The sequence below is a fragment of the Roseomonas haemaphysalidis genome, assembly GCF_017355405.1.
Classification (GTDB): Bacteria; Pseudomonadota; Alphaproteobacteria; order Acetobacterales; family Acetobacteraceae; genus Pseudoroseomonas; species Pseudoroseomonas haemaphysalidis.
The window spans coordinates 1,563,968-1,619,382 of sequence record NZ_CP061177.1; the positions used below are offsets into that span (position 1 = coordinate 1,563,968).

Genomic DNA, 55,415 nt, shown 5'->3' on the forward strand with positions numbered 1-55,415 from the left:
AGCCAGCATCCAGCCACGGCAGGCCGGCCACGCCGGGGCGGGCGCGCAGGGCATGCGCCACCCGCGCATGGGCGGCGCGAAACCACCACATGCGGTCCTCGGCCGCGTCCATCAGGTCGTATTCGGCGGTTTCCACGGCGACGCTTGTGGCAGCGCCTGAACTCCGCCGCAATGCCGGAGCACAGGAGCAACTGACCCGCGGCGCCTGGACGCCCGCCGCCGCCGGCGCCAGGATGAACCGTTCGCATGACCCATTCACCCGTATCCGCCCGGACCGTCCGGCACGCCACACGCCGCGCGCCGCGCTGGTTCGGCATGATCCCCGCCCTGCTGCCGGCACTGCTGTTCCTGGCGCTGGTGGTGTCGCCGCCGTTGAACCAGGACGTCGCGGCGGTTTTGAGCTTCGCTGAGCGGATGGTGGGGGGCGAGCAGCTCTACACCGACCTGATCGACGTCAACCCGCCGCTGGTGTTCCTGTTGAACCTGCCGCCCGCCTGGCTCGCGTCCGTGACGCCGCTGGACGGCGTGCAGGCGCTGCTGCTGTGCCTCCTGGCCTTCAGCGGGCTGTCGGGGTGGATGTGCTGGCGCCTGGCACCGCCGCGCGGCGTGGCCGAGGCGGCGATGATGCTAGCGTTGTTGCCGCTGGTGCTGCTGGTGGCGGGCTACGACTTCGGCCAGCGCGAGCAGATCATGGCCGCCGCCGCGCTGCCCTATCTGTTTCTCGCCGAACGACGGGTTGAAGGGCCCGGCCCCGGCGTGGCGGGGGTCGGGCTGGTGCTGGCCATGCCCGGCCACTGGCGCGGCGCGTTTGGCGGGTCAGGCCGCCTGCTGGTGGCCGGCACGGTGCTGATGGCCGCCATCGGCTTCGCGCTGAAGCCGCATTTCCTGGCGGTGCCGGCGCTGGTGGAAGGGGTGGTGCTGCTGGCCTCGGCCCGCCGCCACGGCTGGCGGGCGGCGCTGCGCGACCCGGTGCCGTGGTCGCTGGCGGCGCTGTGGCTGCTCTACGTGGCCATCGTCGCCATCGGCTTTCCCGCGTATTTCGGCGAGGTTCTGCCGCTGGTGTGGGACTACTACATCGGCCTCGGCGGCGCCCCCTGGTGGCAGGTGCTGCTGACGGAGCAGCTGTTCACCGCGGCGGTGATGACGGTGGCGCTCGCCGGCTTCACCTTCGCCATCGGCACCCGCACGCTGGGCTGGCTGCCGCGCCTGCTGGCGGTTGCCGCGCTGGGCGCGCTGGCCGCCGCCCTGGTGCAGCACAAGGGCTGGAGCTACCACGTGGTGCCGGTCTGGATGTGGGGCGGGCTGGTCGGCGGCATCGCCATGGCGCGCGCCGCCGACGCGCTGCTGCCCGCGCCGCTGGCCGGGCGGCTGGCGCCGCTGATGGCCGCCGCCGCGACCATCGGCCTGACCCTGCTGGTGATCCGCGGCGGCGAGGCGCCGTGGCGGGAGTTCAACTACGACCAGGGCCCCGCCGGGCGCATCGCCGCCTGGCTGGAGAAGCGCGTGCCGGATGGCCGGCTGCTGGTGCTGTCGCCCGACATCTACCCGGCTTATCCGGCGCTGAACTACGCCGAGAACCGGCCGGTGCTGCGTTTCATGAGCACCTGGCTGCTGCAGGCGGTCTACCGCAGCTGCCCGGCGGACGGCGCCCGCTTCCGCGCCCCCGCCCAGATGGGCCCGGCGGAACGCTACCTGTTCGAAGGCGTGGCGCAGGACTTCACGGAGCATCCGCCGGCCGCCGTGCTGGTGGCGCGCGACGCCGGCATTTCCTGGTGCGCCAACCAGCCCTTCGACATGGTCGCCTACTTCACCCGCCAGCCGCGCTTCGCGGCCATGTGGCGGCAATACCGCCAGACCGGCGAGATCGAGGGCTACATGCTGTTCGAGCGCATCCAGTGAGCATTGCCGCCGTCCTGCCCGCGCGGCGGGACGACGCGGTGCGCGGCATCCTGCTGGTCGCGGGCGGCTACGTCATCATCGCCTGCTCGGACGCCGCGGTGAAATGGGCGCTGCCGCAGGTGGGCATCGCGGCCGCCATGCTGTGGCGCGGGGTGTTCGGCGCCATCGCGGTGGCGGTGCTGGCGCGCGGCGCGGTGCTGCGGCCGGTCAACCGCCGGCTGATCGCGACGCGCAGCCTGCTGCATTGCGTGGTGTCCTGCGCCTTCTACGCCGCGTGGTTTCTCGGCATGCCGCTGGCGGACAGCTACGCGGTGGCAGCGGCCAGCCCGCTGATCATGACGCTTCTGGCCATTCCGCTGCTGGGCGAGCAGGTGGGGTGGCGGCGCTGGAGCAGCACGCTGCTGGGCTTTTCCGGCGTGCTGGTGATGCTGCAGCCCGGCGGCAGCCTGTGGCGGTGGGAGGTGTCGATCCTGCTGGCGGCCATGGGGCTGATGGCGCTGACCCGGCTCTGGACCCGCGTGCTGGGGCGCACGGACACGCCCGCCACCATCACCTTCTGGCTGATGGTGGCGCACATCCCCTTCGGGCTGGTGCTCCTGCCGGCGCTGCCGCCGCCGGGCTGGGCGGCGGGCGGCCTCTGGCTGCCGGGCTGGGGCACCATGCTGGTGCTGGCGGCGCTGGGGGCGGGCAACGCCACGGCGCACCTGCTGTTCGCCCGCGCCTTCGCCATCGCGCCCGTGTCCGTGCTGGCGCCGCTGGAATACAGCCCGCTGGTGTGGGGCGTGCCGCTGGGGCTGGTGATCTGGGGTGATTTTCCGGCACCCGCCACCTTTGCCGGCGCCGCCATCGTCATCGCCGCCGGGCTGTACAACCTGTACCGGGAGCGGTTGCGCGCCCGGCAGGCCCGCGGACTGGCATGACCGCCGCCGCTCCCGTCCGCCATGACATCCGCCGCGGCGCTATCCTGATCCTCTGCTCCACCTTCATGTTCTCCATCATGGCGGCGATCGTGAAGGGGCTGGGCAGCGACATCCCTTTCATGGAGATGGTGTTCTTCCGGTCCTTCGTGGCGCTGCCGCTGGTCGCCGCCATGGCGCTGCGCCGCCGCGCCACGCTGCGCACCCGGCGCTTTCCGGGCCACCTGGCGCGTGCCGGCACGGGGCTCGCGGCCACTGCCTGCATGATCTTCTCGGCCACCGTGCTGCCGCTGGGCGAGCAGCAGGCGCTGACCTACGGCACGCCCATCTTCGTGACGCTGCTGGCCTACCCTTTCCTGGGCGAGCGGCCGGGGCCGCACCGCTGGGCGGCGGTGGGCATCGGGTTTCTGGGCATCCTGGTGATCGCGCTCGGCCCGTCCGTGCTGGGGCAGCCGCGCCCGGCGCCGCCGGGCATCGCCGAATGGGTGCTGGTCGTGGGCTATGCCGCCGCCGCCTGCCATGGGCTTTTCGCGGCTTCCACCACCCTGCTGGTGCGGCAGCTCTCGGCCACGGAAGCCAGCACCACCATCGTGCTGTGGCAATCCATCCTGATGAGCGCGCTGAGCGCCCTGGCGCTGCCGTTCGTGTGGGTCACGCCGGGCTGGGCGGAATTCGGCCTGCTGGTCGGCATCGGGCTGGTCGGCGGCATCGGCCAGCTTTGCTCTACCGAGGCCTTCGCCAGCGCGCAGGTCTCCTCGCTCGGGCCCTATACCTACACGGCGCTGCTGTGGGCAGCGCTGTTCGGCTGGGTGTTCTGGGGCGACGTGCCGGGGCCGACCATGGCGCTGGGCGCCGGGCTGATCGTCTTCGCGGGGCTCTACATCCTGCACCGCGAAATGCGGCGCCGGGCCCGCGCATAGCAAAAGGGCCGGGGAACACTGTTCCCCGGCCCCGCCCGCCCTCGATCTCAACAAAAGGCCGCCGTACCCCCCGGTCCGCGGCCCCGCCGGTCAGAACCCGGCGGTTAGCCCGATGCGGAAGCCGTTGAAGCCACGCTCGCCGTTCAGGTAGCTCGCACTGGCGCGGAAGCTGCCGCCGAGCGAGGCGAACACGCCGTATTCCTGCCAGTTGCCCACTGCCAGGTCGTCGCCCGTCATGCGGGTGTCCACGAAGGACAGGCCGGCATCCACCGCGCGGCCGGCGACCTCGCCCACCGGCAGCGACAGCGACACGCCGTTGCGGTAGGCCCAGTTGTTGAGGCGGTAGTCCACCTCGTAGCGCCCGACCTTCAGCGGCTCGGTGCGGTAGCGGCTGATGCCGTTGCTGATGCCCAGCGTGAAGGCGCCGACCGCCACCCGCAGGTCGCTGGTCATGGCGCCGCCATAGACCTGGCCCACCGCGCCCACATCCTCGGACCCCGCGGCACCCCAGCGCAGCAGCGGCGTCAGCCCCCAGCGCAGGTCCGGCTGCGTCACCAGCGGGATGCGCACGCCGATCGCGCCCGAGCCCATGTAGGAGGTGCCGCCGCTGGTGTCGCTCAGCGTCAGCGGTGCCTGCACGAAGGCTTCCAGCCCGTCCTGGCCGAAGGTGTAGGACACCGCCAGCGGCAGGCTGTAGACATTGACGGTGTAGTCGCCGCCCGATTGCCGCTGCAGGCTGGCGCCAATGGAGGCGTGCCAGCCGGCGGCGCGCGAGCCCAGGCGGCCGTCGTCGCCGGGCAGCAGCGTGCCGGCCGCGTAGTCCGCGATCACCGACTGGCCGAGCAGCGAGGACGGGTTGCCCGCCACCGGGTCCACCGTGCTGGTGGCGACCACGGCGCGCACCAGTTTGCGCAGGCCCTCGCGGTCCTCGTCGCCGCGCAGAAACGAATTCAGCTGCGCCCGCGTGGCATCCACCGTGCCGGCATCGAAGGTGCGGTTGAAGTCGGCGTCGGGCGAGGACAGGGTGATGGCGCTGCTGTTGGCCGGCACCGAGGCGTTGACCACCAAGCCGCGGATGTTGATGTCCGCCGACACCGTGGAACTGCGCGTGTAGTTGGGCAGGACCGATCGGATGTTTTCCGTGCGCAGCGCGCGCAGGGCCTCGCTGGTGTCGTTGAAGCTGCGTGTGACGGTTTGTCCGTCCACGGTTATGGTTGCGGTCACCGGATCGCGGGCCCAGGCGGACTGGGACACGGCCAGCAAGGCGAACAGGCTGGCCGTGAGCGCACGGCCGGGAGCGGGGATCTGCATAAGCGTGATGTCGCTGAACCTTCGCACCGCGTCATCACGCAAACTTGTGTCCGAGTAAATTTTGCATGAGGTGTGATTTGTTTACAACTCAACCGCACGGTCCTGCATCCCGGGCTAGGACGGCGTGACCACGCCACTGCCCCTGTTGCGGGCCGACCCGCTGCCGCCCGGCGTGGTGCAAGAGGTCGGCCTGCCCGGCGGCCCGCGGATTCGCCGCCTGCGCTGCGGCAATGCGGGCGCCTTCACCTTTCTTGGCACCAACAGCTACCTGCTGGGGCAGGGCGAGGTGGCGCTGGTGGACCCGGGCCCGGACGATGCCGCGCATCTGGCGGCGCTGCAGGCCGCCACGGCGGGCGAGCGCATCACCCGCATCCTGGTCACCCACACCCACCGCGACCACACCGGCGGCGTCCCTGCCGCGGTGGCGGCCACCGGCGCGGAGAGCTGGGGCTTCGGCCCGCACCTGACGCCGCCGGCCGAGGGTGGCGAGGGCGCGGACCATGCCTTTTGCCCGGACCATCGCCTGGCGGACGGCGAGGCGCTGCAGGGCGAGGGGTGGCAGCTGCGCGCGCTGCACACCCCCGGGCACTGCGCCAACCACCTGTGCTTCGCGCTGGAGGAAGCGGGCATCCTGCTGTCCGGCGACCATGCGATGAGCTGCTCCACCAGCGTGGTGATGCCGCCCGATGGCGACATGGCGGCCTACATGGCGGCGCTGGCCCGCGTCGCGGCCCGGCCCTGGCACCTGCTGCTGCCCGGCCATGGCGCGCCGCTGCCGGACCCGGGCGCCTTGCTGCGGGGCCTGTTGGCGCATCGCCACGAGCGCGAGGCGTTGGTGCTGAGGGCGCTGCGCGCGCATGGCCCGGCCACCGCCGAGGCGCTGGTGCCGGCGGTCTACGGCACGCTGGACCCGAAGCTGCGCCGCGCCGCCGGGCAAAGCCTGCTGGCCCACCTCCTGAAGCTGGCCGCCGAAGGGCATGCCATGCCGGCGGCGGCCGGCGGCTGGCAGGCCGCCGGCTGAGCCCGCAGCCCTCTCATGCCGCGGCGGGGCTGGATCGGCGGCCCGGCCGCGTCTATCGGTGCACCCCCGCCGCGGCCCCCGCGCGGGCCGGAGGAGGCGCCCGACCATGACCGAACCGCCGCTGTTCACCGCCGTCACCCGGGGCGTGCGCGTTTCGGTGCGGGCCTTTTTCCTGGAAGACCAGTCGAAGCCCGGGGAAGGGCATTTCGTCTGGGCTTACCGCGTCACCATCGCCAACGAGGGCGGCGCCACGGTGCAGCTGCTGAAGCGCACCTGGCAGATCACCGACGGCCTGGGCCGCAGCCAGCAGGTGCACGGGCCGGGCGTGGTGGGCGAGCAGCCGGTGCTGGAGCCGGGCGAAAGCTTCGAATACACCTCCGGCACGCCGCTCTCGACCCCGTCGGGCTTCATGCGCGGCGCCTACCACATGGTGGAAACCGGCAGCGGCGAGCCGTTCGACGTGGCGATCCCCGCCTTCAGCCTGGACAGCCCGCACCAGGGCGGCGCTGTGCACTGACCGCTTGCTTCGGTGCCCCGATCGCCCATCTGCCATGCTCGCTCTGAAAGACCGGCCGTGAACATCCTGACCCCGCCCCCCGCCGCCACGGACGACCGCCCCGCCCGCCCCACGCGTGAGGAGGCCGAGGCCGCGGTCCGCACCCTGCTGCGCTGGGCCGGCGACGACCCGGCCCGCGAAGGGCTGGTCGACACCCCCGCCCGCGTGGTCCGTTCCTACGACGAGTTCTTCGCGGGCTATGCCGAGGACCCGGTGGAGATGCTCGCCCGCTCCTTCGAGGAAACCGACGGCTACGACGAGATGGTGGTGCTGCGCGACATCCGCCTGGAAAGCCATTGCGAACACCACATGGTGCCCATCATCGGCCGCGCGCACATCGCCTACCTGCCGGAAGGCCGGGTGGTCGGCATCTCCAAGCTGGCGCGGGTGCTGGAGATCTACAGCAAGCGCCTGCAGATCCAGGAGAAGCTGACCGCGCAGGTGGCCAACACCATCCAGGACGTCCTGAAGCCCAAGGGCGTGGCGGTGATGATCGAGGCCTCGCACCAATGCATGACCACGCGCGGCGTGCACAAGGCGGGGGTGGCCATGGTGACCAGCCGGATGCTGGGGGCCTTCCGCGACAACCCGTCCACGCGGCGGGAATTCCTGGCCATCGTCGGGGCACCGCGGGCAGGCGGCCTGGAAGGCTAGGACCGCCCGGCGGCGGTCAGTCCACCGCCTCGGCCTCCACCTCCACCAGAAAGCGCGCATCGGCCAGCCCCGCGACCACCATCAGCGTGCTGGTCGGCGCGTGGTCGCCGAAGAAGTCGTTGCGCGCGGCGCGCCAGTCGGCCAGCAGGGCGCGGTCGGTCAACAGCACCAGCACGCGCACCACCTGGCCCGGTGCCATGCCATGCGCGGCCAGCACCTGGCCAAGATTGGCCAGGGCCTGGCGGATCTGCGCCGGCCCCCCCTCGGCCACGCCGCCATCCGCCGCCACGCCGATCTGGCCCGACACCAGCAGCCGCCGCCCGGCGCCCTCCACCAGGGCCGCCTGCGAATAAAAGCCGGCGGGCGCCGGCACCCCGGCCGGGTTGGAAAAGCGCACCCGGCTCACGGCTGCGGCGGCAGACCGGGCGTCAGGGAGGGGGCGTAGCGGACGGGCGGTGCCAGCCCGGGCGTGCCGCCGGCCGGGGCCACGGTCGTGGCCGGCGGCACGACCGGCGCGGTGCCGCCGAGGCTTTCCTGCTGGATCGGCGCGGCGCTCGGCACCACGCCGGGGTCGCCGGTCATCAGCCAGTCGCGCAGGCTGCGGCGGATCTGGAACTCGAACTCGACGTTCAGGTCCTCCATTGCCTGGCGGACGATCTGGTCGGCGTTGCGGGCCTGGCTCGCCGGGCCCTCGACCACCATGGTGGCGCTGCGGCGCACCTCAGCCTCGGTGAAGCCGACGCGGCGGCCGTCCGGGCCCAGGATCTCCACCCGCACATGGATCACCACGTTGAGCTGTTCGCTGGCCTGGGTGAACAGCCCGCCGCCGCTGGCGCCCCCGCGGATCAGCGTGGCCGTGTCGACGATGAAGCGCGCCCGGCCGGCGGTGCCGACCGGCACCAGCCGCTCCCGCCCCATCTGCTCGGCCAGCGCCAGCGGCGACAGCGGCGCCGGCGGGTCGATGCGATAGGCGGGGCCTTGAATGGAGGGCACGACCTCGATGTCCAGCACGTTGAGCCGCAGCGGCGTCAGAAAGCCGTAGGACGGCGGCGTGGTGTTCATCCGGGGCGGCGCGTCGCCGCTGGCGCAGGCGGCCGCCAGCAGCGGCAAAGCCAGTGCCACCCGCCGGCGCGTGATCGTCGGCATCATTCGTGCTCTCCCCCAAATCATTTATGCGCTTGGCGCGCCGCGCACCTCGTCCCGCGCGAAGCGGAAGGTGGTGTTGCAGAACTCGCAGGTCATGGAGATTTCGCCCGATTGCGTCATCTCGTCCAGATCCGCGTCGCCGAAGCCCTGCAACACGCCGGACAGCTTGGCGCGCGAGCAGCGGCAGCCATAGGCCAGCGGCCGCGGCGGGTCGACCACCAGCCCTTCGGCATGGAACAGCCGGTGCAGCAGCTGCGGCGCGCTCAGCGCGTCGTCCAGCATCTCGCTGTCCTTGACCGTGGCGGCGAGCGCCAGGGCGGTGTCCCAGGCATCGTCGTGCTCGGCGCTGCTGGTCACGGCGTCGATGCCGCCCTCGGCCGCGACCCGCTCCAGGATCAGCGCGGTGGCGCGCCAGCCCTGCGGCGTTTGCCCGGCGGCCAGCCACACGCGGCTCGCCAGCTGCTCGGAGGTGGCGAAGTAGTGCTGCGTCATGTCCGCCAGCGTTTCGCCCTCGATCGAGACGATGCCCTGGTAGCGCTCCATGTCCGGCCCCTGGTCCACCGTGAAGGCCAGGTAGCCGCTGCCCAGCAGCGCGCCGGCCTCGGCGTCCGCGCCGTTCAACAGCGCCAACCGGTCCGGCTCGGCCCGCGCATAGCCGCGCAGCGTGCCGGCGTCGGTGCAATCGGCCAGCAGCATGGGCACGGCGCCGTCGCCCTTGGCCTGCAGGCTGAAGGACCCCTGGAACTTCAATGCCGTCGCGAGGCCCGCGGTCAATGCCAGCGCCTGGCCGGTCAGCTTGCGCACCACGTCCGGGTTGTCGTGGCGCGACAGCAGCGCCTCCGCCAGCGGGCCGAGCTTCACCAGCCGCCCGCGCACCGGCTTGTCGCGCAGGTGAAAGGGCTGGATGCCGTCGGCCACGGCCAAGCTGGGCACCGGCGGGCGGTCGTCGTCATGGGGGGCGTAGGGCAGGGTCGGATCGGTCACGCGGCAAGCCTTGCACGAAATGCCCTGCGCGGAAACGCGTGGCGCCGCCGGGGAAGGCGGCTGCGAGGCGCGACAGGGGGTGGGGAAGCGCGGGATGGCCGCGCGGGTCGAAGCCCTAGATAGGGCGGGGATGGCCCAGTTGCGAGGCGGGGAAGCGGCAGGTCGGGGGGAAAGAGGCCGCGATCCGCACAGCAAGCGAAGTGGCCGAACGGCAGGATCGAAAACAAGTCATAAAAAAGAAGGCGTTCCGGGAATGCCTCCCCTGAGCTTGCTCACCGCCCCGGCTGCTCCATCAGATGCGACACGATCGCCCCGCGCACCGGCTTCAGCCGGTTGCCCAGGCGCAGCGCCACGTCGCGCAGCAGCCGTGCCGCCGGGCGGTCGCTGGAATACAGCGCGGCGGTGGCGTTGGTGGCCAGGTACAGGGCGCGGGTGTTGGTGCGGTGCTCGGCCTCATAGCCGCGCAGCACGGGACCGGACGCGAAGTCGCGCCCCTGCGCCACGGCGGCGCGGATGCGGCCGGCCAGGATGTCCTGGCCATGCAGCCCGAAGTTGAAGCCATGCGCGGTGACGGGGTGCATGCCCACAGCGGCATCGCCCAGCAACGCCAGCCGCTGGCCGGCGAAGCGCTTGGCGTAGGTGGCGACCAGCGGATAGGTGTGGCGCCCGCCGGCGAGCTGCATGGGGCCGAGGCGGGACTGGTAGCGGCGCGTCACCTCGGCACCGAACTCGCGCCCGTCCATCGCCTTCATGCGCGCGATCTCGGCGGGCGGCAGGGAGATCACCACGGAAGACATCTCGCCATTCAGCGGCAGCATGGCGATGGTCTGGCCGTAGTCGAACCATTCCGTGGCCACGTGGCGGTGCGGGCGGGTGTGCTGCATGCGCGCCACCAGCATGTGCTTGCCGAAGTCGACGCGCTCGGCCTCGATGCCCGCCAAGCCGCGGAAGGTGGAATAGCGGCTGTCCACCCCGACCGCGAGGCCGGCCCGCAGCACGGTGCCGTCGTCCAGCACCAGCTCGGTGCCCTCGGCATCGCACCGCAACGCGGTGACGCGGCGGCCGGTGAGCAGGGTGGTGCCTTCCGGCAGGGACTGGAACAGGGCACGGCGGATCACATGGTTGGGCACCAGCTTGCCCAGTTCCTCCGCATCGCGGCCGCTGGTGTCGAAGCGCAGCGCGTAGGGGGAGCCGCCGTTCAGCACTTCCGCCTGCCGCAGGGGGGAGGGGATGCCCTCGGGAATGCGGTCCCAGGCGCCCAGGCGGCGCAGGATCTCCTGCGAACGGTGGGTGAGGGCGATCTCGCGCCCGTCCACCGCCGGCTCGGCCAGCGCGGCTTCCGGCTGCGGCTCGACGATCGCGACGGACAGGCCGGTGCCGCGCAGCCCGCAGGCGAAGGCGAGCCCCACCGGGCCACCGCCCACCACCACCATATCGAACTGCATGCACCGCGTCCTTATCCGCCGGACTGGCAGATAAGGTCGGTGCGGCACTCTGTCACCACCCCGTCAATTGGCGCCGAGCGCCCAGAGCAGCACGCCCTTCTGCGCGTGCAGGCGGTTCTCGGCCTCGTCGAAGACCACCGACTGCGGGCCGTCGATCACCTCGGCGGTGATCTCCTCGCCGCGATGCGCCGGCAGGCAGTGCATCACCACCGCGTCGGCCGCCGCGTGCTGCATCAGCGCGGCATTGACCTGATAGGGGGCCAGCATGTTGTGGCGGGCGCTGGGGCCGCCGTCCTTTTCGTCCGACATGCTGACCCAGGTGTCGGTCACCACGCAGCGGGCGCCGCGCACGGCGGCCACCGGGTCGGTGGTCAGCTCGATGGTCGCGCCCTCGCGCCGCGCCCAGTCCACCAGCTGCGCCGGCGGCGCCAGCTCGGGTGGGGTGGCGAGGCGCAGGGTGAATCCGAAGCGCGCGGCGGCCTGGATGAAGGAGCGCGCGACGTTGTTGCCGTCGCCCAGCCAGGCCACCGTCTGGCCGGCAATGGGACCGCGATGCTCCTCGAAGGTGAGGATGTCGGCCATCAACTGGCAGGGGTGGGACACGTCGGTCAGGCCGTTGATTACCGGCACGGTGGCGTGCTCGGCGAGTTCCCGCAGCTTGGCCACGCTGTCGGTGCGCAGCATGATGGCGTCCACGTAGCGGGACAGCACCTTGGCGGTGTCGGCCGCGCTTTCGCCGCGCCCGAGCTGCATGTCCTTGGACGACAGCACCACCGCGTGCCCGCCGAGCTGGCGGATGCCGACCTCAAAGGACACGCGGGTGCGGGTGGAAGGCTTCTCGAAGATCAGCGCCACGGTCTTGCCGGCCAGCGGCTGGGCGGTGACGCCGCCGCGCTTGGCCTCGGCCGCGAGGTCGAGCATGCGGCGCAGCTCGGGGCCCGCGAAATCGGACAGCTCCAGGAAGTGGCGGGGGGCTTTCGCCCCCCCGCCCTGCATCTTCAGCACGGCGCTCACTTGGCCGGTGCCGCCGCGCGCAGCCGCTCCGCCGCCTTGGTGAAGGTGCGGTCCAGCATCTCCACCGCCGCATCGACCTCGGCGCGGCCGATGATCAGCGAGGGCGCCAGGCGCAGCACGTTCTGCCCGGCGGCGACGGTCAGCAGCCCTTCCGCCACGGCGGCGGCCTGCATCTCGCCGTTCACCACCTCCGGCGTGCATTGCAGGCCGAGCAGCAAGCCCGCCCCGCGCACGCCACTGACCACGGTGGGGTGGCGCGCCACCAGCTGGCGCAGGCCGTCCCACAGGTAGCGCGCGGTGGCATCCACCTGGTCCAGGAAGCCATCGGCCAGGATGACGTCCAGCACCGCGTTGCCGGCGGAGCAGGCCAGCGGGTTGCCGCCATAGGTGGTGCCGTGGGTGCCGGCTTTCAGGTGCTTCGCCACATGCTCCTTGGCCAGCACGGCGCCGAGCGGAAAGCCGCCGCCGATGCCCTTGGCCGCCGACATCACGTCCGGCTCGATGCCCGCCCACTGGTGCGCCCAGAGCTTGCCGGAGCGCCCCATGCCGGTCTGCACCTCGTCCAGCGCCAGCAGCAGGCCGAACTCGTCGCAGGCGGCGCGCAGCGCGCGCAGGAAGTCGAGATCCGCCGGTCGCACGCCGCCCTCGCCCTGGATGGGCTCGATCATGATGGCGGCGGTCTGCGGCCCGATGGCGTCGCGCACCGCGTTCATGTTGCCGAAGGGCACGTGCTCGAAGCCCTGCACCGGCGGGCCGAAGCCGGCGAGGTACTTCTCGTTGCCGGTGGCCGACAGGGTGGCGAGCGTCCGGCCGTGGAAGGCGCCCTCGAAGCAGATGGCGTGGAACTTCTCCGGGTGGCCGTTCTCGGCGTGGTACTTGCGCACCGCCTTGATCATGCCCTCGTTCGCCTCGGCGCCCGAGTTGCAGAAGAACACGCTGTCCGCGAAGGAGCTGTCCACCAGCCGCTGCGCCAGGCGCTCGGCCTGCGGCACGCGGTACAGGTTGGACACGTGCATCACCTTGGCCGCCTGTTCGGCGACGGTGCGGACCAGGTGGGGATGCGCGTGGCCGATGGAGGTGGTGGCGATGCCCGACCCGAAATCCAGCATTCGTCGGCCGTCCGTCGTCCACAGCCAGGCGCCCTCGCCCCGCTCAAAGGCGAGGTCGGCACGGTTGTAGGTCGGCATCAGGGCGGGGATCACGGTGGTGTCTCAGGCTCCGCAGTCCCGGAAAGGGCGCGGCGGGGATCGCCGGCGCAACGCTCCGCGGGATTGGCCATGCTGCCGGAAAAGCCGTGCCGCGGCAATGGCGCGCGCGGTGCGCCGGCAACCGCCACGCGGCGAGCCGCGTTGCCTTGGCACAGTCGCGGCAAGCGGCCGGCCAACCAAACGAGGACCAGCATGCGCACTTCCATGATCGCCCTGGCGACCACGGCCCTGATCGGGCTGGGTGGCATCGCCCAGGCCCAGAACGCCAGCGGCACCAGCAATACCATGCCGGACACCACCGGCAGCACCAACGTGCCGTCCAACCCCAGCCCGTCCAGCCCCGCCCCGAGCAACACGCCGTCGTCCTCGTCGTCGAGCACCACGCCGGGCAGCACCGACAGCAGCAACCCGCCGGGCACCGCCGCCACCCGCGCCATTGACCGCACGCTGGGCACCAACATCTCCGGCGCCTATCCGCAGAACGCGGACGGCACCGCCAACAACCCGCCTGGCACCGCCGCCGGCCGCGCTGCGGACCGCGCGACGCCCAACAGCCCCGACGGCACCGGCAACAACCCGCCCGGCACCGCCGCCACCCGTGCGCTGGACCGCGCCGCGGGCACCAACGCCTCGGGCGCCTATCCGCAGAACTCGGACGGCACCGCCAACAACCCGGCGGGCACGGCGGCCGGCCGCGCGGCGGACCGTGCCACCAGCGACGCGCCGGGCGGCAACACCCGCGCGCCGGACATGGCACCCTCGGCGCCCACCGGCTCGGCCATGGGCCGCGCGGCGGAAGGCCAGACCGGCACCACGACCGGCACGACCACGGGCACCACCACGCCGCGTTGAACGAGCCACGGCGGAATGCCGGGCCCGGGGGCAGCATGCCCCCGGGCCTTTTTGCTGGCGGCCGGAACGGGCGGGACGGGTCCTTTCGGGCGGGCCCCGGGCTACGGCGCCGTGTCCGCCCCGCACCGACGCGCCAGGGCCGCGCGGCCGATGACGCCGAGCGCGAGGTCGTCCTGCGGCGGCTGGAACAGCCCGGCGCGGGCATCGCGGAAGTGACGCTCCAGCGGCAGCGCGGCGGTCAGGCTGAAGCCACCGGCAACGCGCAGCCCGTGTTCCGTGGCGGTGCAGGCGGCATTGGTGCAAAGGTATTTGGCGGCGGCGATGCGGGCCGGCAGCTCGGCGCGCAGGTCCGGCCGCTCGGTCCACAGGCGCGCCGTCTCGTGCAGCGTGGCGCGCGCGGCCAGCAGCACCGCCTGCATCTCGCCGATGCGCTGCTGGATATGAAGTTGCCCGGCGATGGGCTGGCCCAGCGCCGTGGGCACACGGGTGTTGGCATAGTCGCAGGCCGCTTCCAGCGCTGCCTGGCCGATGCCCAGATACACCGCAGAGATGGCCAGCGACCATGGCCCAAGCCCGGGCGCGGAGGCCTTGCCCCCGGCCGAGCCCTGCCGCTGCCCGATCGGCACGCGCTCCACCATCAGCCGGTCCGGCACGAAGACCTTGTCGTAGAAGACATCGGAATTGCCCGAGCCGCGCAGGCTCATGGCGCCGTCCCAGCTGTCCACGATGCGCAGCCCCGGCGAGCCGGCGGCGACAATGGCGGTGGCCAGCTCGCCATCCGGTGCCGCGCCGCTTGGCGGCAGCACCACGGCGGTGAGGAACCAGCGCAGCGCCGGCGCGCCGGTGACAAAGATCTTGTGGCCTTCCACCAGCCAGCCGCCATCCACCGGCGTGGCGCGGGAGCGCGGGATGCCGCCGCGCGAGATGCTGCCGAGCTCCGGCTCGGTGACGCAGTTGTTGATGGCGCCGCCGTCGCGCAGCATGCCCCCGCACACCTCGGCGAAGACCTCCGCCGGCCAGGGGCGGTCCTCGCGCAGCTTGCCCATCACCACCAGGGCCATGGACACCACCAGGGCGGTTGCGGCATCCCCCTGTGCCAGGCGTTCCTGGGCCCGCACCATGGGCAGCAGGCCGCCTTCCGTGCCGCCCTGGTCGCGCGGCAGCAACAGGCGCAGGTAGCCGCTGGCGTGCAGTTCGCGATGGTTCTCGGCGGGAAAGCCCTGCTGCGCGGCGGCGCGTGCCGCGAAGCCGCGGGCCAGCCCGTCGGCCAGGGCCACGGGGTCGATGGCCGTGGCGGCGCTGTCATGGGCCAGCATGGGCGGGAGCCTCCTCATGGTGCGGCGCAATGATGGACGAGAGGCGGGAAACGCGCCACCATTCCCGGGGGCCGGCCGAGCGAAATCACGCTGCCGACCGGGCATTGACATAATCTCACTTTCGCTCTTTGTGCATTGCAACCGCGAAGGAACACCCGGTCCATGTTCATGACCCGCCGCCAGGCCCTGTTGTCTTCCGCCGGAGTGATGCTGGCCGGCCTCCTGCCGGCACTGCCCGCTGCCGCCCAGGCCCCGGCCGCCACGCCCCGCAAGGGCGGCGTGCTGACCATCCACCTGGGTTCCGAGCAGCGCATCCTGAATCCCGCGCTGCGGGCTTCCACCGGCGTCTACGTGATCACCAGCAAGATCATCGAGGGGCTGGTGGACCTTGGCACCAGCGGCCGGCCGGAGCCGGTGCTGGCGACATCGTGGGAAGCCAGTGAGGACGGCAAGACCGTCACCTTCAAGCTGCGCGACGGCGTGAAGTGGCATGACGGCAAGCCCTTCACCTCCGCCGACGTGCAGTATTCGGCGATGGAGCAGTGGAAGGTGCACCTGAACTACGGCACCACGCTGCAGCTCTACCTGGAAGCGGTGGACACGCCGGACCCGCTGACGGCGGTGTTCCGCTATTCCCGCCCCATGCCGCTGAACCTCCTGCTGCGCGCGTTGTGCGACCTGGGCTACATCGTGCCCAAGCATGTCTTCGCCGGCAGCAACGTGCTGGAAAACCCGGCCAACACGGCGCCGATCGGCACCGGGCCGTTCAAGTTCGTGGAATACCAGCGCGGGCAATACGTGATCGCCGAACGCAACCCGGACTACTGGCGCGAGGGCTTTCCCTACCTGGACCGCATCGTGTGGCGCTTCATCACCGACCGCGCGGCGGCGACGGCGGCGCTTGAAACGGGGGCGGTGCAGATCTCGGCCTATAACGGCCTGCCGCTGGCCGACCTCGACCGGCTGCGCACCGACCCGCGCTTCGAGGTCTCGACCCGCGGCGTGGAAGCCAACGTGTTCAACAACACGCTGGAATTCAACACGCGGCGCAAGGAGCTGGCGGATGTGCGCGTGCGCCGCGCCATCGTGCACGCCATCGACGTGCCGTTCTTCCTGGAGAACTTCCTGTACGGGCTGGGCAAGCCCGCCACGGGCCCGATCCCCTCGCTGTCGCCCGAGTTCTTCCCGAACAACCCCGTGCCCTACCCCTTCGACAAGGCCAAGGCCGAGGCGCTGCTGGACGAGGCCGGCTTCCGGCGCGGCGCCGGCGGCGTGCGCTTCACGCTGCGCATGGTGCCCATCCAGAACGGCGAGGACGTGCCGCTGCTGGCCACCTTCGTGCAGCAGTCGCTGCAGCAGGTGGGCATCCGGGTCGAGATCGTGCAGCTCGACATCGCGGGCGCGCTGACGGCGGTGTACCGCGACTGGAACTTCGACCTCGCCACCGGCTGGCACCAGTACCGCGGCGACCCGGCGGTCTCGACCACCGTGTGGTACCGCTCCGGCAGTCCCAAGGGCGCGCCCTGGACCAACCAGTACGGCTGGCAGTCCGACACCGTGGACCAGTTGATCGACCGCGCGGCGACGGAGCTGGACCCGGCCCGCCGCAAGGCGCTCTACGCCGAGTTCGTCAAGGCGGTGAACGAGGAGATCCCGGTGGCCATGCTGACCGAGCGGCCCTTCTACACCGCCACCAGCAACAAGGTGCAGAACCACCACACCACGCCGCGCTGGGATTCCGGCGACTGCCACGACACCTGGCTGGCCCCCTGAATGCGCATCCTGTCGCTGGCGCTGCGCCGGCTGGCCGCCAGCCTGCCGACGCTGCTGCTGATCCTGGTCGGGCTGTTCCTGCTGCTGCAGCTCGCGCCGGGGGACACGGTGGACGCGCTGATGGCCCAGATGGGCGGCGGCGACCCGGCGCAGATGGAGCAGCTCCGCTCCTTCTACGGGCTGGACGCGCCGGTGCTGGTGCAGCTCGCGCGCTATCTGTGGCGGCTGGTGCGGCTCGACCTCGGCTTCTCGGCCATCTACGGCAAGCCCGTGTCGTCGGTGATCCTGGAGCGGCTGCCGGTGACGCTGCTGCTGATGGGCATCTCGCTGTGCTTCGCCTTTGCGGCGGGCATGGCGCTGGGCGTGCTGGCGGCGCGGCGGGCCAACAAGTGGCCGGACGCGCTGATCTCCACCCTGGGGCTGATCTTCTACGCCACGCCGTCCTTCTGGTTCGGCATGATGGGCATCGTGGTCTTCGCCATCAAGCTGTCCTGGCTGCCCGCCGGCGGGTTCGAGGAGATTGGCACCGGCGCCACCGGGCTGGCGCGGGTGGCGGGCATCGCCTGGCACCTGGTGCTGCCGGTGAGCACGCTGGCGCTGATCTTCCTGGCGACCTACCTGCGCATCATGCGCGCCTCCATGCTGGAGGTCTTGAGCCTCGACTTCGTGCGCACGGCGCGCGCCAAGGGGCTGAGCCAGACCGGCGTGCTGCTGCGCCATGTGCTGCGCAACGCGCTGCTGCCAGGGCTGACGCTGATCGGCCTGCAGGCCGGCACCATGCTGGGCGGCTCCGTGGTGGTGGAAAGCGTGTTCAACCTGCCTGGCCTGGGGCGGCTCGCCTATGAATCCGTGGTGCAACGGGACCTCAACACGCTGCTCGGCATCGTCTTCGTGTCCGCGCTGCTGGTGATCTCCGTGAACTTCGTGGTCGACCTGCTCTACGCCAAGCTCGACCCGCGCATCGTGGCGGACCGCTGATGAGCCTGCTTCGCCGCTACCTGCGCAGCCCCGCCGCCGTGGGCGGGCTGGTGCTGCTGCTGCTGGTCGTCGGGATGGCGTTCAGCGCCGGCTGGGTGTTCCCGCGCGACCCGCTGTCGCTGGCCGGGCGGCCGCTGCAATGGCCCGGCGCCAGCCCGCGCTTCTGGCTGGGCACGGACAACACGGGGCGCGACATCGCGGCGCAGGTCTTCCACGGCGCGCGCGTGTCGCTGCTGATCGGTATCGTGGCCACCGCCATCTCCATCGGCATCGGCATCGTGGTGGGTGCGCTGGCGGGCTTCTATGGCGGCTGGGTGGACACGGTGTTGATGCGGGTGGCGGAGGCCTTCCAGACGCTGCCCAACTTCATCCTGCTGCTGGTGCTGGTGGCGGTGTTCGGCTCCGACATCCAGACCGTGACGGTGGCCATCGGCATCGTGTCCTGGCCGCCCTCGGCGCGGCTGACGCGGGCGGAGTTCCTGTCGCTGCGCTCGCGCGAGTTCGTGCAGGCCTGCCGCGTGCTGGGCATGCGGGACGCGCGCATCATCTTCCGCGAGATCCTGCCCAACGCCCTGCCGCCGGTCATCGTCTATGCCAGCGTCATCATGGCCACCGCCATCCTGCTGGAAAGCGCGCTGGCCTTTCTCAACCTGTCCGACCCCAACGTCGCGAGCTGGGGCAATCTGATCGGCGCCGGCAAGAACGTCCTGCGCGTGCAGTGGTACGTGTCCGCCATTCCCGGGGTCGCCATCCTGCTCACGGTGCTGGCGGTGTCGCTGGTCGGGCAGGGGCTGAACGACGCCCTGAACCCGAGGCTGAGGTCCCGATGAGCCTGCTGTCGATCGAGGGTCTGACGGTCGCGCTGCCCAAGGGCGGCGACCGCCCCGACGCGCTGCGCGACGTGACGCTGGAGCTCGGCCCCAACGAGATCCTCTGCGTGGTTGGCGAAAGCGGCTCCGGCAAGTCCATGACGGCGGGCGCCGTGATGGGCCTGCTGCCGGAAGGCGTGCGCGCCACCGCCGGGCGCGTGATGTTCGAGGGGCGCGACCTCCTGGCGCTGTCCGAGCCGGAGCTGCGCCGCCTGCGCGGCCGGCGCATCGGCATGGTGTTCCAGGAGCCGATGACGGCGCTCAACCCGCTGCGTTCCATCGGCAGCCAGATCGGCGAGATGTTCCGCGTCCATACCAGGCTTTCCGCCGCCGAGCGCGATGCCCGCGTGCTGGCGCTGCTGGACCAGGTGCGCATCCCCGACCCCGCCGCCGCGGCGCGCGCCTTTCCGCACGAGCTGTCCGGCGGCCAGCGGCAGCGGGCGATGATCGCCATGGCGCTGGCGCTGGACCCCGTGCTGCTGATCTGCGACGAGCCGACCACGGCGCTGGACGTCACCACCCAGGCGCAGATCCTGCAGCTGATCCGAGACTTGCAGCGCCGCACCGGCACCGCCGTGCTGTTCATCACCCACGATTTCGGCGTGGTGGCCGACATCGCCGACCGCGTGGCGGTGATGCGCCAGGGCGAGGTGGTGGAGCAGGGGCCGGCGGCGCAGGTGCTCAACCGCCCGGCGCATCCCTATACCCGCGCGCTGGTCGCCGCCGTGCCGCCGCTGGCGCCGCCGGCGACGCGGCCGCTGTCTGCCGAAGCGGTGTTGCGTGTGGAGAACCTGTCCAAGACCTATCGCAAAGCCGGGTTCCTGGGCCGCAATGCGCGGGTAACGCATGCGGTGCGCGATGTCTCGCTCAACCTGCCGCGCGGCGGCACGCTGGGCATCGTGGGCGAAAGCGGTTCCGGCAAGTCCACGCTCGCCCGCTGCCTGGTGCGGCTGCTGGATCCCGATGCGGGGCGCGTGTCCATTGACGGGCAGGACCGGCTGGCCCTGTCGAAACCCGATCTGCGGCGCGACGCGCGGCGCATCCAGATGGTGTTCCAGGACCCCTATGCCAGTCTCAACCCCCGCCGCCGCGTGGGCGAGCTGGTGGCGCAGGGGCCGATGGTCCATGGCACCCCGCGTGCCGAGGCCATGGCTCAGGCGCGCGAGTTGTTCGGGCTGGTGGGGCTGGACGCGGCCTCGCTGGACCGCTTTCCGCATGAATTCTCCGGCGGCCAGCGGCAACGCATCGGCCTGGCGCGCGCCCTGGCCATGAAGCCAGAGGTGCTGGTGGCGGACGAGCCCGTCTCGGCCCTCGACGTGTCGGTGCAGGCGCAGGTGCTGCGGCTGCTGGCGGAACTGCGGGAGCGGCTCGGGCTGTCCATGGTGTTCATCACCCATGACCTGCGCGTGGCGGCGCAGCTTTGCGACCGCATCGCCGTGATGCGCAACGGCTCGGTGGTCGAGGAGGGGGCGGCGGCCGAGATCTTCGCCAACCCCCGCCACGACTACACCCGCGCGCTGTTCGCCGCCGTGCCGGGGCGGGGGTGGGTTCCGCCGGTGGCCTACGGCACCGAAACGGCCTAGCGGGCGCCGGCGGCGCGGGGCCGGGTGGGGCGCGCCCTTTCCGGCCCCGCGGTCAGCGGAACAGGTTCGCCTTGGCCAGCTGCAGCACCTCGTCGCCACGCCCGCTCATCACGGCGCGGGCGGCATACAGGCTGAAGCCTTTCACCTGTTCCATCTTCAGCTTGGGCGGCACCACCAGCTCCGTGGTTTCGGTGACCACGTCCACCAGCGCCGGGCCGTCATGCGCGAAGGCCTGCGCCACCGCGTCCCGCAACGCGTCCGACCGCGTGACGCGGATGCCGAGAAAGCCCATCTCGCGCGCGATGGCGGCGAAGTCCGGGTTCTTCAGCGACACGTTGGTGTCCAGGTAGCCGGCCGCCTTCTGCTCCAGCTGCACGAAGCCCAGCGTGCCGTTGTTGAAGACGATCAGCTTGACCGGCAGCCCCATCTGCGGCGCTGTCAGCAGGTCGCCCATCAGCATCGTCAGCCCGCCGTCGCCGGACAGGGACACCACCTGGCGGCCGGGAAAGGCGGCCTGCGCCCCCAGGGCCTGCGGCAGGGCGTTGGCCATGGAGCCGTGGTTGAAGGAGCCGATCAACCGCCGCCGCCCGTTCATGGTCAGGTAGCGCGCCGCCCACACCGCGGGCGTGCCGACATCGGCGGTGAAGATCGTGTCGGCGTTTGCCAGCTCGTCGACGACGCGGGTGACGTATTGCGGGTGCAGCGGCTTTTCGCCGTCCCGCGGCGCCGCCAGCTCATCCAGGCCGTCGCGCGCCTTGGCATAGTGCTGGCGTGCCTTGTCCAGAAAGCGGCGGTCGCGGTCGGGCTTGATCAGCGCCCGCAGCGGTCCCGCCACCTCCTTGACGTCCGCATGGATGCCGAGGCGGATGGGCGTGCGCCGGCCCAGCGCGCCGGGGTCGCGGTCCACCTGCACGATGGTCGCCTTGTCGGGCAGGAAGTTGCGGTACGGAAAGTCCGTGCCCAGCATCAGCAGCGTGTCGCATTCCATCATGGCGTGGTAGCCGGAGGAAAAGCCGATCAGCCCGGTCATGCCCACGTCGAAGGGGTTGTCCCATTCGATGAACTCCTTGCCGCGATAGGCGTGCACGATGGGCGCGGCCAGAGCGTCGGCCAGCGCCACCACCTCGGCATGCGCACCGTCCACGCCGGCGCCGCACAGCAGCGTCACGGCCTTGGCGTCATTCAGGATTTCCGCCAGCTGCTCCACCTGTCCGGCCGCCGGCAGCAGGCGCGGCCGCGCCAGCGGCGGGAAGGAGGCGTCAGCGCCGTCCGGCGCATCCTGCAACGCAACGTCGCCGGGAATAACGATCACCGCCACGCCCTGCCGCCCGATGGCGGTGCGCATGGCCCGGTGCAGCAGCTCCGGCATCTGTGCCGGCGTTTGCAGCATCTCGCAGAAATGGCTGCATTCGCGGAACAACTCGGTCGGGTGGGTTTCCTGGAAGTAGTTCAGCCCGATCTCGGCGGACGGGATATGCGCCGCGATGGCCAGCACCGGCACATGGTTGCGCTGGCAGTCGAACAGTCCGTTGATCAGGTGCAGGTTGCCCGGGCCGCAGCTGCCGGCGCAAACCGCGAGCTGCCCGGTCGCCGCCGCCTCGGCCCCCGCCGCGAAGGCGGCGACCTCCTCGTGCCGCACATGCATCCAGCCCACTTCGGGAAAACGCAGCAGGCTGTCGTTCATGGCGTTCAGGCTGTCGCCGGTGACGCCCCAGATGCGGCGCACGCCGGCCTGGGACAGGGTGGCGACGATCAGGTCCGCGACGGATTGCGCCATGGGGGGAGGTCCTTTCGAACAAGGCACGACGGCCGGGCATCGCGCCGCGCCGCCGTCCTGGGGTCTGCGGGAGCAAACGGGCGGGGCGCGGCAAATTTCCAGCCGGGGCCGGATATTTTTGGCGCGGAGGGCAGGCGCGGCTCGCCGACGCGGCTTCAGCCCGGCCAAGCTCCCCCCTTGCAATGTTATGTTATATCATTCACTACGCTTCGCCATGACCTCCACCTTGCTGCACCGACGCACGCTGGCCCTGGCCACCCTGAGCCTGCCCTGGCTGGCCCGCCCCGCCGCCGCCCAACCCGCCGCCGATACCTTTCGCGTGGTCACCTCGCAGGAGATCAACGGACTGGACCCTGCCCGGTCCGGCTATGTCTTCGCCCGCATGCAGGTGGCCGAAACGCTGTGCGGCGCCGATGACGGCGGGCTGCCCGTGCCGCAGCTCGCCCGCTCCTGGAGCCTGTCCGGCGACCGGCTGACCTGGCGCTTCCGGCTGCGCGAAGGGGCCCGCTTCCACGACGGCACGCCCGTGACGGCCAAGGCGGTGCTCTTTTGCCTCGACCGCGCGCGCCGGCAGGCGGGGGTGCTGGGCAATGCCCCGATCCGGCAGCTCGCCGCCGAACACGGCGAGGTGGTGATCCGGATGGAGCGGCCTTTCATGCCGCTGACCGCGTTTCTGGCGCACTACAGCACCGTGGTCCTGGCCCCTGCCTCCTTTGACGGCGAGGCGGTGCGTGCCGTGATCGGCAGCGGGCCCTTCAAGGTGGCGAAGCTGCTGGCGCCGCAGCGGCTGGAAACCGAACGTTCGGAATTCTGGGACGGCGCGGCGCCCGCCTTCGGCCGCGCCAGCTACCTGGCGGCCGGGCGGGGCGAAACCCGGGCCGCCATGGCGGAAGGCGGGCAGGCCGAGATGGTGGCGCAGCTGGCGCCGGAAACGGTGCAACGGCTGCGCCGCGACCCGCACCTCGATATCCGCGTGCAGCCCATCCCGCGCACGCGGCTGATCAAGCTGAACTGTGCCTCGCCGCTGTTCAACGACGTGCGGGCGCGGCGCGCCATCAGCCTGGCGCTGGACCGCGCGGGCATGGCGGCGGCGTTGCTGCGCTCGCCCGGCTCGGCCGCCACGCAGATGTTTCCGCCAAGCATGGCGGAATGGCATGTGCCCGGGCTGCCGCCGCTGCGGCGCGACGTGGCGGAAGCCCGCCGCCTGCTGGGGGCGCTCGGCTGGCAATCCGGGGATGACGGCATGCTGGCGCGGAACGGCCGGCCGTTCCGCTTCACGCTGCGCACCTTTTCCGACCGGCCGGAGCTGCCGGGGCTGGCCACCGCCATGCAGGCGCAGCTGCGCGACGCTGGCATCGACATGCAGGTGGCCGTGGTCAACAGCGGCGAGATCCCGGCCGGCCACCGCGACGGCACGCTGGACGCCGCGCTGATGGCCCGCAACTTCTCGCTGGTGCCGGACCCCTTGGGCACCATGCTGCAGGACTTCGGCCCGCAGGGCGGCGACTGGGGGGCGATGAACTGGTCCAGCCCGCCGCTGGTTTCAGCGCTGCAGGCCCTGGGCGGCACCGCCGACCCGGCGGAGCGCGCGGCCTTGCGCGGCCGGGCCTCCGCTATCCTGCAGGAGGAGGTGCCGGTGATCCCGGTGGCGTGGTTCGATCTGGCCACCGCCGTTTCCCGGCGCGTGGCGGGGCTCACCGTCGATCCGCTGGAGATTTCCTTTCGCGTCGCGGGTGCCCGATGGGCAGTCTGATCCGCGTGCTGGGCGGCCGCGTAGCCCAGGCACTGCTGGTGGCGCTGCTGGTCAGCACCGCCTGCTTTCTGATGGTGCGGCTGCTGCCGGGCGACATGGCCTTTCGCGTCGCCGCCAGCCGCTACGGCTACGACCTGGTCGACGGCGCGGCGGCCGAGGCGGTGCGGCAGGAGCTTGGCCTGGACCGGCCCTGGCTCGTGCAGCTGGCCGGCTGGTTCGCTTCCCTCGCGCGGCTGGACCTCGGCGTGTCACTGGCGTCCGGCGAGCCGGTGCTGGCGCTGCTGGGCATGCAGCTCGGCCACACGCTGCTGCTGTCCGTGGTGGCATTGTTGTTCTCGCTCCTTCTGGGGCCGCCGCTCGGGGTGCTGGCGGGGCTGCGCGCTGGGGGCTGGTGGGATGGCATCGCCCTGGCCCTGGCGGCGGCGCTGCGGGCAGTGCCGGCATTCGTGGTCGGCATCGCGCTGATGCTGTGGCTGGCGGTGGAATGGGACTGGTTGCCGGTGGCGGGCATCGGCGGCTGGCGGGAGGTGGTGCTGCCGGCCTTGACGCTGGCGCTGGGCCTCGCCGCCGCCTCCTCCCGCGTGACGCGGGATGCGGTGGCGGCGGTGGTGGCCTCGCCCTTCTTCGGCTTCGCGCGGATGAAGGGGCTGGGCGATGGCGCCGCCTTTCGCCGGCACGGGCTGCGCAACGCGTCCATTCCCGTGGTGGCCTATCTCGGCCTGCAGCTGGTGACCCTGATCGAGGGGGTGGTGGTGGTGGAATCGCTGTTCGCCTGGCCCGGCATCGGCCACGCGCTGGTGCATGCCGTGCTGGGGCGCGACATTCCGATGGTGCAGGGCACGGCATTGCTGATGGGCCTGCTCTTCGTGGCCCTGAACGCCGTCACCGACCTTGCCTGCTGGGGCCTGGACCCGCGGCGCCGGGCGGTGCGGGCATGAGGGGCAAGCATCTGCTGGGCGGCGGCATGCTCGCGGTCGTCCTCGCCATTGCGCTGCTGGGTCCTTTGCATGGCGCGGATCCGCTGCGGCAAAACCTGTCAGACGCGCTGTTGCCGCCCGGTGGCGCTTATCCGCTGGGCACCGACCACCTGGGGCGCGACCTGTTGGCGCGGCTCGCCGCAGGCGCGCGCCCTTCCTTCGGCTTCGCGCTGCTGGCGGCGCTGGCGGCGGCAGTGCCGGGCACCCTGCTTGGCCTGGTGGCGGCGTTGCGCGGCGGCTGGGCTGCACGGCTGCTCGGTGGGCTGGCGGATGCGGTGCAGGCCCTGCCGGCATTGCTGCTGGTGGTCTTGTTCACGGCCTTCGCGCCGGGTGAATTCCTGCCGCTCTACCTTGGTCTCGCATTGTCGCTGTGGGTGGAGTTCTTTCGCATCACCCGCAACACGGCGGCCAGTGTCATGGCGCGGCCGCAGGTGGAGGCGGCGCGGCTGCTGGGCTTCGGCGCGTGGCACATCATGCACCGCCACCTGTGGCCAGAAGTCGCGCCGCTGGTGGCAACGCTGTTTGCCTTTGCCGCAGGCACCGCAGTGACCACCATCGCGGCGCTGGCCTTCATCGGCGTCGGATCGCGGCCGCCCGTGCCTGAATGGGGCAGCATGATGACGGAGTTGCTGCCCCATTACGCCGATGCCCCGCTGGCCCTCGCGCTGCCGGCCATCTTGATCTTTCTGACCGTGCTCGGCCTGCAATTGCTGGCGGGGCGGGAGCGCACATGAGTCTGGTCGTCGAGAACCTCCGTATTCATGGGCCGGAAGGCACGCTGCTGCCGGGCGCCAGCTTCGCGCTGCGGGCCGGCGAGCCGCTGGTGCTGCTGGGCGAGACCGGCTCCGGCAAGTCGCTGCTGGCGCAGGCCGTGATGGGCGTGCTGCCTTCCGGATTGCGGGCCGAGGGACGCATCGTGCTGGATGGGCGCGACCTGTTGCCGCTGTCGCCGCGGGATCGTCGCGCATTGTGGGGCCGCCGCGTTGCCATGCTGCCGCAGGAACCCTGGGCGGCGCTGGACCCGACCATGCGCGCCGGGCCGCAGGTGGCGGAGGTGGACCGGCTGGTGCACCGCCGCCCCGCCGCCGAGGCGCGCGAACGCGCCGCCGCGCGGCTGGCGCATCTGGGGCTGGGCGGGGCCGGGGGGCGCTATCCCTTTCAGCTTTCGGGCGGCATGAACCAGCGCGTGGCCCTGGCCGCCACCCAGGCCGCCGGCGCGCAACTGCTGATCGCCGACGAGCCGACCAAGGGCCTGGATGCCGGGCTGCGCGACACCGCCGGCGCCCTGCTGCGTGCCGAGGCCGAGGCGGGGCGCATGCTGCTGGTCATCACCCACGACGTGGCCCTGGCCCGGCTGCTGGGCGGCCAGGCGATGGTGATGCTGCAAGGCGCGGTGGTGGAAAGCGGCCCGCTGCCCGCGCTGCTGGACAGCCCCCGCCATGACTACACGCGGCGGCTGGTGGCCGCCGAGCCGGACCGCTGGGCACCCTGGCCACAGCGCGCGCCGGGCCGGCCGGTGGTGGAGGCGAGGGGGCTGCGGCGGCGCTTCGGCGGCCGCGAGCTGTTCGGCGGCCTCGATCTGTCGGTGGCGGAAGGCGAGGTGGTGGCGGTGTCCGGCCCCAGCGGCTGCGGCAAGACCACGCTGGGCAACCTGCTGCTGGGGCTGGACCGGCCGGATGCCGGCACGGTGCGGCGCGGTTCGTTTGTCGGGCCGCTGGGGCTGCAGAAGCTGTACCAGGACCCGCTGGCCGGCTTCGCGCCCACGCAAACGCTGGGCGCGGGCCTGGAGGAACTGCGGCGCCGCCACGCGCTGCCGGCGCAGGCGGCCTCGGCCCTGTTGCCGCGCCTCAGGCTGCGCCCCGCGCTGCTGGGGCGCCGCCCCGCCGCAGTGTCGGGCGGCGAGCTGCAACGCTTCGGCCTTTTGCGCGCGCTGCTGCTGCGCCCCGCCCTGTTGTTCGCCGATGAGGCGACCTCGCGCCTCGATCCGCTGACCCAGGCGGAGGTGATGGCGCTGCTGCGCGACACGGTGCAGCAGCACGGCACCGCCCTGCTGGTGGTGACGCACGAGGCCGCCCTGGCCGAGCGCGTGGCCGCGCGCGTGCTGCGGCTGGAGCGCCCGGCCGGCAGCGGGATGGCGGCGGCCTAGCCGCGCCGCCGCCGCCGCCCCGTCAGCCCTGCTGCACGCGGAAGCGCACCGACTGCTGCTCGTAGGCGCCGTAGCCCAGCAGCTGGGCCAGCTCCGGCGGGGGCAGGGCGGTGTCGGCGGCGGAAGCGCCGGCCTTGATGGCGGCCAGCCCCGCGCGCAGCCCCGCCACGGCGGGTGACAGCATGCCGGTCGGAAAGGTGCCGATCTTGAGCCCCAGCTCCGCCGCGCGCTTCTGGTCCGGCGTGGCGCGCGGCGCGCCGGGGGACAGCACCGCGAAGCACGGCCGCCCGGCGGCGGCGGCCACGGAGCGGCGGATCTCCTCCTCATCGGCGGGGCTGTCGAAGAACAGGATCTCCGCCCCTTCCTCCACGAACATCTCGATGCGCGCCAGGGCCTCGTCGAAGCCGGCGGTGGGGCGGCAGTCGGTGCGTGCCATCACCATGATGCCCGAGTCCCTGGCGGCCTCCACCGCGGCGCGGACCTTCATGCGCGCCTCGTCGCGCGGCAGGCAGGGCTTGCCGCCGGCGGTCAGGGCACGGGGGGTGATCTTGTCCTCGATCAGCACTGCGGCGGCGCCGGCGCGGCCATAGGCGCGCACGGTGCGCTGCACGTTCATGGCGTTGCCGTAGCCGTGGTCGGCATCCGCCAGCACCAGCAGCTCCGGCGCCGCGCCGTGCACCATGTTGAAGGTTTCAAACATCTCGCCGAACGACAGCAGGTCGAGGTCGGGGCCGCCCAGGCGGGACGCCGCGACGCAGGAGCCGGACATGAAGGCGCAGCGGAAGCCGGCTTCCAGGGTCAGCTTTGCGGTCAGCCCGTCCCACACGGCGGGCATCGGCACGAAGCCGGGCTCGGCCAGGTAGGCACGGAACTTATCGGGGGGTGACAGGCTCATGGACGTGACCTTTCTCGATGGCCGTTTTCGGCAATGGGCATCGCGCGGCAAGCCCGGGATCGGCGGGGCATCCGGCGCGGCCCCGCCATGATGCGGTCATTCGGCCCGGGGGTCGATCCCGGGCGGCCGCGCCGGCTCCTGGTCCAGCGGCACCAGCCGGTAGCCGATGCCCGGCTCGGTGCGGATCAGCCGCGCGGCGTCGCCCAGCTTCTGGCGCAGGTGGCCCACGTAGACACGCAGGTACTGCGCGTCCTCGGCGTGGCCCGGGCCCCAGACCGCCAGCAGCAACTGGCGCTGCGTGACCAGCCGCCCCGCGCCGGCGCGGGCCAGCGCGGCCAGCAGGTCCCATTCGCGTGGCGTCAGCCGCAGCGGCTCGCCGTCCAGCGTGGCGCCGCGGCCCACCAGATCCAGCGACAGGGGGCCGAGGCGGAACACCGGCTCCGGCGCCGCGACGCCCGCCTGCGCGCGGCGCAGCGCGGCGCGCAGGCGGGCCAGCAGCTCGGCCAGGGCGAAGGGCTTTTCCACGTAGTCGTCGGCGCCCGCGTCCAGCGCCTCCACCTTGCCTTCCTGCAGGTTGCGGGCGGACAGGATGATGATCGGCGCGGCGGTGAAGGCACGCAGGCGCGGGATCACCTGCAGCCCGTCCATGTCCGGCAGGCCGAGGTCCAGCAGCACGGCGGCGGGCGCCCGCGTGGCCGCCAGATGCAGCCCTTCCGCCGCCGTCACGGCCGCGATGGGACGATAGCCCGAGGCCTCCAGCGCGGGGCCGAGGAAGCGCTGGATCTGCGCCTCGTCGTCCACCACCAGGATGCGGGGCGCCAGCAGTTCAGGGGCGGAAGCACTCATGCGGGGCAGCTTATGCCCATGCGGGTGCCGCACGAAATGGCCAGCCCCGGCCCGTTCTCCTCCATCGGCAAGGCGACGCTGGCAGCTTGGCGCCGCGCGGTGGCGGACACCGCTCTGTCCGGGAAATCCCAATGACTGACCGGAGGTCGGCCGGCACCCGGTCCGGCCGCGGCGCGGGCGCGTGTCCGCAAGCCGGGCGGCCGGCGGCCCGTGCCGAGGGCCCCGGGGTGGGGCTGCTCGGTACCGCCGGGGTGGACGTGCCGCGGCTGAACTTGGCGCCGGACGCCCTGCGCCGGAGCTCAGCGCCAGCCCAGCGCCGGCGCCACGTGCTTCAGGATGCCCTCGATCACATGGGCGCAGTAATCGACGCCGAGCTGGTTGGGAATGGTGAGCAGCAGCGTGTCGGCGGCGGCGATCGCCTCGTCGCCCCGCAGCTGCTCCACCAGCTTGTCCGGCTCGGCCGTGTAGCCTCGCCCGAAAATGGCGCGGGTCTTTTCGTCCAGCTGGCCCACCTGGTCCTGTTCCTTGCCGCCGCGGCCGAAATACGCGCGGTCGCGGTCGTCCAGCAGCGGGAAGATGCTGCGGCTGACCGAAACGCGTGGCATGCGGGCGTGGCCGGCCAGCTTCCACGCATCATGGAAGGCGCGGATCTGCGCCGCCTGCTGCACGTGGAAGGGCTCGCCCGTTTCGTCGTCCTTCAGGGTGGAGCTTTGCAGGTTCATGCCCTGCTGCGCCGCCCAGACGGCGGTGGCGTTGGAGCCGGAACCCCACCAGATGCGCTCCCGCAGCCCCTCCGAATGCGGTTCCAGCCGCAAAAGGCCGGGCGGGTTGGGAAACATCGGGCGCGGATTGGGCCGCGCGAAGCCCTGGCCGCGCAGCAGCTCCAGGAACACCTCCGCATGGCGGCGGCCCATGTCGGCGTCGCTTTCGCCCTCGGCCGGCGCGAAGCCGAAGTGCCGCCAGCCGTCCACCACCTGTTCCGGCGAGCCGCGGCTGAGGCCGAGCTGCAGGCGGCCACCGGCGATCAGGTCGGCGGCGCCGGCATTCTCCGCCATGGCGAGCGGGTTCTCGTAGCGCATGTCGATGACGCCGGTGCCGAGCTCGATCCGGCTGGTCTTCGCGCCCATGGCGGCGAGCAGCGGAAAGGGCGAGGCGAGCTGGCGGGCGAAGTGGTGCACGCGCACATAGGCGCCGTCCGCGCCCAGCTCCTCCGCCGCCACGGCGAGGTCGATGGACTGCAAGAGGGTATCGGCGGCGGTGCGGGTGGCGGAATGCGGCGAGGGCGTCCAATGGCCGAAGGACAGAAAGCCGATCTTCTTCATGGCGAGGCGTGGTCCGTATTCGAGATGGCGGCCCGGAGGGCTGGTTGGCCGTCATATAGGGCCGCCGCCCTGCCACCCTCCATCACCGGCATCAATGATGGCCATCCCGTCAGCTGCGGCTCGCCTCGCTCATGGCATGATGCGCGGCCTCCAATGCGGCCAGCGACCGGGCGCCCTGCGCGGCGGCGGCCTTGTCGGCGCTGTCGCCGTCGTCCATCTGCTGGCGCGCGGCCTCGATGCCCTCGGCCAGGCTGTCGCGGCATTCGGCCACGTGCTCGTTGACCTCGCCCTGGTCCAGCTCCGCATCGTCGCGCCAGGCGGCGACGATGGCCTGCACCTCGCGCCCCACCCGGTCGGGCGAGCCGCCGCGGGCCACGATGTCGGCGATGCGCGTCAGGGCCTGTTTCGGCAGGTTGACCCTGGCGGGCTTCCGGGCGGCGGCGGGCTTCTTGCTCATGGTCGGTCCTGTCGGTGTGGCACGGCGCGGCGGGCACTGCCGCACGCCAGGGGCGTGTCCGCGCGGCCCCCTGCTATATAGGGCGCCGCCGCCCGCCCCGCAGGGGGCCGTCTAGCCCGGGTCCTGCCGCTGGCCCCTCATCACCACCCGCATGGCGGCATCCGGCAACGGCCGCTGCAGCTCCCGTGCGATCTCCCACGGCGCTTCCAGCCAGGTGTCCATTTCCCCGGGCGTCGTCAGCAGCACCGGCATCGCCTTGGGGTGGACCGCACCCACCGTTTCGTTCGGCTCGCAGGTCAGAAAGCCATAAAGCTCGTGCTCGCCGTCGATGGGGTTCGACTTCGGGCCACGGGTGCCGGTCCAGTTGGTCCAGATGCCCGCGAAGGCGAACAACGGCCGCGCCTCGTCCAGCGCGAACCACACCGGCGTCTTTCTGGGCTTGGTGTCTTCCCATTCGGAAAAGGAGGTCACCGGCACCAGGCAGCGATGCGCGGGGCCCAGCCAGCGGCGCCAGTGCGGGCTGCGGGTGTTGCGGATGTTGGTGACGGGATGGCCGCCATATTGCTCCGGCCCCGGCATGCCCCAGCGCAGCATGGCCAGCTCCCGCCCGCCATCCTCCGCCTGGCGGACCACGGGGGCCATGGCATCCGGATAGATCGCCGGCAGGGCGGGGAGGTTGCCGGTGCGGTCCCGCGTGGCGCGGAAATGGTCCAGCATGGTCCGCTGGTTGCTGATCATGGCGTAGAGGTTGCACATCGTCTGGTTCCCGGAGGCGTGGCATCGCGTTGCCGCAGGCTGCGGCCGCCGCGCCAAGGCGCGGCGGGCCGGCGGGATATGACGAGCGAGGCCCCGGGAAAGTTCCCTGCCGCCTCCGCCAAGGGCCAGGAGTGGGACAATTTGGAAGGGTGACAATTCCTGGCCCGGTTGATACGCATCCCACGCCATGCCGCGATCAGCCCGCCCGATCCTGCGCCTGCTGGCCCTGCTGCTGCTGGTGCAGTGGGGTGGCTGGCCGTCGCCGCATGCGAGCCATCCGGCGGCAGCCGGCGAGCTGACCGTCATCTGCTCGCCCGATGGCCTGCGGGAGGTGCGGCTGGGGCCGGACGGCAAGCCGGCGGAGCCATCGCCCGCGCCGATGGGCTGCTGCTTGACGTGCCAGGGCCCGCTGGCCGGTGCCGACCTGCTGCCGCCGCCCCGCCTGCCGCAGCCCCATGTCGTCGCGGCGCCGGACGTGGCCATGGTGGAAGCCGTGCGGCAGCTGAGCTTCAGCCCGCCGCCCACCACCCGCCGCTCCCGCGCCCCACCCGTTTCCTGAAGCATCCGACCCACCCGGCCGTTCGGCCGAACCGTCGTTTTCTTCTGGAGACCCAGTCATGACCGCCATGTTCAACGGACGCGCGCCCGCGCGGCCTCGTGCCCTGCCGCCCGCATCTTCCACCGCCGCCGAATTCAAGGCCTTCGTGGCCCGTCTGCACTTCTATGTCGGGCTGTTTGTCGGGCCGTTCCTGCTGGTGGCCGCGGTCACCGGCGTGCTCTACGTCGTCACGCCGCAGCTGGAGGACGCGCTGTACCGCCCGCAGCTGCGCACCGGCGGCACCGGCCCCGCGCGCAGCCTGGCCGCGCAGGCCGAGGCGGCGCAGCGGCAGGCCGGGCCCGATGCCCGGCTGTTCGCCATCCGTCCGGCCACCGGGCCGGGGCTGAGCACGCGGGTGATGTTTTCCGACCCCCGGCTCGGCGAATCCGAAAGCCGCGCGGTGTTCGTGGACCCGGAAACGCTGGCGACCCGGGGCGAGCTGACGGTCTATGGCACCAGCGGCATCCTGCCGTTCCGCACCACGCTGGACTACCTGCACCGCAACCTGCTGCTGGGCGACTTCGGCCGATACTACAGCGAGCTGGCCGCATCCTGGCTCTGGATCGCCACCCTGGGCGGCGTGCTGCTGTGGCTGTGGCGCCGGACCGGGGGGCTGTCGCGCCGGCACCCGGGCAATGCGAGGCTACGCACGCGCCGGCTGCACGGGCTGATCGGCGTCGCCGCCTCGCTCGGCCTGTTGTTTCTGTCGGCCACCGGGCTGACCTGGTCGCAATGGGCCGGCGGGCGGATCGACAGCCTGCGCGGAACGCTGGGCTGGGTGACGCCCGGCGTGTCGCTGGCTCTCAGTCCAGGCGTCGCGGCGCCGATGGGCGAGCATGCGGAGCACCAGCACCACGGCGGCATGCCCGCGCAGGCGCCGCCGGATGCGGCCACCCGCCTGGACGCGGTGCTGGCGGCATCGCGCGCGGCGGGGATCGATTCCCCCATGGTCGAGATCCGGCTGCCCCGGCCGGGGCAGGCGTGGCTGGTGCGTGAATACGACCGCTCCTGGCCCACCCAGGTGGATACCGTCGCCATCGACCCCGTGTCCCTGCGGGTGACGAGCCGTGCCGACTTCGCGAGCTTTCCGCTGGTCGCCAAACTGGTCCGCTGGGGCATCGACATGCACATGGGCATCCTGTTCGGCGTGCCGAACCAGATCCTGATGGCGGCGGTGGGGCTCGGCCTGGTCGGGGCCACGCTGTATGGCTACCGCATCTGGTGGCAGAACCGGCCGGCGCCCGGCGCCCTGCCGCGCACGCTGACGCAAAGCTGGCTGCGCCTGTCGCCGGCCGCCCGCGCATCGGTCGCGCTGGCGGCGGCTGCCATCGGGTGGGCGCTGCCGATGGCCGGGCTCAGCCTGGCCGCGTTTCTGGCGGTCGACATGCTGCGCTGGCACCTGGCCCGGCGATCACAGGCGGGCACGGTGCCGGCGGAATAGGCGCGCCAGGCGCCGGCCGCTCAGGAGCTTTCCAGGGACTGCCGCAGGGCGGTGGCCGCGACGTGGCGGGTGACGTCGCGGACGCCCTGCAACTGCCGCCCGCGGATGATGTCCGCGGGTCGCGCCCCCTGGAACGGGGCCGCCGGCGCCGACAGCCACCGCCGCTTGTCGAGGCCGAGCCCGTCCATCGCTTCGTCCAGCGACAGCATCGCGGAAAGGATTTCCCGCTGCCCGGGCGTGAGCTTGAAGCGCGGCCGGGCGCCGGCCTTGGCCGGCGCCTTCGTGGAACCGACGGCCTGCAGCATGTCGGCATCCGGCAATCCCCACCGGTCGGCCAGCAGCCACAGGGTCACGGAGGAGATGCCGGAATGGGAAGACCCGGCGAGGCGGCGATGGCCGCCGTCGCGCGCGCGCGGGGAAGGCCCGTCCGCCCGGGCGGTGCGGCGCCTCGCCGGCCGCGGGGCCGGCCCGGGCCGCAGGGGCGCCGCGTGGCGTGCCGCATCGGTGCCCTGCGGATCGACACCGAAGTGCTCGCACAGCCGCGCGAGCATGGTTTGCGTGGCTTGCAGGATCTCGCGCAGCCCCTCCGCGTCGGGTGGCCCGGCGATCCGGCTTCCCTGCCGCATCGCGGGCGGCGGGGCGTAGCGGTGGAGCCGCGCCAATGCGCCACGCAGCGGATTGGCTGGATCGATGCTGCTGATCTCAGGCGAAGCTTCCTGACCCTGCTCGGATGCCGCCACGGCTCCGACAAGGTGGGTGATGGCCGCCCTGGCCAGGCCGGCGGCGTTGCGCGGCCGGCCGGCGTCCAGCAGCAGCAGGGCATCGTCGGCGTCCGCGCCGGCAAGGCGCAGCAGGCTGGCGATCAAGTGCCGCAACGTGGCTGGCCGGGCGGTTCCGCTTGCCATGGCGCCTTTTCCCATCACCGGCTTTTCGTTCACGACAACGCAAACGCCCCGGCGCCGGCAAGGCTGCGGACCGGCGCATGGGGTTGGCATGCCCCGACCCACTGCTTGATGCGGGGTAGCGAAGCCCGCAGGGCCCATGCCATTCTGCGCCGTAACGCCCGATGTCGCTCCGCTGCACGCGGCCGGCGCTGGCCAAGAACGCCCGCCGCCCGAGGAACGCCATGTCATACGCCAGCGACGCCGCAACGACGGCGCCTGCCGATTTTCAGCAATTCGAGCGCGGCAACATCCTGCGCCTGGCCACGGTGCAGGCCCTGGCCGGGGCCAATGCCACCGTGATCTACGCGACCGGCGCCATTATCGGCAATATGCTGGCGCCCGACAAAGCGCTGGCCACGCTGCCCATCTCCATCTTCGTGGTGGGCATGGCCGCCTGCACCCTGCCGGCCGGTGCCATCGCGCAGCGCCATGGCCGCCGCGCCACGTTTCTGGCCGGCACGGGCTGCGGCGTGCTGGTCGGGCTGCTGTCCGCGCTGGCCATCGTGCTCGGTGCCTTCTGGCTGTTCTGCGTGGCGACCTTTTTCGGCGGCGCCTATGCCGCGGTGGTGCTGTCCTTCCGCTTCGCCGCCGCCGACTGCGCACCACCCGAGCGGCGGCCGCGCGCGCTGTCGGCCGTCATGGCGGGCGGGGTGTTCGCGGGCGTCATCGGGCCGCAGCTGGTCACCCACACCATGCACCTGTGGATGCCGCACCTGTTCGCCGCCACCTACCTGGCGCAGGCGGGCGTGGCAGCGCTGTCGGCGCTGATCCTGCTGGGCGTGCGGCTGCCCCGGCCGACGGCGGCCGAAACGGCACGTGGCCGACCGCTGGCCGAGATCGTCCGCCAGCCCCGCTTCGTCACCGCCGTGGTGTGCGGCGTGATCACCTACCTGCTGATGAACTTCCTGATGACCGCCGCCCCGCTGGCCATGCAGATGTGCGGCCTGTCGCAGGAATCCTCCAACCTCGGCCTGCAATGGCACGTGATCGCGATGTACGGGCCGAGCTTCTTCACCGGCAGCCTGATCACGCGCTTCGGGGCGCGGCGCGTGGTGGCCGCGGGCCTGCTGCTGACCGCCGCGGCGGCGCTGGCGGGCCTTGCCGGCGTGGACGTGGCGCATTTCTGGCTTGCCCTGACCCTGCTTGGGCTGGGCTGGAACTTCGGCTTCGTCGGCGCGTCGGCCATGGTGCTGGAATGCCACCGCCCGGAGGAACGGGCGCGGGTGCAGTCCTTCAACGACTTCGTCGTCTTCGGCACCATGGCCGTCGGCTCCTTTCTGTCCGGCGGCCTGCTGACGGCCTATGGGTGGAGCACCGTCCTGCAACTGTCCTTCGTGCCGCTGGCCGTGGCCGTGGCCGCGCTGGCGATCGCTTCCGCCACGCAGCCCGGCCGGCCCGCCGGCTGAGGCCGCGCGCCCTTCAATCGGCCGCGCGCGGCTGCGCCGCCAGCAGGCACAATTGCCGCGTCATCTCGAAGGAATCCACGAAGGACGGCACCGGCAGGAATTCGAAGCGCGAATGGAAGTTGTGCGCGCCGGTGAAGTAGTTCGGCGTCGGCACGCCGCGCGCGGAAAGGGCGGAACCATCCGTGCCGCCGCGCATCGCGACCACCTTGGGAGCGATGCCCATCTGCTCCATGGTGCGGAAGATCAGATCGACGCAGTGGCGGTCATTGCCCATCGCGGCATCGATGTTGGCGTAGCTGTCCTCGATCCGGAATTCCACCCGCGCGCCCGGGTGGCGGTCGCGGATGGCCTGCACCGCCTCGACCACGAAGTCCTTGCGCTCGGCGAAGCGACGGCTGTCATGGTCGCGGATCGACATCTGGAGCCGCGCGGTGCTCTGGTTGCCGGAGATGCCGTTGCACCACCAGTATCCGTCACGCCCCGCCGTCCGTTCCGGCGTCTGCTCCCGGTCGAACAGGGCCAGCAGGTCGGTGGCCACCAGGATGGGGTTCACCAGCACGCCCTTGGCCGACATCGGGTGGGCGGTGACGCCGGTGATGTCGATGATGACGCCGGCGGCGTTGAAGGTCTCGTAGACGACCTCGCCACGCTCGCAGGAATCGATCGTGTAGGCGAAGGCCACGGGAAAGCGCGACAGGTCCATGGCCTTGGCGCCGCGCAGGCCGATCTCCTCGTCCGGCACAAAGGCCACGATGATGTCGCCGCGCGGCGCGCTGTCGGCGGCGAGATGCGCCATCAGCGTCATCAGGATGCTGACAGCCGCCTTGTTGTCGGCCCCCAGCACGCTGGTGCCATCGCCCAGCAGGATCTCCTGGCCGCGATACGGCAGGATCTCCGGATGCTCGGCCACCCGCAGCCAGATGTCCTCCGCCCCGTTCAGCAGCAGGTCGGCGCCGTCGAAGCGCAGGCGCTGCGGATTGACGGCCGGCGAAAGGCCCACATCCACCGTATCCAGATGCGCCACAAAGCCGATGCAGGGCGCGCCGGGCAGCGTGCCCGGCAGGCGGGCGGTCAGGATGCTGTGCGCGTCGAGATGGATGTCGGACAGCCCCAGTGCCTGCAGCTCCGCCTGCAGCATTTCCGCCAGCCGTCGCTGGCCCGGCGTGCTGGGAACCGTGGTGGCCGCGGCGTCGCTTTGGCTTTCCACCGCCAGGTAGCGGAAGAAACGCTGGATGAGGTCTTCGGCGATGGCGGTGGCCATGGGCAGGCTCCTGTGGGATGCGCGGGCGGGGCGCGGCGTTACTGGCGATGCCGCTGCAGGCGGCTGGATGCGGTGAAGCGCCCCGCCGGATGGATGCTGTCGGATATCTCGAACGCCGTGCCGTCAGGGTCCAGGTAGCGGCGGATGATCCGCAGGGCGGGCGAGCCCGCCTCCGCCTGCAAGGCCCCGCTCATGCGGGCGGGCACGGCCGACACGGCGATGTCCTGCCGGATCTCGGCGGCATGGCGGCCGTGCCGGGCCTCGACCAGGGTGACCACCAGCGTGTCCGGCAGGGAGCGGGCCTGCTCGACCACATCGGAATAGGCCGGGTCGAGGTAGACATCCGTCCAGCCGATGGGCAGGGCGTCCGGCACGCCGTCCAGCCGCAGGCTGGAAATGCGCAGCCAGCGCGACCCCTCGGCCACGCCCAGGGCGTCGGCCAGGGTACGATCCATCACATGCGCCCCCGTGTCCCGCATTTCCCGGACATGCGACGCGCTGAATTGCACCAGGTCATCGAGCGAGCCGAGGGACTGGCGGTAATTTCCCCGCACCGCGCGGGCCTCGACCCGCGTGCCGGCCCGCTTGCGGCGTGACACCAGGCCGCGTTCCACCAGCTCGTTGATGGCGATGCGCACGGCATAGCGGCTGGCGCCGTATTGCTCGCACAATTCGAATTCGGTCGGCAGCAGCGACCCGACGGGAAAACGCCCCGAGGCGATGCCCGCCATCAGGTCCTGCGCCAGCTCGGCGTGGCGCGGCCCTTCGCCGTTTTCGGCCTTGACGTTATGTTCGAACATATTTAACAACCTTATGTTCGAACATAATTATAGCCAGGCATTCCAGCCGGCAATCTCCAGGACACGCGCCTTGCCCCTGACCAGCACAGCTTCCACAATTTTCGACTCCGCCCTGTTCCGCGACGCCTTCGGCACACCCGCCATGCGCGAGGTGTTTTCCGACCGTAGCCTGATCGCGCGTTATGTCGAGGTGGAGGTCGCCCTGGCCCGGGCGGAGGCGCGTTGCGGCGTGATCCCGGCGGAAGCGGCCGAGCGCATCGCCGCGGGCTGCGACATCGATGCCCTCGACTTCGAGCGGCTGCGGCATGAGACGGACAATGTCGGCTATCCCATCCTGCCGCTCGTGCATCAGCTGGTGACGCAATGCGGCGAGGCGGGACGCTTTGTTCACTGGGGCGCGACGACGCAGGACATCATGGACACCGCCGATGTGCTGCGGGTGCGCGCCGGCCTGGAGATCGTGGAAGGCGACATCGCGGAACTCCGCCGCATCCTGTGTGGCTTGGCGACCCGGTTCCGGGACACGGCGATGGCCGGCCGCACGCATCTGCAACAGGCTTTGCCGGTCACCTTCGGCTACAAGGCGGCGATCTGGCTGGCCATGTTCGACCGGCATGCCGAGCGGCTGGCGCAGCTCAAGCCACGCGTCCTGGTGGGCGAGTTCGCCGGCGCGGCGGGCACCCTGGCCTCCCTGGGCGACAAGGGCCTGGACGTGCAGGCGGCGTTCTGCCGGGAACTCGGCCTGGGCGTGCCGGCCACCACCTGGCATGTCGCGCGCGACGGCTTCGCCGAGGCCGTCAACCTGCTGGCGCTGATCGCCGGTTCGCTGGGCAAGATCGCCTATGACATCATGCTGCTGGCTTCCACCGAGTTCGCCGAGGTGTACGAGCCTTTCGTGAAAGGCCGCGGCGCGTCCTCCACCATGCCGCAGAAGCGCAATCCGATCTCCGCGGAGCTGATGCTCGCCGCCGCCAAGGGCGTCCGGCAGCAGGCCGGGCTGATGCTGGATGCCATGGTCACGGATCTGGAACGGGCCACCGGCCCCTGGCACGCCGAATGGATGGCCATCCCCGAAAGCTTCCTGCTGACGGCCAGCGCGCTGCATCAGGCGAAGTTCGCGCTGGGCGGGCTGATCGTGGACGAGGCACGCATGCGCGCCAACCTCGGCAGCAGCAGGGGCCTGATCGTCGCGGAGGCGGTGATGATGGGCCTGGCCCCCTTCACCGGCCGGGACGAGGCGCACGACATCGTCTACGACGTTTGCCGCGAGGTGAACGAACAGGGCGGCACGCTGGCCGATGCGCTGGCGCGCCATCCCGTGGTTGCCTGCCACCTGGATCGCGCTGCCATCGACCGGCTCACCGACCCGGCCAACTACCTGGGCATGGCGCCGCAGATGGTGGACCGCGCGGTGGCGGCGTCGCGCGGCCAGGCATCCTGAAGCCACGGCGGCGGCGGCGTTCCGACGCGGCCGGCGCATCGCGGGGCGGCTTCGCCGAGGCCCCCGCCAATCATCAAGGGAGAAGCATCATGTCTGGCACGAGCACCGCTCCGCCTCCCAGACCCATGTGGCGCGGGCTGGGTTTCCAGATCATTCTGGCGATGGTGCTGGGCGTGGCGATGGGATTCCTGTTCCCGGCCGTGGCCGTGCAGCTGAAGATCCTCGGTGACATCTTCCTGCGCCTGATCAAGACGGCCGTGGCGCCGCTGGTCTTCCTGTGCGTCGCGTCGGGCATCGTCGCGGCGGGGGATTTCAAGCGCATCGGCAAGGTCGGGCTGGTGGCGATGCTGTATTTCGAGCTGATCTCCACGCTCGCCCTCGCCTTCGGCCTGCTGGCCGGCAACCTGCTGGGGGTGGGGAAGGGCATGGCGGCCGCCACCGCCGCCGCGCAGGGTGCCCGCCCGCCGGTCCCCGCCGCCGGGGAAGCGCACACGACGCTGGGCTTCATCCTCAACATCTTTCCGGACAACTTCGTGGGCGCCTTCGCGCGCGGCGAGCTGCTGCAGGTGCTGGTGGTGGCGATCCTGTTCGGCGCCGCGCTGCTGCGCATGAAGGCCGACAAGCGCGCGCCGGTGGAACGCGGTCTCAACCGCATCTCCGATGTGTTGTTCGAGTTCATCCACATCATCATGATGATGGCGCCGATCGGCACCTTCGGCGCGGTGGCCTTCGCCGTCGGCTCCAGCGGTTCCAGCGTCTTGCTGTCGCTGGTCTACCTGGTGCTCACCTTCTACGGCACCGTGATCGCGTTCATCGCCATCGTCCTTGGCACGGTGTGCGCGCTGTTCCGTCTCAACCTGTTTCACTTTCTGCGGTTCATCCGCGAAGAAATCTACATCGTGCTCGGCACCGCATCGTCGGAAAGCGTGCTGCCGCGCCTGCTGGAGAAGCTGCCACGATACGGCGTGTCGCGGCAAACCGCCGGGCTGGTGCTGCCGACCGGCTATGCCTTCAACCTGGACGGCACCTCGATCTACATGTCCATGGGGGTCATCTTCCTGGCCAACGCTTATGGCGTGCCGCTGGACCTGGGGCAGCAGCTCGGCATTCTCGGCATCATGCTGCTGACGTCCAAGGGCGCCGCCACGGTGTCAGGCGGCAGCTTCGTGGTGTTCGCCGCGACGGTGGCCGCCACGGGCGTGCTGCCGGTCGAGGGGCTGGCGATCCTGTTCGGCGTTTACCGCTTCATGTCGATCGCGGTGGCGACCACCAATGTCATCGGCAACAGCATCGCGACGGTGGTGACCGCGAAGATCTGTGGCGAATTCGACGCCGAGCAGCACAGAAAAGTCGATGCCGACTTGGTCCTCGCGGATGCGGGCCGGTAGGGGCGGCCGGCGCTTCCGCCGCCGTCAGGATGCCGCGGTGCCGGCGGCGCGCTCCGCCGGTGCCATGGTTGCTTTGGGCGGCGGGGGCTGTCTAGCATGGCCGCCAGCATCAAGACCGCTCGCAGCGGCGCCGCGCCCCGGACACCGGTATTCACGCCTCAGCTGAGAAGAAAGCCTATGCACCGCCGGTCATTTCTCACAGCCGCCGCAGGGTCGGCCGTCCTTCTGTCCCGACCCGCCCTGGCGCAGGCGCAGCGCACCACGCTGCGCTTCGTGCCGCAAAGCGACCTGACGGTGATCGACCCCGTCTTCACCACCGCCTATGTCACGCGCAACCACGCGCTGATGGTGTGGGACCAGCTCTACGGCCTGGACAGCAGCCTGCGCCCGCAGCCGCAGATGGTGGCCGGCCACATCGTGGAGGATGACGGCCGGCTCTGGACCTTCACGCTGCGCCCCGGCCTGAAGTTCCATGACGGCGAGCCCGTGCGGGGCCGCGACTGCGTCGCCTCCATCCGCCGATGGGCCGAGCGCAACGCCGAGGGCGCGACGCTGATGGCGCGCGTGGCCGAGATCTCCGCCCCCGCCGACGACCGCTTCGTGATCCGTCTGCAGAAGCCCTATCCCGGCATCCTGGGTACGCTGGCGCGGCTTGGCCCGCCAGCGCTGGTGATCATGCCCGAGCGGGTGGCGGAAACCCCGTCCAACCAGCAGATCCGGGAGCTGATCGGCTCCGGCCCGTTCCGCTGGAAGGCGGATGAGCGCATCGTCGGCGCCAAGGTGGTGTACGAGCGCAACCGCGACTACGTGCCCCGGCCGGATGGCACGTCCAGCTGGGCGGCCGGTCCCAAGGTGGTGCATGTGGACCGCGTGGAATGGACGGTGATGCCCGACCCCGGCACGGCGATGAGCGCGCTGCAGAACGGCGAGGTCGACTGGTGGGAAAACCCGCCCAACGACCTGCTGCCGCTGATCGATCGGTCCCGCACCATGCAGGCGCGGCGCAGCAGCCCGCTCGGCATCGTCGGCACCGGCATCTTCAACCACCTGCATCCACCCTTCAACAACACCGAGATCCGCCGCATCGTGATGGAGGCCTTCTCGCAGGAGGATTGCATGGCGGCGGCGGCGGGCGACCCCAGCATGTGGCGCGCCGGCGTCGGCGTGTTTCCGCCTGAAACGCCGATGGCCAACGATGCCGGCATGGCCGCGCTCAATGGCCGCAAGGATTTCGAGGCATCGAAGAAGGCCTTGCAGGCGGCGGGCTACAAGGGCGAGCGCGTGGTGCTGATGGCGGCCTCCGACAACCCCGTGCTGGCCGCGCTGGGCGAGGTGGCGAACGACGTGCTGCGCCGCCTCGGCATGAACGTCGATTACGTGGTTTCCGACTGGGGCACGCTGGTGCAGCGCCGCGCCAGCAAGGCGGCGCCGGATGCAGGCGGCTGGAACATGTTCCACACCACCTGGTATGGGCTGGACCTGGTCAATCCCGGCGTCAGCCAGATGCTGCGGACCTCCGGCGGGCAGACCTATTTCGGCTGGCCCGAGGTTCCGGAGGTGGACGCGCTGCGGAACGCCTGGATCGATGCGTCCGAGCCCGCCGGGCAATTGCGGCTGGCGCGCGAGATCCAGGCCGCCGCGCTGCGGCACGCGGTCTACATCCCCACCGGCCAGTACTTCAACAAGACTGCCTGGACCAGCAGGCTGGCCGACGTGCCGGATGGGTTGCACGTGTTCTGGAGCGCCCGCTTCACCTGACCGGCCCGCCGCCGCTGTTTCCACCCCGCTCGCTCAGGGCGCCGCAACGTCGCGGCGCCAAAGGATGACCCATGCGTATCGCGATCGCCCAGGTCTCGCATGAGACCAACACCTTTTCCAGCGAACTGACCGACCAGGCCGCCTTCTCCATCCGCTCCTGGATCGAGGGGGAGGAGATCCTGAACCGCCACCGCGGCGTGCGGGACTACATCGGCGGCATGGTCGACGAGGCGCAGGCGCTGGGCGGCATCGAGCTGCTGCCGACCTTCGCCGCCATCACCAGCCCATCGGGCTTTATCCGGGCGGAAACCTGGGCGGAGATCAAGCGCCGGGTGCTGGACGGGCTGCGCGCCGTGGCCCCCTTCGACGCCATCTGCCTGGAGTTGCACGGTGCCGGCATTGCCGAAAGCACCGGCGACATCGAGGGAGACCTGCTGCGGACCCTGCGGCTGGACTACGGTGCCGCCATGCCGATCGCGGCGACCCTCGACCTGCATGGCAACATCACCGAGCGGATGGTCGACAACGCCGACATGTTGTTTGGCGTGAAGGAATACCCGCATATCGACATGTATGAGCGGGGCCGGGATGCCATCCATCATCTGCACCTGATGGTGCGCGGCCTGCTCAAGCCGCGCATGGCGCTGACCCGGCTGCCGATGATGATTCCGACCACCACGACCTTTCATGGCCCGCTGAAAGCGGTGAATGCCCGTTGCGCCGAGTGGGAGGCGAAGCCGGGCATGTTGAACTGCGCCGCCTATCACGGCTTTCCCTACGGTGATTCGGACGCCACCTGCGTGTCCGTGATCGCCATCGCGGATGGCGACGAGGCGCTGGCGCGAAAGGCGGCGCGCGATGTCGCCGACGTCATCTGGCGGCAGCGCGACGTCTTCACGGTTGATCTGCCCGGCGCGGCGGAGGGGCTGGAACTGGCGCTGTCCTGCCCGGAAGCGCCGGTGATCGTCAACGAGACCTCCGACAATCCCGGCGCGGGTGCGCCGGGCGATGGCACGTGGCTGCTGGCCGAGCTGCTGCGCCGGAACGTGCCGGGCACCTGCTTCGCGCATCTTGCCGACTCCGCGGTGGTGGCCGCTGCCCACCGGGCGGGGGAGGGTGCGCGCATAGCCGTCTCGCTGGGCGGCAAGGTGGACACGCTGCACGGTCCGCCGCTGGAGGTCGAGGCCGAGGTCGTGATGAACACGCGCTGCCGCTTCATCGCCAGCACGCCGATGGGCAAGGGTGGCGAGCGGGACTACGGCTTGTCCACCCGGCTGCGCATCGGGCATGTCGACGTCATCGTCACCGAGTTGAAGTCGCAGCTGCTGGATGACGAGATGCTCAAGCTGCACGGCATGCCGATGGACGGCTACAAGGTCATCGCCATCAAGTCGAGCCAGCACTTCCGCGCCTTCTTCGAGACCGCGGCGGCGCGGATCGTGACAGTGGATACCCCCGGCATCTCGACCTTCAACTTCGCAACCTTCGATTTCTCCACCGCCGCACGATACCTGTACCCGATCGCCGGGTGATGCCAGGGGCAGGCGCCGGCAGGTTTCCGCACGGTGTGCGGATGCCATATCGAGCGCCTGCGTCCTTGGGAGCATCGCGGGGCTATCCGGTCTGGCGAAGGAACGCGAGCGCTGAGCCGGCGATCTGGCCGATCCCTGGCTCGCCTCCGTCATTCGCCCGCGTCATCGTCTATGATTGCTGGCCGGAAGGATGGGGCGTGCCACCAAGGGCACGAGTGAGATCGGCCGCGACGGTCAGCACGGTCCTGGCGGCCCTGTTTGCCGCTTCCCGGTCAAAGCGCGTGACCGGCCCCGTCAAGCTGAGGGCGCCTGCGAAACTTTCGCCGGGCCCGAAGACGGGAACCGCCATGCTGGCGATGTGGGGGTCTGTCGCTCCGCTCGTATACAGCGGGAGCGAGACCCCGGTTTCTCCGCGGTGTGCGACGTCCTCGAACAGGCGGAGCACCTGCGCCGTCGCCGAATCATCCATCGGTCGCAGGTCGCCCTGCCGTACGTGCAGGCGGAGGGTGTGCGGCGAGTCAGCCCGGTACAAGCAAAGCCGCTGGTTGCCGCTCCGCACATACAAAGAGGCGCTTTCACCCGTCGCCGCGACCAGCTTCTCCAGAGCGGGCATGACATGCGCCTCGATCCGGAAGGACTGCTGGTAGACCGAGCCCAGGCGGAACAGCTCGACGCCCAGGCGGTACGACCCATCGGGCAGCCGCACCAGATAACCGTGCTCCTCCAGCGAGATGGCGAGCCGCATGATCGTGGTCTTCACCAGACCCGTCCGCGCTGTCAGCTCCGCCAGCGATACGGCGTCGTCGCCCTTGCGGAAGGCGGACAGCAGGGTGAGGGCGCGCCCTGCCGAGGCGACGCCTTCCAATGAAGCGATGGGTCGGGTCGGGGTGGTCATGCAAGCACCGTTACGACCCGGGCGGGCTGACGGCAAGCCAGCCCTGATCAGGCGTGAGCGGCGTGGGAGTAGAGCGGTTGCCCGGGTACCGGCAGGGTTGCCCGCAGGATCGACCCGGTTTCGGACTCCGTGATGAAGAGGCTGCGGCCGTCCGCGCCTCCGAAGGCCAGATTGGTGGTGGACCATCCGGCGCAGGAGGCGATGCGGGCCAGTGGCTCGGCGCGGGGCGACAGGCGCCACACCGTGCCGAAACCCGCATGGGCGACCAGCAGCCCGCCCTCGGCGTCCAGCGCCAGCCCGTCGGGGCCGCTGGGTCCACCATGCAAGTGACAGAAGATGCTGGCCTTGGTCACGCTGCCATCGGCATGCAGCGGCAGGCGCCAGATCTGGTTGGCCCGCGTCACCGCCACCAGCAGAAAGGACGCGTCCGGCGCCACCACGATGCCGTTGGGGCTCGGCACCGTGTCGATCAGGCAATCCAGCCGCCCATCCGTGCTCAGGCGGTAGACGCGCCCGGTGGGGTCCTGCAGCCCGGTCTGGCCCTGGTCGGTGAAGTACAGCTCGCCCCCGGCTCCGAAGACCAGGTCGTTGACGCCCTTGAAGCTTTCAGAGCGCACGGTGTCCAGGAACGGGGTGACGGCGCCGCCTTCCGGGTCCAGCAACATGATGCCGCGCTTGTAGTCGGTGATGAAGATCCGCCCGTCCCGATGGATCTTCAGCCCGTTCGGCCAGCCGTCATATTCGGCAACCTGCTCCCATTCCCCCGCGGGCGAGACGCGGAAGATGCGGCCAAAGGGGATGTCGGTGACGTAGAGCCTGCCCTGCCGGTCGAAGGCGGGGCCTTCCAGAAAGCTGTCCACCGGCCGCCCGGCACGGTTGGCATCGCCCCAGGCGCTGCGCCGCGGCTGCCGGAAGCGGTCCGGCAGGCGGGTGAAGATCTCGGTCTCGATGCGCGGAGGCGCGGCGAAGAAGCTCATCGTCGTGGCCCTTACTGCTTCTCGATGCCGCCGGCGGCGGCGACGTCGCGCCAGCGCGCCGTTTCCTCCTGGATCAGGCGGGCGAAGGCATCAGGCGCGATGCCGCCCGGCTCCGAGCCGAGGTCGGCGATGAAGCTCTTCATGTCGGGGGCGGCAAGGGCGCGGGCGGCTTCCTGCTGCAGGCGCTGCACCACGGCATCCGGCGTGCCCTTCGGCGCGGCCAGGCCAGACCAGTTGATGACGCTGTAGCCCGGCAGTCCGGCTTCCCCGAAGGTCGGTACCTCCGGCAGCGCCGCCACGCGGTGCGCGCCGCTGATGGCCAGCGGCCGCAGCTGCCCGCCGCGGATGTTGCCGAGCGCCGAGCCGGGCGACAGCATGACCAGGCTGACATTGCCCGACAGCACGCCGATCACCGCTTCCCCCGCGCCGCGATAGGGCACGTGGTACAGCTTGACGTCCGCCGCGCGCTCGAAGGCGAGCGTCGCGAAATGCGGCGCGCTGCCGGTGCCGCCGGTGCCATAGGTCAGCTTCTCGGGGTCCTGCTTCGCCGCCGCGATCAGGGCGGCGAGGTCGCGGAAGGGCGACTTCTCGCCCACCGCCAGCAGGATCGGCGAGAAGGCGGTGACCGTGACCGGGCGGAAGGCGGTCTCGAAGTCGAAGGGCAGGCGGCTGAACAGGTAGGGCAGCATGGCGTAGGTGTTGTCCATGGCCAGCAGCGTGTAGCCGTCCGGCGCCGCCCGGGCGGCCTCGCCCGCGCCAATGGTGCCCGTGGCCCCCGACTTGTTCTCGACCACGAAGGGCTGGCCCATCTGCTCGGACAACTTCTGCGACAGGCGCCGGGCCAGCGTGTCCACCGCGCCGCCGGGCGCCCAGGGCACGACCACCCGCACGGCACGTGCCGGGTAGCTTTCCTGCGACACGGCGGGACGGGCCAGCGGCAATGCCAGCCCGGCCATGCCTGCGCCCAGGAGGACGCGGCGCGACACGGGCGTGAACGTGCGGTGGGTCATGGTGCTTTCATCCCTTTCTCGCCAAATTCGAAACGGCGTTGCGTTTTGTCTGGGGTTCTGGCATTCGGAATGCATCGTTGTCAAACAAACGGCGCTGTCATGGCGCCTCCCAAGGGAAAGGGGACGGCCATGGCCGCTGGATTTCGCATTCTTCGCCGCACGCGCTGCGTTGCGCCCGCGCTGGTTGACAGCTTTCGTTCCCTGCCGGTCGCGAATGTCAGCGACGTGATGTCGCGCATGACGGCGGGGGGAGCACGCCTCCGCCCGATGCACGCCGATGGTGCTGTGCTGAGCGGCCCCGCCCTGACCGTGAAAACGCGGCCCGGCGACAACCTGATGATCCACAAGGCCATCGCGCTGGCCGAGCCCGGCGACGTGATTGTGGTGGATGCGGGTGGGGATCTCACCAACGCGCTGATCGGCGAGCTGATGCTGGCGCAGATGGTGAAGCGCGGCCTTGGCGGCATCGTGATCAACGGCGCGATCCGCGACAGCGCTGCCATCCGTGCGCAGAACTTCCCGGTCTTCGCGGCCGGCGTGACGCATCGTGGCCCCTACAAGGATGGCCCGGGCGAGATCAACCTTCCTGTGGCCATCGACGGCATGGTGATCGCGCCGGGCGACCTGATCCTCGGCGACGACGACGGCCTGCTGTGCGTGCCCTTCGAGGAAGCCGATGTCATCCATGCCGCCGCCAGCGCCAAGCACGCGGCGGAAGGAAAGCAGGTCGCCGATATCGCGGCGGGGACCCATGACGCTTCCTGGGTCGATGCGTCTCTGCGGCGTCTGGGCTGCGAGGGGCTGGACTAGCCGCCCGCCAAGCCAAGGCAGGGTGGCGCCGGGAAAGCAAAGCCCCGGGCCGGGGTGAACATGCTGGTCCGACGTCACCGGCCGTTATCGGCCCGCGTCCGGTTTCGCGCCCGGGTGATCGCCGGCGCGCAATGCCGTCTCACGGCGCCTGTGGAAAGCTCAATTCGCGCAATGCCGACTTTGCCAGTTCCGGAACACCGCCCCATGCCCGACACCACGCGCCCGAACGTCCTCGTCTCCGCCGCCAAGCTGGCTCCCGAAGCCGTCGCCATGCTGGAGGAAGCAGGCTACGCGGTGCATTGCACCACCGGCTACCCGGGCGAGGACGAGCTGCTCGCCGCCATTGGCAGGCACCGCCCCGTGGCGATCCTGCACCGCCAGGGAATCATCAACGGCACGATCATGGATGCCGCAGCGCCGGAGCTTCGCATCGTGGCACGGCACGGCGCGGGCATCGACGGCATCGACATCCCCGCCGCAAAGGCCCGCGGCCTGACCGTGACGCGGGCGGCCGGGGCGAATTCCCGCTCGGTGGCCGAGCACGCCATGGCGCTGATGCTGTTCATGCTGAAGGACATGCCTTCCGTGGTCAGCGGCATGCGCGAGGGCCTGTGGGAAAAGACCTCCCGCATGACGCGCGACATCGACGGCATGACGCTCGGCCTCGTCGGGTACGGCGCCATCGGCTCCAAGGTGGCGCGCTACGCCGCTGCCTTCGGCATGCGCGTCCTGGCCTATGACCCCTACCTGCCGGCCGGTGCCCTGCCGGGCCCGGGCGAGCGCGTGGAAACGCTGCCCGAGCTGCTGCGCCAGGCCCAGGTGCTGTCGCTGCATTGCCCGCTGGAGCCGGAAACCCGTGGCCTGATCGGCGCGGCGGAGCTGGCCTTGCTGCCCCAGGGCGCGGTGCTCGTGCACACCGCCCGTGGCGGCATCGTGGACCAGGATGCGCTGCTGGCGGCGCTGGATTCCGGCCAGGTGGGCTGGGCGGGCGTCGATGTCTTCGCGAAGGAGCCGCTGGAAGCCGACAGCCGCTTCCGCAGCCACCCGCGTGTCGTGCCGACGCCGCACCTGGCCGCCAACACGCCGCGCGGCGCGACCGGCATGGCCTGCGGCGCGGCGGACAGCATCATCGCCGTGCTGGCGGGGCGCCTGCCGAGCCTGGAGGGCGCGGTGGTCGTGCCCGGCGGGATGAAGGCCGGCCTTTTCCCGGCTGCCTGACGCGGCGCCCACGACGTCCCTCTGGAGGAAACAAGAAATGACCCGTCCGCACCACCTGCAACGCCGTGGACTGCTGGCAGCGGGCGCCGCCCTGGTCGCGCTGCCGCTCGCGCGCCCGGCGCTGGCGCAGGCTGCCTGGCCCAACGGCCGCGCGATCGAGATCATCGTGGGCTTCGCGCCGGGCGGCGGCACCGACGTGATGCTGCGCGCCCTGGGGCAGGCCTTGTCCGCTGAGTTGCCCGGCGCCAACTTCGTGATCAGCAACAAGCCCGGCGCGGGGGGCGAGACCTCCTATGTCGCGATGCAGACCGCGCGGCCGGACGGCTACACCATCGGCAGCATCAACACGCCGGGCTACCTGTCCATCCCGGTGGAGCGGCGCGTCCGCTACGACCGCACGAAGATCCGCGCTATCGCACGGCTGGTCGATGACCCGACGGCCTTCGTGGTGCACCGGGATTCGCCGATCAAGTCGCTCGCCGACCTTGTGGCCGAGGCGAAGCGCCGCCCCGGCGCGCTCAGCGTGGGCACCTCCGGCGTCGGCACCGATGACCACCTGGCGCTGACGCTGTTCCAGGCGGTGACGGGTACGGAGTTCATCCACACGCCGTATGCCGGGGCCGGGCAGGTCAAGAACGCCATTCTGGCCAAGCATATCGATGTCGCCGGCTTGAACCTGGGCGAGATCGGCATGCTGGGACAGGACCAGCCTGCGTTGCGGCCGCTGGCGGGGATGGGGCCGAAGCGCTGGGCGCTGATGCCGGATGTGCCCACCTTCCAGGAGCTCGGCTACGACGTGCTGATGACCAGCGAACGCGGCATCGGCGCGCCGCGCGCCATGCCGGATGAGATTGCCCTGCAGCTGCAGGAGGCCATCGCCCGGGTGATCGCCAAGCCGGACTGGGCCGAGAAGGCACGGCAGCTGGAACTGCCCATGGCCTATCTGCCGGGGGCCGAGTGGGAAGCGCAGATGCCTGCCCAGGAAGCCCGCTATCGCCAGATCTGGGAAAAGACGCCGTGGCAGCAGTGATCGCCGGCCGCTGCGCCGCGCTGCATGTTCGAAAGCGACTTTCCCGGGGACAAGGGCAGCGACAGCGGTCCCGTGCCGGGGAATGCCCTTGAGCGGCTCGCCGGTGGCACCCTGAGCGATGAAAGGGCGGCACCGTTCCAGGGAACGGCCGCCTGGATCTGCCACCTGCCGCCGGAGGGTCATTCGTGATGTCGGATGCAAAGCGACAGGACATCGGCGCACCCGATGTCGCGATGGAACTGACCGAAGGGAACGCAACGCCAGCTTCCGCCAAGCCGCCGGTCCGGCAGGTCCCGCGCCGCATGCGGCACATCCTCAGCCTGGACGACCTGGAAAAGGCCGCGCGCCGCCACTTGCCGCGCCCGATTTACGGGTATGTCGCCGGGGCGGCCGAGGACAGCCTGACGCGCACGGACAACCGGCAGGTCTTCGCCGAATACCGCTTCGTCACGCGGGTGCTGCGCAACGTTTCAGGACGGAGCCAGGCGACGGAGCTGTTCGGCCATACCTACGCCATGCCGTTTGGCATCGCTCCCATGGGTATCAGCGCGCTGATCGCCTACCGGGGTGATCTGCAACTCGCGCGGGCCGCGCGGCAGCTCGACATCCCGATGATCATGAGCGGCTCGTCGCTGATCCGGCTGGAAGAGGTGTTCGACGCCAATCCCGGCATGTGGTTCCAGGCCTACCTGCCCGGGGAGCCGGACAGGATTGCCGCGCTGGTGGACCGCGTGGCCCGGGCGGGCGTCGGCACCCTCGTCCTTACCGTCGACACCGCCGTCCTGGCGAACCGCGAAAACAACATCCGCAGCGGCTTTTCGACGCCGCTGCGGCCGAGCCTGCGTCTGGCCTGGGATGGCATGGTGCGCCCGGACTGGACGATGAACACCTTTCTGCGAACCCTATGGCGGCCTGGAATGCCGCATTTCGAGAATTCCTATGCCACCCGCGGCGCGCCGATCATGTCCGGCGCCGTCATGCGCGACTTCGGGCGCAAGGATCACCTGGACTGGGGGCATGTCGGCCAGATCCGCCGGCAATGGAAGGGGCGCCTCGTCATCAAGGGCATCCTGCACCCCAGGGACGTCCTGCTGGCGCGGGAGGCGGGCGCCGACGGGGTTATCCTGTCCAACCATGGCGGCCGCCAGCTCGATGGCGCGGTGTCGCCCATGCGCACCCTGCCCGCCGCGGTCGAGGCCGCAGGCGGCATCCCGGTGATGATGGATTGCGGCATCCGTCGCGGCGCGGATGTCCTCAAGGCCATGGCGCTCGGCGCTGCCTTTGTCTTTGTCGGCCGCCCCTTCATCTACGCAGCCGCCCTTGCCGGGGCAGAGGGCGTGGCGCATGCCGCGAACCTGTTGGGTGCGGAGGTCATGCGTGACCTTGGCCTGCTCGGCGTTTCGTCTCCGTCCGGGATCGGCGAGGACCAGGTGGTCCGCCTTCAGGCCGGAAGCATGCGGTCGGGCTGAATACGGCGTCGCGTGGCTTTCGTATCAGCCGATCGCGAGGCGGGGTGGGCGGTTTGATCTGCGCCAGCGACCGGATCTCGCCCACCATGGTTGTCGCGCCGGCTTATCGCAGCAGCTTCCGGACCGCATGCAGATCGGCCGCGATGTGGTGGCAAAGCGATCGGATCTCCTCGGTGGCGGGCAGCAGGTCCGGCACCATGATGGTCCGCATGCCCGCGGCAGCGGCCGAATGGACGCCGTTGTGCGAGTCCTCCAGCGCCCAGCAATCCTGCGGTGCCACCCCCAGCACCGCCGCGGCGCGCAGGAATGGATCGGGCGCCGGTTTTCCTACCGCATAATCTCCGGCGGCGATGATGGCGTGGAAGCGGTTCGTCAGGCCGTGTAGCGCCAGGTTGTGCCGCACCTCATCATGACCGGAAGAAGTGCAGATGGCGCGCGGCAGGCCCAGCGTGTCCAGACGGTCCAGCAGTGACACAGCACCCGGTTTGATGGCCAGGGCGCCCTTCATTCTCTCGTAATGCCGGGACCATGCTGCGCGAAACGCCTCGACATCTCCCGACGGGCCGATATGGGCCTGCAGGGCGGCACGGTTCACCGGCCAGGGGCGGCCGACCAGCAGCAGGAAGTCAGCCGTGGTGAAGCGGTGCCCGAGCTCGCGGGCAGCCGCCAGGATGGCGTCGTGGTACAGCGCCTCGCTGTCGAACAGCAGGCCATCCATATCGAAGATGACAGCGGCGGGCCGGGCGGATTGCGTGGCTGCGGCCATCTGGTTCCCTGTCGTGCTTACCCTGGGGCCATCATCGCGCTGAAGAAGCCTTGCGGGTCGTCCACCTCGGCCAGCGTGCCGCGGTCGATCCGCCAGAACCGCGTGCCGACGTTTTCCACGAAGCGGCGGTCGTGCGACACCAGCAGCGAGGCGCCGTCCCGCTGCCGCAGTTCCTCTTCCAGCATCTCCTGCCCCTCGATGTCGAGGTGGTTGGTCGGCTCGTCGAGCAGAAAGAAGTTGGGTTCCTGCAGCCGCAGGATCAGCATCGCCAGCCGCGCCTTCTGGCCGCCGGACAACTGCGCGACACGCTGCCCCTGTCGTTCCACCGCAAATCCCGCCGTGGCCAGCAGGGTGCGGACACGCTGATCGCTCACCGCGAAGCGCCCGGCGACGGCATCGTGCACCATCTCGTCCGGCCGCAGGTGGCTGAGCGACTGGTCGCAGATGCCCGCCACCACCGTGGCACTGACCGTCAGCCCCGGATGCGGCCGCCCCGCGATGGCCTCTGTCACCAAGCCCAACAGGCGCGACTTGCCGGTGCCGTTGGCGCCCAGCAGCACCACGCGGTCCCCGGGGTGCAGGCGCAGCTTGCCGGTGCGGAACAGCCGCCGCCCGTCCGGCGCCGCTACCGTCACGGCGTCGAGCGTCAGCAGGGTCTTGGCATGGGTGTCGCCGTCGGCCAGCCGGATCTGCACGGCCGGGCTTTCGCGATGGGCCGGGCGCGCCGCGGCCTCGATGCGCTCCGCGCGTTCCCGCAGCTGCTTGGTCTTGCTGTTCAGCAGGTCGGAGCCGGAATTGACGCCGATGTTGTGCAGCTTGGCCGCCTGCTGCCGCAGCCGGGTGGCCTGGCGGAGCTCGGTCTCATGCCGGCGCGCCGTCGCTTCGTCCCGCTCCGCCAGGCTGGCCCGCGCGGTGCCGTAGGGGGCCCGGAACTCCACCGGGGCCGTGGTGCGCAGAAACAGGGTGCGCCGCGTCACCGTGTCCAGAAAGGCGCGGTCGTGGCTGGCGACCAGCAGCGCGGTGTCCTGTGGCAGGGCCGCGATCCAGCGCTGCAACTGGCCGATCCGCTGCAGGTCCAGGTGGTTGGTCGGCTCGTCCATCAGCAGGACATCAGGTTCCGTCAGCCACGCCCGGGCCAGCAGGGCCATGCGTTGCCAGCCGCCGCTGAGCGTGCCCAGTGGGCGGTCGTGCAGCGCGCCCGGGATCGCCATGGCGTCCAGCGCCACATCCACCCGCCAGCCTTCCCAGTCCCGGCTTTCGGCGGGCAGGGCCTGGAGCAGAACTTCGCGCACCGGCAGGGACAGCGCGGCGGGCTCGGGGTCCTGCTGCATCAGCGTGACGCATAGGTTGCGACCATACCGGCAGCATCCCGCGGTAGGCTCGGCACGGTCGGCTAGAATGCGCAGCAGCGTGGACTTGCCGCCGCCGTTGCGGGCGACGAGGCCGATGCGGTCGCCCTTCTGGATGATGAGGTCGAGGCCGGAAAAGAGGGGAGCGCCCAGGGCCATGCCAAGGGCTTCGAGGGTGATCAGGGACATCGGGTCGTCTTTCGCCCGCCGGGCCGGACCAGGGTCCAGGCGCGGCACGTTCATCACAGGATGAGCTGACCGGGGAAAGAAACTGGGGAAGTCCGCCGCCTGATCAGCCCTGCAAACGCATCTGCAGGGCCGCAACGGGGCCGCGACGGTTGTGATGGCAGCGATGCACCGCGTCCCTCCTGTCGGTTGCGGTTGACGACGCTTGGAGCGTAGCGAGGCCAGGCGAACCGGGCAAGCGACGGGGGCCACCTGCCGGGCCCTGTGGAACAGCCGCGCACCCGCTGCGCGGAATGGGTGGAGGTTGCTTCGCGTCCAGCCATTCCAGGTGGCGTGACGCAGGGACGCGGTGCCGACCCTGTGAGCATTTGGCCCGGCGATCATGTGAAAGGGCCACCGGCCCGGGTCGCAACGGACCTTCCATCGCTGAGAACGCTTCTAAGAATCATTAACTTGACCGGATCGCTCCCTCGTTGCCACTTGCGTCCATCCGGCCGCAGGGGCCGATCAGCCAAGGCATTCCCCAATGACGATCCCCCGTCGCGGCGTCGCCGCCCTTCTTGCCGCCGGTGCGTCCTCCCTTCTGGCGAGGAGCGGGCGTGCCCAGGCGGCCGGTGAGCTGCTGGTCTACAACGCGCAGCACGCCAGCCTGACCAAGGAGTGGGTGAACGGCTTCACCGCGGAGACCGGCGTGAAGGTCACGGTACGCAACGGCGGCGATACCGAACTGGCGAACCAGATCGTGCAGGAGGGTGCCGCTTCTCCCGCCGACGTATTCCTGACCGAAAACTCGCCCGCCATGGCGCTGGTGCAGTCCGCCAACCTTTTCGCGCCGCTGGACGACACGACGCTGGGGCTGGTGCCCGCCCATTTCCGCCCGGCGCAGGGGCGCTGGATGGGCATTGCCGCGCGCAGCACCGTCTTCGCCTATGACACCCGCAAGCTGACCGAGGCGCAGCTGCCGAAGTCCATCATGGATCTGGCCGACCCGTCCTGGAAGGGGCGTTGGGCCGCCTCGCCGAGCGGGGCGGACTTTCAGGCCATCGTCGGCGCCATGCTGCAACTGAAGGGCGAGGCGGCGACGCTGGCTTGGCTGCAGGGCATGAAACAGAACTTCGTCGCCTACCGCGGCAACAGCACCTGCCTGAAGGCCGTGAACGCCGGCGAGATCCCCGGGGCCGTCATCTACCACTATTACTTCTTCGGCGATCAGGCGAAGACGGGGGAAAACAGCAACAACGTCCAGCTGCACTATTTCCGCAACCAGGACCCGGGGGCCTTCGTCTCCATCTCAGGCGGCGGCGTGCTGGCTTCCAGCAGGAACCAAGCGCAGGCCCAGGCCTTTCTGCGCTGGGTCGCCGGTCCGAAGGGGCAGGGCGTGCTGCGCACCGGCGACTCCTTTGAATACGCGGTGGGCAATGGCCAGGCGTCCCATCCCAAGCTGGTGCCGCTGGCCGAGCTGCAGGCACCGGACGTGCAGCCCGCGACGCTGGACAGCCGCGCCGTCAGCGCCCTCATGACCAAGGCCGGATTGCTCTGAACCACGTACGGCCGACATGCCCGGCGGCGGGCGCGGCGTTTCGCGCCTTGCCCAGCCATGCGGCGCCGCCCCGGCTCCGCCGCCGACCCATGGCGCCCGTGCTGTCCGGCGCCGCCGTGCTGGTGACGCTGGTGACGCTGCTGCCCCTGGGCTTCGTGCTTTGGGTCGCCGTGCAAACCGGCTGGGAAACCGCGTCGTCCCTGGTGTTCCGCCCGCGCGTG

At 71.0% G+C, this 55,415-nt stretch carries 51 protein-coding genes (2 of these 51 running past the window's edge); 28 read left to right on the plus strand and 23 right to left on the minus strand.

From position 1 onward, the window contains the following. On the minus strand, positions 1-136 hold the 5' end (the start) of the coding sequence (locus IAI59_RS07190; protein WP_207416910.1) for a class I SAM-dependent methyltransferase. Its footprint begins 596 nt before the window's first position; the window shows 136 of its 732 coding nt (coding positions 1-136); it begins with the start codon at positions 134-136; the stop codon falls past the left edge of the window. Positions 137-246: 110 nt separating this feature from the next. Here IAI59_RS07190 and IAI59_RS07195 point away from each other — a divergent pair, with 110 nt between their 5' ends. From IAI59_RS07195 to IAI59_RS07205, 3 genes are read left to right on the plus strand one after another with little or no spacing between them, the layout of a single operon-like run. Next, positions 247-1,899, plus strand: a complete 1,653-nt coding sequence (locus IAI59_RS07195; RefSeq protein WP_237180637.1) for a hypothetical protein — start codon at positions 247-249, stop codon at positions 1,897-1,899. Further along, entirely contained in the window at positions 1,896-2,819 is a 924-nt protein-coding gene (locus IAI59_RS07200; protein ID WP_237181211.1) for a DMT family transporter, read from the plus strand. Before IAI59_RS07195 ends, IAI59_RS07200 begins: the two co-directional genes overlap by 4 nt. Continuing rightward, on the plus strand, positions 2,816-3,736 hold the full coding sequence (locus IAI59_RS07205) for a DMT family transporter (protein WP_207416909.1): 921 nt from the start codon (positions 2,816-2,818) through the stop codon (positions 3,734-3,736). The genes IAI59_RS07200 and IAI59_RS07205 overlap by 4 nt, the downstream gene beginning before the upstream one ends. Positions 3,737-3,826: 90 nt before the next feature. On the opposite strand, the gene IAI59_RS07210 is transcribed toward IAI59_RS07205, so the two are convergent. Beyond that, on the minus strand, positions 3,827-4,942 hold the full coding sequence (locus tag IAI59_RS07210) for a hypothetical protein (RefSeq protein WP_207416907.1): 1,116 nt from the start codon (positions 4,940-4,942) through the stop codon (positions 3,827-3,829). A 229-nt stretch (positions 4,943-5,171) separates the two neighbouring features. Between IAI59_RS07210 and IAI59_RS07215 the strand changes: the two genes are divergently transcribed. The 3 genes from IAI59_RS07215 to folE all read left to right on the plus strand — a co-directional run bounded on the left by IAI59_RS07215 (position 5,172) and on the right by folE (position 7,278). Beyond that, positions 5,172-6,068, plus strand: coding sequence for an MBL fold metallo-hydrolase (locus IAI59_RS07215; RefSeq protein ID WP_237181212.1), 897 nt, complete (start codon positions 5,172-5,174; stop codon positions 6,066-6,068). A gap of 106 nt (positions 6,069-6,174) precedes the next feature. Continuing rightward, positions 6,175-6,585, plus strand: coding sequence for a Co2+/Mg2+ efflux protein ApaG (gene apaG, locus IAI59_RS07220; RefSeq protein WP_207416905.1), 411 nt, complete (start codon positions 6,175-6,177; stop codon positions 6,583-6,585). A gap of 57 nt (positions 6,586-6,642) precedes the next feature. After that, positions 6,643-7,278, plus strand: a complete 636-nt coding sequence (folE, locus tag IAI59_RS07225) for a GTP cyclohydrolase I FolE (protein WP_207416903.1) — start codon at positions 6,643-6,645, stop codon at positions 7,276-7,278. Positions 7,279-7,294: 16 nt separating this feature from the next. On the opposite strand, the gene IAI59_RS07230 is transcribed toward folE, so the two are convergent. The 6 genes from IAI59_RS07230 to IAI59_RS07255 all read right to left on the minus strand — a co-directional run bounded on the left by IAI59_RS07230 (position 7,295) and on the right by IAI59_RS07255 (position 13,069). Then, complete coding sequence (locus tag IAI59_RS07230; protein ID WP_207416902.1) at positions 7,295-7,684, minus strand: RidA family protein; 390 nt, start codon at positions 7,682-7,684, stop codon at positions 7,295-7,297. After that, positions 7,681-8,427 carry a hypothetical protein gene (locus IAI59_RS07235; RefSeq protein ID WP_207416901.1) on the minus strand — a complete coding sequence of 249 codons (747 nt, stop codon included), beginning with the start codon at positions 8,425-8,427 and terminating at the stop codon, positions 7,681-7,683. The genes IAI59_RS07230 and IAI59_RS07235 overlap by 4 nt, the downstream gene beginning before the upstream one ends. A gap of 21 nt (positions 8,428-8,448) precedes the next feature. Beyond that, entirely contained in the window at positions 8,449-9,408 is a 960-nt protein-coding gene (gene hslO, locus IAI59_RS07240; protein WP_207416900.1) for an Hsp33 family molecular chaperone HslO, read from the minus strand. Positions 9,409-9,680: 272 nt separating this feature from the next. Beyond that, on the minus strand, positions 9,681-10,853 hold the full coding sequence (ubiM, locus tag IAI59_RS07245) for a 5-demethoxyubiquinol-8 5-hydroxylase UbiM (protein WP_207416899.1): 1,173 nt from the start codon (positions 10,851-10,853) through the stop codon (positions 9,681-9,683). A gap of 63 nt (positions 10,854-10,916) precedes the next feature. After that, on the minus strand, positions 10,917-11,849 hold the full coding sequence (argF, locus tag IAI59_RS07250) for an ornithine carbamoyltransferase (protein WP_207417087.1): 933 nt from the start codon (positions 11,847-11,849) through the stop codon (positions 10,917-10,919). Positions 11,850-11,863: 14 nt separating this feature from the next. Beyond that, positions 11,864-13,069: an aspartate aminotransferase family protein gene (locus IAI59_RS07255; protein WP_207416898.1), complete on the minus strand. Its 1,206-nt coding sequence runs from the start codon at positions 13,067-13,069 to the stop codon at positions 11,864-11,866. 198 nt (positions 13,070-13,267) lie between these two features. Here IAI59_RS07255 and IAI59_RS07260 point away from each other — a divergent pair, with 198 nt between their 5' ends. Beyond that, entirely contained in the window at positions 13,268-13,927 is a 660-nt protein-coding gene (locus IAI59_RS07260; RefSeq protein WP_207417109.1) for a hypothetical protein, read from the plus strand. Positions 13,928-14,028: 101 nt separating this feature from the next. On the opposite strand, the gene IAI59_RS07265 is transcribed toward IAI59_RS07260, so the two are convergent. After that, positions 14,029-15,243, minus strand: a complete 1,215-nt coding sequence (locus tag IAI59_RS07265) for an acyl-CoA dehydrogenase family protein (RefSeq protein WP_207416897.1) — start codon at positions 15,241-15,243, stop codon at positions 14,029-14,031. 162 nt (positions 15,244-15,405) lie between these two features. Between IAI59_RS07265 and IAI59_RS07270 the strand changes: the two genes are divergently transcribed. Genes IAI59_RS07270 through IAI59_RS07285 form a run of 4 tightly spaced genes read left to right on the plus strand, consistent with a single transcriptional unit; the run spans position 15,406 to position 20,446 of the window. Continuing rightward, a complete protein-coding gene (locus tag IAI59_RS07270) occupies positions 15,406-17,016 on the plus strand; it encodes an ABC transporter substrate-binding protein (protein ID WP_207416895.1) in 1,611 nt (536 codons plus the stop codon). Then, the gene (locus IAI59_RS07275; protein WP_207416893.1) at positions 17,017-17,994 is read left to right on the plus strand and encodes an ABC transporter permease; all 978 of its coding nucleotides are present in this window, start codon (positions 17,017-17,019) and stop codon (positions 17,992-17,994) included. Beyond that, on the plus strand, positions 17,994-18,824 hold the full coding sequence (locus IAI59_RS07280; RefSeq protein ID WP_207416891.1) for an ABC transporter permease: 831 nt from the start codon (positions 17,994-17,996) through the stop codon (positions 18,822-18,824). The genes IAI59_RS07275 and IAI59_RS07280 overlap by 1 nt, the downstream gene beginning before the upstream one ends. Further along, the gene (locus IAI59_RS07285) at positions 18,821-20,446 is read left to right on the plus strand and encodes an ABC transporter ATP-binding protein (RefSeq protein WP_207416889.1); all 1,626 of its coding nucleotides are present in this window, start codon (positions 18,821-18,823) and stop codon (positions 20,444-20,446) included. Before IAI59_RS07280 ends, IAI59_RS07285 begins: the two co-directional genes overlap by 4 nt. 52 nt (positions 20,447-20,498) lie before the next feature. On the opposite strand, the gene poxB is transcribed toward IAI59_RS07285, so the two are convergent. Continuing rightward, entirely contained in the window at positions 20,499-22,223 is a 1,725-nt protein-coding gene (poxB, locus tag IAI59_RS07290; protein WP_207416887.1) for a ubiquinone-dependent pyruvate dehydrogenase, read from the minus strand. A 214-nt stretch (positions 22,224-22,437) separates the two neighbouring features. Between poxB and IAI59_RS07295 the strand changes: the two genes are divergently transcribed. Genes IAI59_RS07295 through IAI59_RS07310 form a run of 4 tightly spaced genes read left to right on the plus strand, consistent with a single transcriptional unit; the run spans position 22,438 to position 27,099 of the window. Continuing rightward, complete coding sequence (locus tag IAI59_RS07295) at positions 22,438-23,976, plus strand: ABC transporter substrate-binding protein (RefSeq protein ID WP_207416884.1); 1,539 nt, start codon at positions 22,438-22,440, stop codon at positions 23,974-23,976. Beyond that, positions 23,964-24,914: an ABC transporter permease gene (locus tag IAI59_RS07300; RefSeq protein WP_207416882.1), complete on the plus strand. Its 951-nt coding sequence runs from the start codon at positions 23,964-23,966 to the stop codon at positions 24,912-24,914. The genes IAI59_RS07295 and IAI59_RS07300 overlap by 13 nt, the downstream gene beginning before the upstream one ends. Then, complete coding sequence (locus IAI59_RS07305; RefSeq protein WP_207416881.1) at positions 24,911-25,687, plus strand: ABC transporter permease; 777 nt, start codon at positions 24,911-24,913, stop codon at positions 25,685-25,687. The genes IAI59_RS07300 and IAI59_RS07305 overlap by 4 nt, the downstream gene beginning before the upstream one ends. Then, a complete protein-coding gene (locus tag IAI59_RS07310; RefSeq protein ID WP_207416880.1) occupies positions 25,684-27,099 on the plus strand; it encodes an ATP-binding cassette domain-containing protein in 1,416 nt (471 codons plus the stop codon). The genes IAI59_RS07305 and IAI59_RS07310 overlap by 4 nt, the downstream gene beginning before the upstream one ends. Before the next feature lie 22 nt (positions 27,100-27,121). On the opposite strand, the gene IAI59_RS07315 is transcribed toward IAI59_RS07310, so the two are convergent. From IAI59_RS07315 to IAI59_RS07335, 5 genes are all read right to left on the minus strand, one after another. Beyond that, the gene (locus IAI59_RS07315) at positions 27,122-27,994 is read right to left on the minus strand and encodes an isocitrate lyase/PEP mutase family protein (protein WP_237180636.1); all 873 of its coding nucleotides are present in this window, start codon (positions 27,992-27,994) and stop codon (positions 27,122-27,124) included. Positions 27,995-28,090: 96 nt separating this feature from the next. Then, entirely contained in the window at positions 28,091-28,840 is a 750-nt protein-coding gene (locus IAI59_RS07320; RefSeq protein WP_207416879.1) for a response regulator, read from the minus strand. A gap of 299 nt (positions 28,841-29,139) precedes the next feature. Further along, on the minus strand, positions 29,140-30,162 hold the full coding sequence (locus IAI59_RS07325) for an LLM class flavin-dependent oxidoreductase (RefSeq protein ID WP_207416878.1): 1,023 nt from the start codon (positions 30,160-30,162) through the stop codon (positions 29,140-29,142). A gap of 109 nt (positions 30,163-30,271) precedes the next feature. Beyond that, positions 30,272-30,619, minus strand: coding sequence for a hypothetical protein (locus IAI59_RS07330; RefSeq protein WP_207416877.1), 348 nt, complete (start codon positions 30,617-30,619; stop codon positions 30,272-30,274). A 111-nt stretch (positions 30,620-30,730) separates the two neighbouring features. Next, positions 30,731-31,375 carry an SOS response-associated peptidase gene (locus tag IAI59_RS07335; RefSeq protein WP_207416876.1) on the minus strand — a complete coding sequence of 215 codons (645 nt, stop codon included), beginning with the start codon at positions 31,373-31,375 and terminating at the stop codon, positions 30,731-30,733. A gap of 187 nt (positions 31,376-31,562) precedes the next feature. On the opposite strand from IAI59_RS07335, the gene IAI59_RS07340 reads away from it, so the two are divergent. Continuing rightward, on the plus strand, positions 31,563-31,934 hold the full coding sequence (locus tag IAI59_RS07340) for a hypothetical protein (protein ID WP_207416874.1): 372 nt from the start codon (positions 31,563-31,565) through the stop codon (positions 31,932-31,934). Between the two features lie 58 nt (positions 31,935-31,992). After that, the gene (locus IAI59_RS07345) at positions 31,993-33,414 is read left to right on the plus strand and encodes a PepSY-associated TM helix domain-containing protein (RefSeq protein WP_237180635.1); all 1,422 of its coding nucleotides are present in this window, start codon (positions 31,993-31,995) and stop codon (positions 33,412-33,414) included. Between the two features lie 20 nt (positions 33,415-33,434). Here IAI59_RS07345 and IAI59_RS07350 read toward each other — a convergent pair whose 3' ends face one another. Then, positions 33,435-34,319 (minus strand): hypothetical protein, encoded by an 885-nt coding sequence (locus tag IAI59_RS07350; protein WP_207416872.1) that lies wholly within the window; start codon positions 34,317-34,319, stop codon positions 33,435-33,437. Positions 34,320-34,540: 221 nt separating this feature from the next. On the opposite strand from IAI59_RS07350, the gene IAI59_RS07355 reads away from it, so the two are divergent. After that, entirely contained in the window at positions 34,541-35,764 is a 1,224-nt protein-coding gene (locus tag IAI59_RS07355; protein ID WP_207416871.1) for an MFS transporter, read from the plus strand. 13 nt (positions 35,765-35,777) lie between these two features. On the opposite strand, the gene pepT is transcribed toward IAI59_RS07355, so the two are convergent. Both pepT and IAI59_RS07365 read right to left on the minus strand, forming a co-directional pair. Further along, complete coding sequence (gene pepT / locus IAI59_RS07360) at positions 35,778-37,025, minus strand: peptidase T (protein ID WP_207416870.1); 1,248 nt, start codon at positions 37,023-37,025, stop codon at positions 35,778-35,780. A 38-nt stretch (positions 37,026-37,063) separates the two neighbouring features. Beyond that, on the minus strand, positions 37,064-37,825 hold the full coding sequence (locus IAI59_RS07365) for a GntR family transcriptional regulator (RefSeq protein ID WP_207416869.1): 762 nt from the start codon (positions 37,823-37,825) through the stop codon (positions 37,064-37,066). Positions 37,826-37,895: 70 nt separating this feature from the next. On the opposite strand from IAI59_RS07365, the gene IAI59_RS07370 reads away from it, so the two are divergent. From IAI59_RS07370 to IAI59_RS07385, 4 genes are all read left to right on the plus strand, one after another. Then, entirely contained in the window at positions 37,896-39,266 is a 1,371-nt protein-coding gene (locus IAI59_RS07370; RefSeq protein WP_237180634.1) for a class-II fumarase/aspartase family protein, read from the plus strand. An 89-nt stretch (positions 39,267-39,355) separates the two neighbouring features. Further along, positions 39,356-40,654: a cation:dicarboxylate symporter family transporter gene (locus IAI59_RS07375; RefSeq protein WP_207416867.1), complete on the plus strand. Its 1,299-nt coding sequence runs from the start codon at positions 39,356-39,358 to the stop codon at positions 40,652-40,654. 177 nt (positions 40,655-40,831) lie between these two features. Further along, positions 40,832-42,412 carry an ABC transporter substrate-binding protein gene (locus tag IAI59_RS07380; RefSeq protein WP_207416866.1) on the plus strand — a complete coding sequence of 527 codons (1,581 nt, stop codon included), beginning with the start codon at positions 40,832-40,834 and terminating at the stop codon, positions 42,410-42,412. Between the two features lie 71 nt (positions 42,413-42,483). Further along, entirely contained in the window at positions 42,484-43,944 is a 1,461-nt protein-coding gene (locus IAI59_RS07385; protein WP_207416864.1) for a M81 family metallopeptidase, read from the plus strand. Positions 43,945-44,113: 169 nt separating this feature from the next. On the opposite strand, the gene IAI59_RS07390 is transcribed toward IAI59_RS07385, so the two are convergent. The 3 genes from IAI59_RS07390 to IAI59_RS07400 are packed head-to-tail and all read right to left on the minus strand — an operon-like array spanning position 44,114 to position 46,826. Continuing rightward, positions 44,114-44,839, minus strand: a complete 726-nt coding sequence (locus IAI59_RS07390; RefSeq protein WP_207416862.1) for an IclR family transcriptional regulator — start codon at positions 44,837-44,839, stop codon at positions 44,114-44,116. A 47-nt stretch (positions 44,840-44,886) separates the two neighbouring features. Beyond that, positions 44,887-45,816 (minus strand): SMP-30/gluconolactonase/LRE family protein, encoded by a 930-nt coding sequence (locus tag IAI59_RS07395; protein ID WP_207416860.1) that lies wholly within the window; start codon positions 45,814-45,816, stop codon positions 44,887-44,889. Positions 45,817-45,827: 11 nt separating this feature from the next. After that, positions 45,828-46,826 (minus strand): Bug family tripartite tricarboxylate transporter substrate binding protein, encoded by a 999-nt coding sequence (locus IAI59_RS07400; protein ID WP_207416859.1) that lies wholly within the window; start codon positions 46,824-46,826, stop codon positions 45,828-45,830. Between the two features lie 129 nt (positions 46,827-46,955). Here IAI59_RS07400 and IAI59_RS07405 point away from each other — a divergent pair, with 129 nt between their 5' ends. The 4 genes from IAI59_RS07405 (at position 46,956) to IAI59_RS07420 (ending at position 51,353) form a co-directional block, all read left to right on the plus strand. Next, a complete protein-coding gene (locus IAI59_RS07405) occupies positions 46,956-47,636 on the plus strand; it encodes an RraA family protein (protein ID WP_207416858.1) in 681 nt (226 codons plus the stop codon). 204 nt (positions 47,637-47,840) lie between these two features. Beyond that, complete coding sequence (locus IAI59_RS07410; RefSeq protein ID WP_207416857.1) at positions 47,841-48,854, plus strand: hydroxyacid dehydrogenase; 1,014 nt, start codon at positions 47,841-47,843, stop codon at positions 48,852-48,854. Positions 48,855-48,891: 37 nt separating this feature from the next. Next, positions 48,892-49,884, plus strand: a complete 993-nt coding sequence (locus IAI59_RS07415) for a tripartite tricarboxylate transporter substrate binding protein (RefSeq protein ID WP_207416856.1) — start codon at positions 48,892-48,894, stop codon at positions 49,882-49,884. 233 nt (positions 49,885-50,117) lie between these two features. Then, positions 50,118-51,353, plus strand: coding sequence for an alpha-hydroxy acid oxidase (locus tag IAI59_RS07420; RefSeq protein WP_207417084.1), 1,236 nt, complete (start codon positions 50,118-50,120; stop codon positions 51,351-51,353). Positions 51,354-51,456: 103 nt separating this feature from the next. Here IAI59_RS07420 and IAI59_RS07425 read toward each other — a convergent pair whose 3' ends face one another. Both IAI59_RS07425 and IAI59_RS07430 read right to left on the minus strand, forming a co-directional pair. Next, positions 51,457-52,119, minus strand: coding sequence for an HAD family hydrolase (locus IAI59_RS07425; RefSeq protein ID WP_207416855.1), 663 nt, complete (start codon positions 52,117-52,119; stop codon positions 51,457-51,459). A gap of 17 nt (positions 52,120-52,136) precedes the next feature. Next, complete coding sequence (locus tag IAI59_RS07430) at positions 52,137-53,657, minus strand: ABC-F family ATP-binding cassette domain-containing protein (RefSeq protein ID WP_207416854.1); 1,521 nt, start codon at positions 53,655-53,657, stop codon at positions 52,137-52,139. 523 nt (positions 53,658-54,180) lie between these two features. Here IAI59_RS07430 and IAI59_RS07435 point away from each other — a divergent pair. Together IAI59_RS07435 and IAI59_RS07440 are read left to right on the plus strand one after the other, a co-directional pair. Next, positions 54,181-55,194 carry an iron ABC transporter substrate-binding protein gene (locus IAI59_RS07435; protein WP_207416853.1) on the plus strand — a complete coding sequence of 338 codons (1,014 nt, stop codon included), beginning with the start codon at positions 54,181-54,183 and terminating at the stop codon, positions 55,192-55,194. Between the two features lie 89 nt (positions 55,195-55,283). Further along, positions 55,284-55,415, plus strand: partial view of an ABC transporter permease gene (locus IAI59_RS07440; RefSeq protein WP_237180632.1) — the start only. It continues 1,380 nt past the right edge of the window; the window shows 132 of its 1,512 coding nt (coding positions 1-132); it begins with the start codon at positions 55,284-55,286; its stop codon lies beyond the right edge, outside the window.

What these genes read in the sequence shown, in the direction of transcription:
- IAI59_RS07340 (WP_207416874.1), top strand. Translation starts at nt 31,563, where the DNA reads ATGCCGCGATCAGCCCGCCCGATCCTGCGCCTGCTGGCCCTGCTGCTG.
- IAI59_RS07260 (WP_207417109.1), top strand. Translation starts at nt 13,268, where the DNA reads ATGCGCACTTCCATGATCGCCCTGGCGACCACGGCCCTGATCGGGCTG.
- IAI59_RS07325 (WP_207416878.1), bottom strand. Translation starts at nt 30,162, where the DNA reads ATGAAGAAGATCGGCTTTCTGTCCTTCGGCCATTGGACGCCCTCGCCG.
- IAI59_RS07420 (WP_207417084.1), top strand. Translation starts at nt 50,118, where the DNA reads ATGGAACTGACCGAAGGGAACGCAACGCCAGCTTCCGCCAAGCCGCCG.
- pepT (WP_207416870.1), bottom strand. Translation starts at nt 37,025, where the DNA reads ATGGCCACCGCCATCGCCGAAGACCTCATCCAGCGTTTCTTCCGCTAC.
- IAI59_RS07235 (WP_207416901.1), bottom strand. Translation starts at nt 8,427, where the DNA reads ATGATGCCGACGATCACGCGCCGGCGGGTGGCACTGGCTTTGCCGCTG.
- IAI59_RS07305 (WP_207416881.1), top strand. Translation starts at nt 24,911, where the DNA reads ATGAGGGGCAAGCATCTGCTGGGCGGCGGCATGCTCGCGGTCGTCCTC.
- IAI59_RS07195 (WP_237180637.1), top strand. Translation starts at nt 247, where the DNA reads ATGACCCATTCACCCGTATCCGCCCGGACCGTCCGGCACGCCACACGC.
- IAI59_RS07380 (WP_207416866.1), top strand. Translation starts at nt 40,832, where the DNA reads ATGCACCGCCGGTCATTTCTCACAGCCGCCGCAGGGTCGGCCGTCCTT.
- ubiM (WP_207416899.1), bottom strand. Translation starts at nt 10,853, where the DNA reads ATGCAGTTCGATATGGTGGTGGTGGGCGGTGGCCCGGTGGGGCTCGCC.
- IAI59_RS07280 (WP_207416891.1), top strand. Translation starts at nt 17,994, where the DNA reads ATGAGCCTGCTTCGCCGCTACCTGCGCAGCCCCGCCGCCGTGGGCGGG.
- IAI59_RS07355 (WP_207416871.1), top strand. Translation starts at nt 34,541, where the DNA reads ATGTCATACGCCAGCGACGCCGCAACGACGGCGCCTGCCGATTTTCAG.
- IAI59_RS07285 (WP_207416889.1), top strand. Translation starts at nt 18,821, where the DNA reads ATGAGCCTGCTGTCGATCGAGGGTCTGACGGTCGCGCTGCCCAAGGGC.
- IAI59_RS07275 (WP_207416893.1), top strand. Translation starts at nt 17,017, where the DNA reads ATGCGCATCCTGTCGCTGGCGCTGCGCCGGCTGGCCGCCAGCCTGCCG.
- poxB (WP_207416887.1), bottom strand. Translation starts at nt 22,223, where the DNA reads ATGGCGCAATCCGTCGCGGACCTGATCGTCGCCACCCTGTCCCAGGCC.
- IAI59_RS07430 (WP_207416854.1), bottom strand. Translation starts at nt 53,657, where the DNA reads ATGTCCCTGATCACCCTCGAAGCCCTTGGCATGGCCCTGGGCGCTCCC.
- IAI59_RS07300 (WP_207416882.1), top strand. Translation starts at nt 23,964, where the DNA reads ATGGGCAGTCTGATCCGCGTGCTGGGCGGCCGCGTAGCCCAGGCACTG.
- IAI59_RS07415 (WP_207416856.1), top strand. Translation starts at nt 48,892, where the DNA reads ATGACCCGTCCGCACCACCTGCAACGCCGTGGACTGCTGGCAGCGGGC.
- IAI59_RS07265 (WP_207416897.1), bottom strand. Translation starts at nt 15,243, where the DNA reads ATGCTGGCCCATGACAGCGCCGCCACGGCCATCGACCCCGTGGCCCTG.
- IAI59_RS07315 (WP_237180636.1), bottom strand. Translation starts at nt 27,994, where the DNA reads ATGAGCCTGTCACCCCCCGATAAGTTCCGTGCCTACCTGGCCGAGCCC.
- IAI59_RS07335 (WP_207416876.1), bottom strand. Translation starts at nt 31,375, where the DNA reads ATGTGCAACCTCTACGCCATGATCAGCAACCAGCGGACCATGCTGGAC.
- IAI59_RS07270 (WP_207416895.1), top strand. Translation starts at nt 15,406, where the DNA reads ATGTTCATGACCCGCCGCCAGGCCCTGTTGTCTTCCGCCGGAGTGATG.
- IAI59_RS07390 (WP_207416862.1), bottom strand. Translation starts at nt 44,839, where the DNA reads ATGACCACCCCGACCCGACCCATCGCTTCATTGGAAGGCGTCGCCTCG.
- IAI59_RS07350 (WP_207416872.1), bottom strand. Translation starts at nt 34,319, where the DNA reads ATGGCAAGCGGAACCGCCCGGCCAGCCACGTTGCGGCACTTGATCGCC.
- IAI59_RS07395 (WP_207416860.1), bottom strand. Translation starts at nt 45,816, where the DNA reads ATGAGCTTCTTCGCCGCGCCTCCGCGCATCGAGACCGAGATCTTCACC.
- IAI59_RS07405 (WP_207416858.1), top strand. Translation starts at nt 46,956, where the DNA reads ATGGCCGCTGGATTTCGCATTCTTCGCCGCACGCGCTGCGTTGCGCCC.
- IAI59_RS07385 (WP_207416864.1), top strand. Translation starts at nt 42,484, where the DNA reads ATGCGTATCGCGATCGCCCAGGTCTCGCATGAGACCAACACCTTTTCC.
- IAI59_RS07410 (WP_207416857.1), top strand. Translation starts at nt 47,841, where the DNA reads ATGCCCGACACCACGCGCCCGAACGTCCTCGTCTCCGCCGCCAAGCTG.
- IAI59_RS07205 (WP_207416909.1), top strand. Translation starts at nt 2,816, where the DNA reads ATGACCGCCGCCGCTCCCGTCCGCCATGACATCCGCCGCGGCGCTATC.
- IAI59_RS07295 (WP_207416884.1), top strand. Translation starts at nt 22,438, where the DNA reads ATGACCTCCACCTTGCTGCACCGACGCACGCTGGCCCTGGCCACCCTG.
- IAI59_RS07425 (WP_207416855.1), bottom strand. Translation starts at nt 52,119, where the DNA reads ATGGCCGCAGCCACGCAATCCGCCCGGCCCGCCGCTGTCATCTTCGAT.
- apaG (WP_207416905.1), top strand. Translation starts at nt 6,175, where the DNA reads ATGACCGAACCGCCGCTGTTCACCGCCGTCACCCGGGGCGTGCGCGTT.
- IAI59_RS07330 (WP_207416877.1), bottom strand. Translation starts at nt 30,619, where the DNA reads ATGAGCAAGAAGCCCGCCGCCGCCCGGAAGCCCGCCAGGGTCAACCTG.
- IAI59_RS07375 (WP_207416867.1), top strand. Translation starts at nt 39,356, where the DNA reads ATGTCTGGCACGAGCACCGCTCCGCCTCCCAGACCCATGTGGCGCGGG.
- argF (WP_207417087.1), bottom strand. Translation starts at nt 11,849, where the DNA reads ATGCAGGGCGGGGGGGCGAAAGCCCCCCGCCACTTCCTGGAGCTGTCC.
- IAI59_RS07400 (WP_207416859.1), bottom strand. Translation starts at nt 46,826, where the DNA reads ATGACCCACCGCACGTTCACGCCCGTGTCGCGCCGCGTCCTCCTGGGC.
- IAI59_RS07365 (WP_207416869.1), bottom strand. Translation starts at nt 37,825, where the DNA reads ATGTTCGAACATAACGTCAAGGCCGAAAACGGCGAAGGGCCGCGCCAC.
- IAI59_RS07345 (WP_237180635.1), top strand. Translation starts at nt 31,993, where the DNA reads ATGACCGCCATGTTCAACGGACGCGCGCCCGCGCGGCCTCGTGCCCTG.
- IAI59_RS07320 (WP_207416879.1), bottom strand. Translation starts at nt 28,840, where the DNA reads ATGAGTGCTTCCGCCCCTGAACTGCTGGCGCCCCGCATCCTGGTGGTG.
- IAI59_RS07310 (WP_207416880.1), top strand. Translation starts at nt 25,684, where the DNA reads ATGAGTCTGGTCGTCGAGAACCTCCGTATTCATGGGCCGGAAGGCACG.
- IAI59_RS07435 (WP_207416853.1), top strand. Translation starts at nt 54,181, where the DNA reads ATGACGATCCCCCGTCGCGGCGTCGCCGCCCTTCTTGCCGCCGGTGCG.